General features: G+C 60.9%; 51 protein-coding genes and 1 tRNA gene (2 of these 52 cut by a window edge). 23 read left to right on the top strand and 29 right to left on the bottom strand.

Annotation, left to right across the window (positions count from 1 at the left end; all coding sequences use genetic code 11):
- From ACSMXM_RS13565 to ACSMXM_RS13530, 8 genes are all read left to right on the top strand, one after another.
- Positions 1–985, top strand: partial view of an acetolactate synthase large subunit gene (locus ACSMXM_RS13565; RefSeq protein WP_063506152.1) — the 3' portion only. 656 nt of this gene lie to the left of the window's left edge; the window shows 985 of its 1,641 coding nt (coding positions 657–1,641); its start codon lies off the left edge, out of view; it ends in the stop codon at positions 983–985.
- A complete protein-coding gene (locus tag ACSMXM_RS13560) occupies positions 982–2,376 on the top strand; it encodes an aldehyde dehydrogenase family protein (RefSeq protein WP_460316882.1) in 1,395 nt (464 codons plus the stop codon). Before ACSMXM_RS13565 ends, ACSMXM_RS13560 begins: the two co-directional genes overlap by 4 nt.
- Positions 2,373–2,852 carry a signal peptidase II gene (gene lspA, locus ACSMXM_RS13555; RefSeq protein ID WP_067468563.1) on the top strand — a complete coding sequence of 160 codons (480 nt, stop codon included), beginning with the start codon at positions 2,373–2,375 and terminating at the stop codon, positions 2,850–2,852. The genes ACSMXM_RS13560 and lspA overlap by 4 nt, the downstream gene beginning before the upstream one ends.
- 196 nt (positions 2,853–3,048) lie before the next feature.
- On the top strand, positions 3,049–3,684 hold the full coding sequence (locus ACSMXM_RS13550) for a peroxiredoxin (protein WP_460316880.1): 636 nt from the start codon (positions 3,049–3,051) through the stop codon (positions 3,682–3,684).
- 242 nt (positions 3,685–3,926) lie between these two features.
- On the top strand, positions 3,927–5,090 hold the full coding sequence (locus tag ACSMXM_RS13545; protein ID WP_460316879.1) for a cytochrome P450: 1,164 nt from the start codon (positions 3,927–3,929) through the stop codon (positions 5,088–5,090).
- 107 nt (positions 5,091–5,197) lie between these two features.
- A complete protein-coding gene (locus tag ACSMXM_RS13540; protein ID WP_082835443.1) occupies positions 5,198–5,890 on the top strand; it encodes an AraC family transcriptional regulator in 693 nt (230 codons plus the stop codon).
- A 72-nt stretch (positions 5,891–5,962) separates the two neighbouring features.
- Positions 5,963–6,847: a sterol desaturase family protein gene (locus ACSMXM_RS13535; protein ID WP_067468557.1), complete on the top strand. Its 885-nt coding sequence runs from the start codon at positions 5,963–5,965 to the stop codon at positions 6,845–6,847.
- Positions 6,844–7,518, top strand: coding sequence for a class I SAM-dependent methyltransferase (locus ACSMXM_RS13530; protein WP_063506147.1), 675 nt, complete (start codon positions 6,844–6,846; stop codon positions 7,516–7,518). The genes ACSMXM_RS13535 and ACSMXM_RS13530 overlap by 4 nt, the downstream gene beginning before the upstream one ends.
- Before the next feature lie 64 nt (positions 7,519–7,582).
- Here the strand turns inward: ACSMXM_RS13530 and ACSMXM_RS13525 are convergent, their stop codons facing one another.
- The 6 genes from ACSMXM_RS13525 to ACSMXM_RS13500 all read right to left on the bottom strand — a co-directional run bounded on the left by ACSMXM_RS13525 (position 7,583) and on the right by ACSMXM_RS13500 (position 17,672).
- A complete protein-coding gene (locus tag ACSMXM_RS13525) occupies positions 7,583–8,521 on the bottom strand; it encodes a DUF2493 domain-containing protein (protein WP_063510582.1) in 939 nt (312 codons plus the stop codon).
- Between the two features lie 269 nt (positions 8,522–8,790).
- Positions 8,791–9,252: a hypothetical protein gene (locus ACSMXM_RS13520; protein ID WP_460316877.1), complete on the bottom strand. Its 462-nt coding sequence runs from the start codon at positions 9,250–9,252 to the stop codon at positions 8,791–8,793.
- A gap of 13 nt (positions 9,253–9,265) precedes the next feature.
- Positions 9,266–10,213: an ArdC family protein gene (locus ACSMXM_RS13515; RefSeq protein ID WP_063510581.1), complete on the bottom strand. Its 948-nt coding sequence runs from the start codon at positions 10,211–10,213 to the stop codon at positions 9,266–9,268.
- Positions 10,214–10,382: 169 nt separating this feature from the next.
- Positions 10,383–12,350 carry a ParB/RepB/Spo0J family partition protein gene (locus tag ACSMXM_RS13510; RefSeq protein WP_460317611.1) on the bottom strand — a complete coding sequence of 656 codons (1,968 nt, stop codon included), beginning with the start codon at positions 12,348–12,350 and terminating at the stop codon, positions 10,383–10,385.
- Between the two features lie 99 nt (positions 12,351–12,449).
- A complete protein-coding gene (locus ACSMXM_RS13505) occupies positions 12,450–16,685 on the bottom strand; it encodes a strawberry notch-like NTP hydrolase domain-containing protein (protein ID WP_460316875.1) in 4,236 nt (1,411 codons plus the stop codon).
- Positions 16,686–16,763: 78 nt separating this feature from the next.
- Positions 16,764–17,672, bottom strand: a complete 909-nt coding sequence (locus ACSMXM_RS13500; protein ID WP_082835444.1) for a DUF7146 domain-containing protein — start codon at positions 17,670–17,672, stop codon at positions 16,764–16,766.
- Positions 17,673–17,822: 150 nt separating this feature from the next.
- Between ACSMXM_RS13500 and ACSMXM_RS13495 the strand changes: the two genes are divergently transcribed.
- The 3 genes from ACSMXM_RS13495 to ACSMXM_RS13485 are packed head-to-tail and all read left to right on the top strand — an operon-like array spanning position 17,823 to position 20,661.
- On the top strand, positions 17,823–18,185 hold the full coding sequence (locus ACSMXM_RS13495; protein ID WP_369795348.1) for a helix-turn-helix domain-containing protein: 363 nt from the start codon (positions 17,823–17,825) through the stop codon (positions 18,183–18,185).
- 6 nt (positions 18,186–18,191) lie between these two features.
- Positions 18,192–19,442 carry a type II toxin-antitoxin system HipA family toxin gene (locus tag ACSMXM_RS13490; RefSeq protein ID WP_050600463.1) on the top strand — a complete coding sequence of 417 codons (1,251 nt, stop codon included), beginning with the start codon at positions 18,192–18,194 and terminating at the stop codon, positions 19,440–19,442.
- Entirely contained in the window at positions 19,435–20,661 is a 1,227-nt protein-coding gene (locus tag ACSMXM_RS13485) for a VRR-NUC domain-containing protein (protein WP_460316873.1), read from the top strand. The genes ACSMXM_RS13490 and ACSMXM_RS13485 overlap by 8 nt, the downstream gene beginning before the upstream one ends.
- Before the next feature lie 400 nt (positions 20,662–21,061).
- Here the strand turns inward: ACSMXM_RS13485 and infC are convergent, their stop codons facing one another.
- Both infC and thrS read right to left on the bottom strand, forming a co-directional pair.
- Entirely contained in the window at positions 21,062–21,625 is a 564-nt protein-coding gene (infC, locus tag ACSMXM_RS13480; RefSeq protein ID WP_460317610.1) for a translation initiation factor IF-3, read from the bottom strand.
- Between the two features lie 94 nt (positions 21,626–21,719).
- Positions 21,720–23,753, bottom strand: a complete 2,034-nt coding sequence (gene thrS, locus ACSMXM_RS13475) for a threonine--tRNA ligase (RefSeq protein WP_460316871.1) — start codon at positions 23,751–23,753, stop codon at positions 21,720–21,722.
- A gap of 126 nt (positions 23,754–23,879) precedes the next feature.
- Here thrS and ACSMXM_RS13470 point away from each other — a divergent pair, with 126 nt between their 5' ends.
- Both ACSMXM_RS13470 and ACSMXM_RS13465 read left to right on the top strand, forming a co-directional pair.
- Positions 23,880–24,977: a YjgN family protein gene (locus ACSMXM_RS13470; RefSeq protein ID WP_460316868.1), complete on the top strand. Its 1,098-nt coding sequence runs from the start codon at positions 23,880–23,882 to the stop codon at positions 24,975–24,977.
- A gap of 16 nt (positions 24,978–24,993) precedes the next feature.
- The gene (locus tag ACSMXM_RS13465; protein ID WP_460316866.1) at positions 24,994–26,082 is read left to right on the top strand and encodes a M48 family metallopeptidase; all 1,089 of its coding nucleotides are present in this window, start codon (positions 24,994–24,996) and stop codon (positions 26,080–26,082) included.
- Positions 26,083–26,116: 34 nt separating this feature from the next.
- On the opposite strand, the gene ACSMXM_RS13460 is transcribed toward ACSMXM_RS13465, so the two are convergent.
- On the bottom strand, positions 26,117–27,097 hold the full coding sequence (locus ACSMXM_RS13460; RefSeq protein ID WP_460317609.1) for an NAD(P)H-quinone oxidoreductase: 981 nt from the start codon (positions 27,095–27,097) through the stop codon (positions 26,117–26,119).
- Positions 27,098–27,278: 181 nt separating this feature from the next.
- On the opposite strand from ACSMXM_RS13460, the gene ACSMXM_RS13455 reads away from it, so the two are divergent.
- Positions 27,279–27,470, top strand: coding sequence for a DUF1192 domain-containing protein (locus ACSMXM_RS13455; RefSeq protein ID WP_460316864.1), 192 nt, complete (start codon positions 27,279–27,281; stop codon positions 27,468–27,470).
- A gap of 51 nt (positions 27,471–27,521) precedes the next feature.
- Here the strand turns inward: ACSMXM_RS13455 and ACSMXM_RS13450 are convergent, their stop codons facing one another.
- Positions 27,522–28,463, bottom strand: a complete 942-nt coding sequence (locus ACSMXM_RS13450) for a complex I NDUFA9 subunit family protein (protein WP_460316863.1) — start codon at positions 28,461–28,463, stop codon at positions 27,522–27,524.
- A 137-nt stretch (positions 28,464–28,600) separates the two neighbouring features.
- On the opposite strand from ACSMXM_RS13450, the gene ACSMXM_RS13445 reads away from it, so the two are divergent.
- A tRNA-Leu gene (locus ACSMXM_RS13445) sits at positions 28,601–28,687 on the top strand.
- A gap of 409 nt (positions 28,688–29,096) precedes the next feature.
- Here ACSMXM_RS13445 and ACSMXM_RS13440 read toward each other — a convergent pair.
- The 5 genes from ACSMXM_RS13440 to ACSMXM_RS13420 form a co-directional block, all read right to left on the bottom strand.
- Positions 29,097–30,083, bottom strand: a complete 987-nt coding sequence (locus tag ACSMXM_RS13440; protein ID WP_460316860.1) for a hypothetical protein — start codon at positions 30,081–30,083, stop codon at positions 29,097–29,099.
- 52 nt (positions 30,084–30,135) lie between these two features.
- A complete protein-coding gene (locus ACSMXM_RS13435; RefSeq protein WP_460316858.1) occupies positions 30,136–30,468 on the bottom strand; it encodes a hypothetical protein in 333 nt (110 codons plus the stop codon).
- A complete protein-coding gene (locus ACSMXM_RS13430) occupies positions 30,465–31,589 on the bottom strand; it encodes a class I SAM-dependent methyltransferase (protein ID WP_460316856.1) in 1,125 nt (374 codons plus the stop codon). Before ACSMXM_RS13430 ends, ACSMXM_RS13435 begins: the two co-directional genes overlap by 4 nt.
- 23 nt (positions 31,590–31,612) lie before the next feature.
- Positions 31,613–32,563: a hypothetical protein gene (locus ACSMXM_RS13425; protein WP_460316854.1), complete on the bottom strand. Its 951-nt coding sequence runs from the start codon at positions 32,561–32,563 to the stop codon at positions 31,613–31,615.
- 107 nt (positions 32,564–32,670) lie between these two features.
- Positions 32,671–33,447, bottom strand: coding sequence for a GntR family transcriptional regulator (locus ACSMXM_RS13420; protein ID WP_460316852.1), 777 nt, complete (start codon positions 33,445–33,447; stop codon positions 32,671–32,673).
- Positions 33,448–33,575: 128 nt separating this feature from the next.
- On the opposite strand from ACSMXM_RS13420, the gene ACSMXM_RS13415 reads away from it, so the two are divergent.
- Positions 33,576–33,986, top strand: a complete 411-nt coding sequence (locus ACSMXM_RS13415; protein ID WP_460316851.1) for a GlcG/HbpS family heme-binding protein — start codon at positions 33,576–33,578, stop codon at positions 33,984–33,986.
- 26 nt (positions 33,987–34,012) lie between these two features.
- Here ACSMXM_RS13415 and ACSMXM_RS13410 read toward each other — a convergent pair whose 3' ends face one another.
- The 6 genes from ACSMXM_RS13410 to ACSMXM_RS13385 all read right to left on the bottom strand — a co-directional run bounded on the left by ACSMXM_RS13410 (position 34,013) and on the right by ACSMXM_RS13385 (position 42,082).
- A complete protein-coding gene (locus ACSMXM_RS13410; protein ID WP_460316850.1) occupies positions 34,013–34,882 on the bottom strand; it encodes an SDR family NAD(P)-dependent oxidoreductase in 870 nt (289 codons plus the stop codon).
- Positions 34,879–36,873: an oxidoreductase gene (locus tag ACSMXM_RS13405; RefSeq protein WP_460316848.1), complete on the bottom strand. Its 1,995-nt coding sequence runs from the start codon at positions 36,871–36,873 to the stop codon at positions 34,879–34,881. Before ACSMXM_RS13405 ends, ACSMXM_RS13410 begins: the two co-directional genes overlap by 4 nt.
- The gene (locus ACSMXM_RS13400; RefSeq protein ID WP_460316847.1) at positions 36,870–37,169 is read right to left on the bottom strand and encodes a hypothetical protein; all 300 of its coding nucleotides are present in this window, start codon (positions 37,167–37,169) and stop codon (positions 36,870–36,872) included. Before ACSMXM_RS13400 ends, ACSMXM_RS13405 begins: the two co-directional genes overlap by 4 nt.
- Positions 37,170–37,247: 78 nt before the next feature.
- Positions 37,248–39,536, bottom strand: coding sequence for a TonB-dependent receptor (locus ACSMXM_RS13395; RefSeq protein ID WP_460316846.1), 2,289 nt, complete (start codon positions 39,534–39,536; stop codon positions 37,248–37,250).
- A gap of 273 nt (positions 39,537–39,809) precedes the next feature.
- The gene (locus ACSMXM_RS13390) at positions 39,810–40,640 is read right to left on the bottom strand and encodes an alpha/beta fold hydrolase (protein WP_460316844.1); all 831 of its coding nucleotides are present in this window, start codon (positions 40,638–40,640) and stop codon (positions 39,810–39,812) included.
- Positions 40,637–42,082, bottom strand: a complete 1,446-nt coding sequence (locus ACSMXM_RS13385; protein WP_460316843.1) for an FAD-dependent oxidoreductase — start codon at positions 42,080–42,082, stop codon at positions 40,637–40,639. Before ACSMXM_RS13385 ends, ACSMXM_RS13390 begins: the two co-directional genes overlap by 4 nt.
- A 102-nt stretch (positions 42,083–42,184) precedes the next feature.
- Here ACSMXM_RS13385 and ACSMXM_RS13380 point away from each other — a divergent pair, with 102 nt between their 5' ends.
- The gene (locus ACSMXM_RS13380) at positions 42,185–43,138 is read left to right on the top strand and encodes an alpha/beta fold hydrolase (RefSeq protein WP_460316842.1); all 954 of its coding nucleotides are present in this window, start codon (positions 42,185–42,187) and stop codon (positions 43,136–43,138) included.
- Positions 43,139–43,152: 14 nt separating this feature from the next.
- Here ACSMXM_RS13380 and ACSMXM_RS13375 read toward each other — a convergent pair whose 3' ends face one another.
- Entirely contained in the window at positions 43,153–44,511 is a 1,359-nt protein-coding gene (locus ACSMXM_RS13375) for an MFS transporter (protein WP_460316841.1), read from the bottom strand.
- 57 nt (positions 44,512–44,568) lie between these two features.
- Positions 44,569–45,768, bottom strand: a complete 1,200-nt coding sequence (locus tag ACSMXM_RS13370) for a class I SAM-dependent methyltransferase (RefSeq protein WP_460316840.1) — start codon at positions 45,766–45,768, stop codon at positions 44,569–44,571.
- A 142-nt stretch (positions 45,769–45,910) separates the two neighbouring features.
- Here ACSMXM_RS13370 and ACSMXM_RS13365 point away from each other — a divergent pair, with 142 nt between their 5' ends.
- Genes ACSMXM_RS13365 through ACSMXM_RS13350 form a run of 4 tightly spaced genes read left to right on the top strand, consistent with a single transcriptional unit; the run spans position 45,911 to position 49,843 of the window.
- Positions 45,911–47,110 (top strand): FAD-dependent oxidoreductase, encoded by a 1,200-nt coding sequence (locus tag ACSMXM_RS13365; RefSeq protein ID WP_460316839.1) that lies wholly within the window; start codon positions 45,911–45,913, stop codon positions 47,108–47,110.
- Complete coding sequence (locus ACSMXM_RS13360) at positions 47,107–47,874, top strand: maleate cis-trans isomerase family protein (protein WP_460316837.1); 768 nt, start codon at positions 47,107–47,109, stop codon at positions 47,872–47,874. Before ACSMXM_RS13365 ends, ACSMXM_RS13360 begins: the two co-directional genes overlap by 4 nt.
- Positions 47,871–49,352, top strand: a complete 1,482-nt coding sequence (locus ACSMXM_RS13355) for an aldehyde dehydrogenase (protein WP_460316836.1) — start codon at positions 47,871–47,873, stop codon at positions 49,350–49,352. Before ACSMXM_RS13360 ends, ACSMXM_RS13355 begins: the two co-directional genes overlap by 4 nt.
- Before the next feature lie 2 nt (positions 49,353–49,354).
- Complete coding sequence (locus ACSMXM_RS13350) at positions 49,355–49,843, top strand: YybH family protein (protein ID WP_460316835.1); 489 nt, start codon at positions 49,355–49,357, stop codon at positions 49,841–49,843.
- 63 nt (positions 49,844–49,906) lie between these two features.
- On the opposite strand, the gene purH is transcribed toward ACSMXM_RS13350, so the two are convergent.
- From purH to ACSMXM_RS13325, 5 genes are all read right to left on the bottom strand, one after another.
- Positions 49,907–51,493 carry a bifunctional phosphoribosylaminoimidazolecarboxamide formyltransferase/IMP cyclohydrolase gene (purH, locus tag ACSMXM_RS13345; protein WP_460316834.1) on the bottom strand — a complete coding sequence of 529 codons (1,587 nt, stop codon included), beginning with the start codon at positions 51,491–51,493 and terminating at the stop codon, positions 49,907–49,909.
- Position 51,494: 1 nt separating this feature from the next.
- Entirely contained in the window at positions 51,495–53,078 is a 1,584-nt protein-coding gene (locus ACSMXM_RS13340) for a heparinase II/III family protein (protein ID WP_460316833.1), read from the bottom strand.
- Entirely contained in the window at positions 53,075–53,731 is a 657-nt protein-coding gene (gene rpe, locus ACSMXM_RS13335; protein ID WP_460316831.1) for a ribulose-phosphate 3-epimerase, read from the bottom strand. Before rpe ends, ACSMXM_RS13340 begins: the two co-directional genes overlap by 4 nt.
- An 86-nt stretch (positions 53,732–53,817) precedes the next feature.
- Complete coding sequence (locus ACSMXM_RS13330) at positions 53,818–55,083, bottom strand: RsmB/NOP family class I SAM-dependent RNA methyltransferase (RefSeq protein WP_460317608.1); 1,266 nt, start codon at positions 55,081–55,083, stop codon at positions 53,818–53,820.
- Positions 55,080–55,940, bottom strand: a complete 861-nt coding sequence (locus ACSMXM_RS13325) for an SDR family NAD(P)-dependent oxidoreductase (protein ID WP_460316830.1) — start codon at positions 55,938–55,940, stop codon at positions 55,080–55,082. Before ACSMXM_RS13325 ends, ACSMXM_RS13330 begins: the two co-directional genes overlap by 4 nt.
- A 77-nt stretch (positions 55,941–56,017) precedes the next feature.
- Between ACSMXM_RS13325 and ACSMXM_RS13320 the strand changes: the two genes are divergently transcribed.
- Both ACSMXM_RS13320 and ACSMXM_RS13315 read left to right on the top strand, forming a co-directional pair.
- On the top strand, positions 56,018–56,155 hold the full coding sequence (locus ACSMXM_RS13320; RefSeq protein ID WP_460316829.1) for a DUF1674 domain-containing protein: 138 nt from the start codon (positions 56,018–56,020) through the stop codon (positions 56,153–56,155).
- A 114-nt stretch (positions 56,156–56,269) separates the two neighbouring features.
- A complete protein-coding gene (locus tag ACSMXM_RS13315; RefSeq protein ID WP_460316828.1) occupies positions 56,270–57,532 on the top strand; it encodes a dipeptidase in 1,263 nt (420 codons plus the stop codon).
- Positions 57,533–57,658: 126 nt separating this feature from the next.
- Here ACSMXM_RS13315 and ACSMXM_RS13310 read toward each other — a convergent pair whose 3' ends face one another.
- On the bottom strand, positions 57,659–57,671 hold the 3' portion of the coding sequence (locus tag ACSMXM_RS13310; RefSeq protein ID WP_460316827.1) for a septal ring lytic transglycosylase RlpA family protein. 617 nt of this gene lie beyond the right edge of the window; the window shows 13 of its 630 coding nt (coding positions 618–630); its start codon lies beyond the right edge, outside the window; it ends in the stop codon at positions 57,659–57,661.

Raw genomic sequence — 57,671 nt, 5'->3', positions numbered from 1 at the left:
CGTCGACGATACACAATTTCCGTTTTTCAATACGCAAATGGGCAAGGGAGTGCTTGATGAGGCAAGCCCTCTGTATCTTGGAACGGCGGCTCTATCATCGGATGACTATGTTCATTGCGCCATCGATCGCGCAGACCTGATCGTCAATATCGGCCATGACGTGGTCGAGAAACCGCCCTTTTTCATGGAGCCTGACGGACGCACTGTTATCCATGTGAATTACAAGGCCGCAGAGGTCGACCAGGTCTATTTCCCGCAGCTGGAAGTCATCGGCGATATTGCCGGATCTGTCGAGCGACTGGGAAACCGGCTGCGCGGCAAACACCCTAGTGACCCGGCAGCCTACGCCAAAGTCCATGAGGACATCGCGGCGCACATCCGCCAAGGCAGCGACGATGGCCGCTTTCCGATGGTGCCCCAGCGCATCGTTGCAGATGTACGGGCGGTCATGGGCCGCGACGACATCGTCGCACTCGACAACGGCATCTACAAGATCTGGTTCGCCCGCAACTATATCGCGCATGAGCCGAACACGATTCTGCTCGACAACGCGCTGGCGACGATGGGAGCGGGTCTCCCCTCGGCGATGATGGCAGCGATGCTGTCGCCCGAGCGCCGCGTGCTCGCCGTATGCGGCGATGGCGGGTTCATGATGAATTCGCAGGAGGTGGAAACCGCGGTCAGGCTCGGCCTCAACCTCGTCGTACTCATCCTCAATGATTCCGCTTACGGTATGATCCGGTGGAAGCAGGAAGAACTTGGCTTTCCCGATTACGGTCTGAGCTTCGCCAACCCCGACTTCGTTACCTATGCGAAGAGTTATGGTGCGACGGGCCACCGGATCGAAAGCAGCGAAGCACTGGTACCGACCTTGAATGAAGGGTTTGAAAGCGGCGGCGTTCACCTTGTCGACTTGCCGGTGGATTACTCCGAGAACCGCAAGGTTCTGATCGATGAACTCAAGGCGATGGAGTGTCCCCAATGACGTGGCAGGTCCTCAATCCCTACGACCAGGAATGCATTGGCAGCGTTGAGCTGGTCGACTGGCCGCAAGTCGATCGTTGGCTCGACGAGGCGCGCGCGCTGCACGAAGACCGACAAGCGCGGCTCCCCGCGCATGAACGCATCGCCATCCTGCAGCGCGCCAGCGTGCTGATGCGCGAGCGCGCGGAGACACTGGCAATGCAGATTGCGCGCGAGGGCGGTAAACCCATCGTCGACGCGCGCGTGGAAACCAGTCGCGCCATTCAGAGCGTCGAATTGTGCATACACGAATTGTTCGCCAGCGGCGGGCGCGAAATCCCGATGGACCTGACGCAGGCGGGGGCAGGACGCAAAGCCTATACCTTCCGTGAGCCGATTGGGCCGGTCGTGGCGATCTCCGCTTTCAATCATCCTCTGAACCTGATCGCCCATCAGGTGGGACCGGCAGTTGCAAGCGGATGCCCTGTTCTGGTGAAACCGGCCAAGGACACGCCCCTTTCCTGCAAGAGCTTCGTCGAAATCCTTTATGAAGCCGGACTCGATGAACGCTGGTGCCGCTTTGTGCCATGTTCGAACGATGTCGCCGAACAAATGGTCATCGATTCGCGGACGGCATTTTTCTCCTTCATCGGTTCGGCCAGAGTTGGCTGGATGCTCCGCTCCAAACTGGCGCCGGGCACCCGCCTGGCACTGGAACACGGTGGCGCGGCTCCGGTCCTCGTCGATGAGGGCGTCGCAAGCGGCAAGGTAATTCCTCCTCTCCTGAAAGGCGGCTTTTATCATTCTGGACAAGTCTGCGTCTCGGTGCAGCGCGTGTTCGTTCCGCGCGCCGAACTGCCGGACTTCGCTGCCGAGCTCGCTGAGGGAGCAGAAGCGCTGACTGTGGGCGATCCGACCAAAGCGGAAACCCAATGCGGTCCGCTCATTCGTCCTGCCGAAGTCGACCGCGTCGCATCCTGGGTCGATGCAGCCGTTCAGGGCGGCGCCAGGCTCGCCGCAGGGGGTAAGCGCATGGGTTCCACCCTTTACCAGCCCACGGTCCTTGTCGATCCGCCGTGCGACGCCGATGTATCGCGGAAGGAAGTGTTTGGCCCTGTGGTCTGCATTTACGGATACGACGACGTCGATGCTGCGATCGGCCGAGCGAACGCGCTTTCCTACGCCTTTCAGGCGGCTGTGTTTACCGACCGAATGTCCTGGGCCGATTACTGCGTCGAAGCGCTGGCCGCGTCAGCCGTAATGGTCAACGATCATACCGCATTTCGCGTCGACTGGATGCCGTTCGCAGGACGCCGTCAGTCGGGTCTCGGAACAGGCGGTATCGGTTACACGATGGCCGATATGAGCGAAGAAAAGATGGTGGTCGTGAATTCACCATCCAGCGTCCGATGACCTTGAGCGCGGCGAAACGGCTTGCGCCCGTTTTGATTCTGGCCAGCTTCGGCCTCGACCAATTGTCGAAAACCTGGGCGCATTCTTTCGTTGGTTCGGGTAACGTGATCGCAGTGTTCCCGGGCTTCAATCTAGTCGCCATCACCAATAGCGGCGTGGCATTCGGATTGGCTGGTGAAGCAGCACCGGTTATCCTTATCGCGATCGGCGTTTTGCTTTCGGGACTACTCGGGATTTGGCTGATGAGAACCAGATCGGCCATCCATGCGCTCGGCTTGAGCCTCGCGATTGGCGGAGCGCTCGGCAACGTTGCGGACAGGCTGATGTTCGGTGCTGTCAGAGACTTCATCGATTTATACTGGGGTACTCTTCATTGGCCATCATTCAATCTGGCCGACGTCGCGATCGTAGTGGGACTGGTGCTTTTGGTCCTGATGGGCGAAGAGCAGCCTGAAAACCGCCCCGACATGAACTGAGTTTAAAATAGCGTAAGGCAGGGACGGGCCTAGGAATCCACATAGCGCGGGCGAGCGGAACACCAGCGCGCTCCTGATGCCGTCCGTCGCGCCAGAACGCCGCTCCGTCGCGATCTCGCTTGCACCTACAGTAACTGTAGCACCCATCTGCTGATGGAACTCGCGCTATGTTAGCGCTCACCACAGGAGATTTTCAATGACACTTCAACTTGGCGACACCGCACCCGATTTCGAGGCCGACACAACCGATGGCACGCTCAAGTTCCATGAATGGATGAGTGACGACTGGGCGGTGCTGTTCTCGCACCCTGCGGATTTCACTCCTGTTTGCACAACGGAACTTGGTGAGGTTGCCCGCCTGAAACCGGAATTCGACAAACGCGGCGTTAAAGTGATCGGTCTCAGCGTTGATCCACTCGAAGACCACCGATCCTGGGCAGGCGACATAGCCGAAACCCAGGGTCATGCTCTCAACTTTCCGCTGATCGCGGACCCGGATCGTGAAATCGCCAATCTCTATGGAATGATCCATCCACAGGCCGACGACACTCTTACCGTACGCTCGGTCTTCGTAATCGGATCCGATAAAAAGGTGAAACTTACGCTGACCTATCCCGCGAGCACGGGTCGAAATTTCGAAGAGATCCTGCGGGTCATCGATTCGCTGCAACTGACAGCCGACCACAGCGTGGCCACGCCTGTGAACTGGCAGCATGGCGAGGACGTCATCATCGTGCCCTCGCTCAGCGATGAAGAAGCGCGTGAGAAATTCCCCAAAGGCTGGGAGACGGTAAAACCTTATCTGCGCGTCACACCGCAGCCGCAGGATTGATCGCGGCAAAAGGGGCAATGCGAGACTTATCGGCGGGAGCATAATCAAAAGCGCGCCGGTTGGTTTTGCCGTGCCTGGCTCGGCACCGATATGCCAAATCGAGAGGACGGTATTGGTCTATGAAACGTTCCATAAAACAGAGCGAAGAACTCATACCGCAAGGGCCCTTCGACAGCACACTCCATTTCCTGAGGCGGCCCTATGACTTCGTAAGCACGGTCTGCTCGCGAACCGGTGGCAATATGTTCGAAACCCGCCTGTTGCTCCGGCGGACTGTGTGCCTGCGCGGCGAAGCTGCGGCCGAGATGTTCTACGATAAAGCGCGAATGTCGCGCGACGGCGCGATGCCGGAACCGGTTCGGGCGACTTTGACTGGCAAGGGCGGAGTCCAGGGTCTGGATGGCGAGCGGCATTTGCGGCGCAAGGAAATGTTCGTGTCGTTGCTGACGCAAGAGCGTGTCGAGGCTCTGGGAGAGAAATTCGAAAAAATGTGGTTGGCCCAGCTCCCGGCATGGACCCGGGAATCGCAGGTAATCTTCTACGAAGCGCTGCATCCCATATTGGCCGAAGCAGTGTGCGACTGGGCCGGAGTGCCACTACCGGCTGAAGAGCGCATCAAGCGAACTCGCGACCTTGTTCTACTCTTCGACCGCGCGGCCGCGCTCGGCTTGGGCCATTTTCAAGCCCGGCGCGCTCGCAGCCGGTCCGAAGCGTGGCTCGCTCGCATCATCAAGGATGTGCGCGATAGCCGTCTGGTCCCACACGCTGAATCCGCGCTGGCTGTGATCGCTGGGCACCGGGATGAGAATGGCGCGCTGCTAAGTCCCAAGATCGCCGCCGTCGAACTGCTGAACGTTCTGCGCCCAACCGTCGCAGCGTCTGTCTATATCACTCTCCTGGCGCATGCTCTCCATTCGTTTCCCGATTTGGCTCCGACCCCTGCATCCGATCGCTCTGAGATGGGCTATTTCGTCCAGGAAGTGCGCCGGTTCTATCCCTTCTTTCCTGCGGTCGCTGCCAGAAGCCGAAAGGACTTCCGGTGGCGAAATGTTCGTTTTCCCGCCGGGCGACGTTTCCTGCTCGACTTGCACGCAACCAACACTGATCCTCATCTCTGGAACGAGCCGGAAACCTTCAATCCGGAGCGCTTTCGCGAGGAAGGCATTTCCGCGTTCGCATTGATCCCTCAGGGCGGCGGCGATGTCCCGAAAAATCATCGCTGCCCCGGCGAGACGGTCGTGCTCGAAGTGATGGAGCGCGCGTTGCGAATGCTTCTTTGCGAAATGGAATATCGGCTTCCCCCGCAGGATCTGCGCATCGATCGTTCCCGGATGCCGGCGCTGCCAGGCAGCAAGATCATTCTCGAGGATATCCGGCGCAGTGAGCGGTCTTTGAAAGAGACTTGAGGAGAGCCGGGAACGCGTTGAGATCTCTCAGAAAGGAACGTCCGATTGCACAGCAGCTAAGACGAAATCGCTCTTTGAGAAGCACCGACGCCTCATGGGAGGGCAACATGATGCTCGGATTTGGCTGGGCACTTCTCGACGCCCAAACAGGAGAGAACCGTCCGCACAGTCATCTGGCACACCAGATCAGTCTTTCGCTGGTCGACTCTTGCAGCATTAACGCTGACCGAGATCTTCGCTTGTCGCCCGGTGAAGCTGTTCTCATCCCTGCCACCACGGTTCACCGCTTGACGCCATCCGGTGCCATCCTGCGAAATCTGTATGTCGATCCGTTTTTCATGGGAACCCGTGACCTCAACAAGAGTGTTGGACTGGAACGGCTTTCGACCGCTGAAGCGAATGCATTGGCTCTGGTTGGATCTGGGAACGAGGCACGCAAATGGATGGAAGGCTTTTTGAACCGGAAGGGTTCGAGCCAAATCGACCCGCGCCTCCGCTCTACGCTGCAACGGATCGAACCCGGGGCGACACCTTCGGAATTGGCCAAAGCCGTCGGTGTTTCGACCACGCGGATGCGGGAAATTGCGATTCGAGATTTTGGAGTGCCGACGACCAAGCTCCTGCAATGGTTGCAAGTTCAGCGTGCCATCGAAGGTTTCCACCAGTCTCATAGTCTAGCTGCCGCCGCGGCCGCAGGTGGGTTTTCCGATCAAGCGCATTTTACCCGTCGTTTGGTCGAATGGTTCGGCGTGACGCCATCACAGGGTCTCGCAAAAATCGAGATTACCATCGTGCGTTAAGACACCAGCGAAACGTTCAATACCGGGGCCCTAAGGGAGCGTAGACGGAACCATCGTTTGATGGAGGCTGCAATGGCCGTTTTTCGTTATCTCTATGGCCCGCTCTATTTTTTCGGCTTTGTCGGGGGCGCTACGGCGATCGTGTCCTCGGGTAGTTCGCCGGCCTGGTTGTTCGTTCTGATCATCGCCGCGATTGGGTCCTCGCTCGCCGCCGAGCGTATCGCGCCTTTCGAAAACCAGTGGAACTCGAGCCATGGCGATGGCCGTAGAGACATTTTGCATGCCCTCGTGAATGAAGGATCTCTTGTGGCTATGGTGCTGCTTCTTCCGCTCATCACAAGCCTTGTCCCTTGGGAATCAGCCTGGCCAAAGACGCTGCCCTTATGGGCCGATGTAGCAATGGCTATTGTACTCCTCGACGTGGGGATTACCCTTGCCCATTTCGCCAGTCACAGGGTTTCGTTTCTCTGGCGTTTTCACGCCGTGCATCATTCGGTACGCCGCATGTACGGCTTCAACGGGCTACTGAAGCATCCAGTCCACCAGTTCATCGAGGTTACCGCCGGTGCGTTGCCCTGGCTTCTTCTGGGAATCCCTCTCGATGTCGCCGCCGTGGCTTCCTTTGCGGTGCTGATACAGCTCCAGTTACAGCACTCGAACGTCGACATGCGGGTCGGGCCGTTGGCATATATCTGGGCCGTCGCTCCAGTCCATCGGCACCACCACCTCGCATCCGAAACGGACGGCGACGTCAATTTCGGTCTCTTCTTGACGCTCTGGGATGTTCTGCTTGGTACAGCGCGCTTTGGGTCGAGCCAGCATATCAGAGCGGGGGCGATTGGCCTCGCTGGCATCGAAGATTATCCGGATGCCTATCTAGCACAGTTGGCCGAACCATTTAGAAAGCAGGCACAGTCTCTGCCGGAGCTCGGCCCACAAAGCGAGAGACAGGCATGACCGATCAACATGCAGTCTATACGCCGCCAGCCGGTTATCCTATTCTCACGCCACTCTACGATATCGGGGTCCGACTTTCGACCCGCGAAAAAAGGTGGCGTAGAGACCTTGTGGACCTGATTGAGCCCAAGTGTAACGAGGTCCTGCTCGACATTGGGGCGGGTACCGGCAGCCTGGCGCCACTACTGGCCACGAAAAACCCAGCCACGACGTACTTCGGGATCGATCCAGACGAAGATGCGATCCAGATCGCACGAAAGAAAGCGGGGCGAGCTGGAATAGATGCTGAATTCAAACATGGATTATTCTCGGTGGCCACTGTTGCCAAATGGCCAGCGCCGAACATCGCCACACTCTGCCTCGTTCTCCATCAAGTTCCTTATGATGAGAAGCTCCGCTTGCTTTGCGAGATTTACGAAGCACTTAAGCCAGGTGGACGCCTGTTCATAGCAGACTACGGTGAGCAGCAATCACGCCTCATGCGTGTCCTGTTCAGAGCAACGATACAGCAGCTCGACGGTGTTTCGGACACGCAGCCAAACGCGGACGGCGCGCTTGTACCGCTTATGGAACAAGCTGGATTTCTCAGCATCACAGAATGCAAGAGATATCAAACCATCACTGGCTTGATATCGATCTACGGAGCGACCAAGACTTCTGCAGATGAATGAGAAGATTGCTCATTTACTCGCTTGGTTTGGAGTGGCCGGTACATGGATTTGCTGACAGAGAGTTTCACCTCTCGCGAGGATTTGTCCCAAGAGGTCCACGACGGTCAACTACGCTGACCCGGCGTGATTTTGCCTCAATCACGAGTCGCTCAAGTACGCCATTGCCGGGAAAGGCGATGACATAGCGCGGGTCCATTTTGAGCATCTGCTCGTTGCGCTTGAAGCCGGCACGGGCTCCGAGCCTCCTATCGAGGTTGAATACCAGTTGCTGGACATTGTGGCGTTCGGCCCAGGAGGCTGCCAGCCGGTCAACACCTTTGCTGTCGCCGCCGTGCAGGATAAACATATCCGGAACCCGGTCGCGCACCTTGTCGAGCGTAGCCCATACGTTCGAAGCGAAGGCCTTGGCCTCGTCGGCGCTGGCAAAGGAGGGTCGCCCACCGGCGAATAAAACTGCAGTGCCCTCAGGACTATGGGCATCCCGGCGCCGCTCAGCCCTCGCGCGCAGGAAATCGCGGGCCTCAACAACCGCAGAAGTCACTTTGCGCGAATGGTTCGAACGCGAACCGACAAATGGCTTCCATGAAGAACCCGTTTCTTCGAGATAAAGCGATGCGGCAACTTCGCGCATCTGTTCAAATGCCACCATGCTTGCCTCGGCTGCCTGGGCGCGTTCGATCTGCTCTTCGAGATTGCTTGAATGGACTTCGGATCCGTCGGCGGCTGCAAGGAGCGCCCGGACTTCATCACTCGCCCGGTCGAGCTGCGTAGACTTACGGCTGGCAGCACGGTGAAACAGATTGACGAAGCCCCAGGCCACGTCTTCCGCGTCCGCTTCGAGCGATGTCCCCGAGAACATGACAAACATGTCGGACCAGACGGCAGCAAAGGTTTGCTCGACCGCTTCCTCGCTTGGGAAATCGGACGGATCGAAAGGTGCAGGCTTGATGGTTAGACCTGCAAGGTCGAGCCCGGCGAGTTGTTGGGTAAAACTATCGTACATGATTAAGCCTCCTGATGTGCTCAGGCGGCAAAGCTTACGAAACCGGAATGTCTCGCTCCTTGTCCGCCGGAGCCCGATCAGGGCCGGAATAAGGGGGCTGGCGCACCGCGAAGCGGGAAACCTGCAAGGCAAGGCTGGCGCGGGCCACACGGGCCGCAGCCTTGCAGGTTGCGCCAGACCACGGCCGGTCCAGGGCCTCTCCCGGCGGACAGGCACGAGGCATGACGTAGTTCCTTTGCCAACATCATCAGCGGGGCCTGCACGAACAACTAGTTTTCGGCTGCCTGCCGATCTCGTGGCCTCTGCGGTAATACATGGATCCGCTCAAACACGCCCTCGCCATTGGAGAAGCGCCCGATCTGACGAATCTCGCCGAACATCTGCAAGAACTTGCCGGACACCTGGTCAAGCCATCGCTGAGCTCGGCCAGTTCTGGGTCGGTCATAATCTGCCTCCCAGTAGAAGCTGTCATTCCGTTCGGCGAGCCAGATGGCTGCGAGACCGCAATAAGTGGAAATGCCGCAATCGGCATAGGCATTTCGGAGTAGTATCCGATCTTCGCGCCCGCGCCAGCCATCGCGGGGTATAAGTGAGGGGAATGCTTCGCGCGCGGTGCTGATAATATCTTCGACCAGGCATTCATATTCCCAATCGGGGTCGCCCCTCGCTTCGTTCTCGATCAGGCAGAAAGCGACGATGGCCCCTTGCGGGTAGCTGACAGAGCGTCCCATGACGTGCTCCCCTTCACGCTGCTTCGGCGAGATCATCGCCGAATTCAGGGTCGCTGCGTTCGTCATGGCCGCCAAGGCGGAGTAACAGCGATGATGCTTCTTCAGCCTTTGCTGCTGCCGTCAGCATGGCTCTGTCATCCGATTTCAGGAGCTTCAGCCAGTGCGAAATGTAGCTGGCATGATTGTCGAGATGGGTAACGGGAAGTCCCAGTTCAGCGCCCAGAATTGCTGAGGAAAGCTCGGCTACAAGTTCTTCAGCGGCATAGGCTTCGCTACCGAAACGGTTCTTGAGATCGCGGTCAAGCCGGGACGAATGCCCGGTCCAGTGCGACAGCTCATGGGCAAGTGTTGCATAGTAATGGTCAAATCCCTCGAACAGCGTGGTAGGCGGCATGGTGATGCGGTCGAGGACTGGCTCGTAATAGGCTTCGCTTCCTGTGTGCCGCAGCTGCGCATCGATCCGCGCAAAGAATGCATCGATCCTGCGCCGGCGTCCGGCGGGTTCTACCGGCTCCATGAGCGGCTCGGGACTGTACATGGCCGGAAGGTCATCGCACTGATCCGCATTGAAGATTGCGTAGGATCTGAGAACGCGGCGGGTCTCGGTGTCTTCACCGCCATCGGGCGTTTCGACTTCCTTTTCGTAGGTCTTGTAGAAGATGGCGATGCTCGACTTCTCGCCTTTTCGCACGTGACCGCCAAGTTTTGCGCACTGGCGGTAAGTCATCCAGTAGGGCGAGGCGAAGCCTGATGCCTCGGCCATCATCCACAGCCAGAAGGTATTCATGCCCCGGTATGGCGTGCCGCAGCTGCGCAAAGGGCGGGAGATTGGAACTCCGCGCCAGGGTTTGATCCAAGGCTTGGTGCCCTGTTCAAGCTTTTCGATGATGGTGGCGGTAATCCGTGCTGCCGGAGACTGGGCCGGTGAACGGGAGGCTGGCGAGCGTTTGAGCTTACGCATGAGAAATCTCCTGATTGCCCGGACGAAATTGCACCGGGCCAGATGCCCAAAAGCCCCCTCCCCTCTGATCCTTGCCGATGGCGGAACCCAAGCTGGTCTTAACGAGAAAAGGCGGCCCGCCCCGAAGGGACGGACCGCCTACCGAACGGCTTCAACCTGTCAGGAGGGATCAGGCGGCCTGCTCGGTGATCTCGACATCGCTTTCGTCATTTTCATCAGGATCAACCGTTTCGTCGGGTTCAGCGGTTCCTCGAAAATACATGATGTCCGGAACCCAGGCGAGCGCACGCTCCTTGGTGCCCGCCTCACCGATGAAATTGCCCGAGAAGATGCGTTCGGCAGCGCTGGCAAGCTCAGCCTTCTTGGAAGCCGAATAGCGGCTGACCAATTCAGGCCCGCCCGCAGCGTCAAGCGCCTCGAGCGTCTTTGCTTTCGCCACGCGGTCGAAATAATTTGCCGCAGTCGGCCGCCACCAATGTGCGGTCTCGATTTCAAGCAAGCCGCCGATTGCCTCGTGGAGAGGAGCCGAGCGCTCACCCTCGCAAGCCAGGCTGGCTACGAGCGTGCGCGACACGACATGGCCGAGCCATGCGGACCTTGCTTCATGGGACAGTGCCCGGAAAGCTTCGAACCGTTCGACATCACTTTCGCCAGAGCGCCAGCTCTCGTCGAGACTGCCGGCGAACTCGGCGAGCGCGGCGCTAGCGGGTGCATCCTTGGCCTCAAAACCTGTAACGGGGCCAGTCTCTGCCGAACCTGAGATCGTCGAAGCCTTCTTCGCACGCCAGTCTTGCCCATCAGCATCGGCAAGCGTGAAAACCATGAAGTCGAGCGCGAGCGCAGGATCGTTTGCCACGTGGATAGCCAGTATGTCGCGGCGTTGCATGGCCAACTCATCGAGCAGGCGCTGAGAGAGCGAATTGCCTCTACCCTTGGTCTCGGTGCCCACGGCGACCGGCTCGACCACACCGTCGTCTTCCGAAATTACTTCGCTCTCAGTGTAGAATTGCGGGACCAGAGCGGGCTCACCATTGCGCGAGAGAACGAGGAAGGCGCCGGCGTCTGCCTTGAGATCGTCGGCGAGCACCGGTGGCCGATCGTTGAGCGCACGCATTGCACGATCGATTGCGACCAGTTCTTCTTCGGCCTTGGCGACCTCGTCCTCGTCGCTGTCTTCGTCTTCGAGAATAGCGGCCACCCGGTCGTAGCCGGCCTCGAGTTCACCGAGTTCCTGCGCCTCTTGCTCGGTCATCGGCACAGGTTCGCACTGCAAGCGATTGAGGCCTTCAACGAGGTCATGGCTGACATAGTTGCCAAGCGTCGGTCTCACCCAAGCAAGGCCATGCTCTTGGGCGCTTTTCGTTGCCGCTTCATCCATGGCCTTGTGCGCGAGGTCTTCAAGCAGCGCGATATCGATCCAGCTTTCGCTGGCATCATCGTCAAATAGCTCGCGCTCGATGCGACCACCTGCGGCAAGATAAGCGTCGCGTCCGACCAGAACAGCCCGCGGGTCTGAGCCGCGCACGCTGGCATCTAACACCATACGGCGGATCGTTTCGGGCGTGATTTGGTACCAGGCGTCCTGCAGTTCGGCATAGACATGCGCCTGGCGATCGGCATCAGAGATCGCGCCGTAGGCCTTGGCCATGTCTAAGGTGATTGTGCCATCCGCAAGCGCTTCGAACACGCAGGGGGCAAGTGCGGCCAGTCGCAAGCGGCCTTCAACGAAGCGGACAGTCAGGCCAAAGCGACGCGCCACGTCCTCAACGCAGCCACCAGCCTCGATAATGGCCGAGAATGCCTGCGCTTCATCGGCCGGGTTCATGGCGAGACGCTGGAAATTTTCGGCAAGGCTTGCTTCGCGGACCTCGCTTTCCTCGCCTTCGATGACCAGGCAAGTCACTTCGTGGGTTTTGGCCAGCGTACCGTCTTCGGCAAGCGCCTGAAGCGCAGCGAGGCGGCGACCTCCGGCCTCGACCTCGAATTTGCCGCGCTTCGCCTTGCGCACAACAAGGTTCTGCAACAGACCTCGTGCTGCGATATCGGTTTTCAATTGTTCGTCGGCAGCAGGATCGCTGGTTTTGCGCACATTGCGCGGGCTCGGGACAAGCTTTTTCAAGGAAATTGATTGGATCATGGGTAGTCTCCTGATGGGAAGGAGCCATGCGGCATGCATGGCCCGACTAGCCCAAAGGCACCCTCCCCTCTAACCCATCGCCATGCGGCTGATCGCTGTTCAGACGGCCAGGGCGGGTAGAATGATCGATGCTTTGGAGACCGGCACGAACAGTCGCGTGCGGTAACGAATGATCTCGGTGAAACAGCCCATGGTTTTGTACCAGTCGAGCCGATCAGGCGCGTATCCCGTAAGTTCGAGCCGTTGCTCGCCTCCGACCAGCGAGCGTTTGACCATCAGCGCGTCATGACTGGCAAGAGGCTGCGGCGTGCCGCTCGCCAAAACCAGCTTCCCCAGTTCGTCGGGCAAGGGACCGGCCACCCCTGCCAGTCCGAACGTTTCGGCAATCTTGGCGAGATCGACATCGAGCACTTCGCGCCCGATGATCGACTGGCCGTCCTCGGCAACGAGCCGGGTGACGCAAACATGATCTCCCGCCAAGCGATTCCAGACCGGCAAAAGCAGCCCGGTTGCGAGGTGAAGGCGCTCGGTCACTGGCGAAGCGGCTGCCTTAACTTCCTCGGTGCACCAGGCCTTGGTGAACTCGGTCACGCCGATCTCCTCCCACAAGCTTTCACCGAGTGCCTCGATCGTCCAGTTAGCCGATTTGAGCGGCCGGAGCAGCCGACGGCGTTCGATCACCGCGCCATCATCGGCAATGAGCCGCCGGGCCGGGACCGAGAGAGCAACCTTGCCCGATCGCGCATTGCGTAACGGGATGGCGTGAAGCGACCCGATCTCGTGCATCCGCACGAGACGCTTCAGTCGGAGCGGGCGTAGGTGGCGTTTCACCCCAAGCGAGACCAGGCGGGTTTCTGCGCCGGTAACAGGATCGGCTCGCAAAAGCTCGTCGCTGAGAACTTCGAAGCTATCGACGCGAACCGTCTCAAGGCCCAGATCGAGAGTTCCAGCTTCGCGCGCTGCCTCGATTCGCGCTTCGACCAACCCCAGATATTCATCGAAGATAGAATTTTGGAGCGCAATCGGCAGAGCAAGGATGCGGTTGAGCCAGCGCTGGATAGTCGGAAGGTTGTCGGTCAGCCCGCCATCGGGATTCTCGAGCCGAAGGCCGGTTCGCTCGACGAAATCGCCGAAGCTCGTCGCCTCCAGCTTGCCATCATACAACAAGTGGAACCAACGGCTGAGTGCATCCCTAGCATAATCGCTTTCGAGATTATCGGCCGGATCGAAGAGGTTCTGACCGCCGGTCTGGCGCTGTCCTCGCGTCAGGGCACCAAGGCTGTCGAGCCTGCGAGCGATGGTCGAGATAAACCGCCGTTCGCCCTTCACATCGGTGGTCACCGGTCGGAACAGCGGGGCCGAGGACTGGTTGGTGCGGTTGGTACGACCGAGCCCCTGGATTGCATTGTCCGCCCGCCAGCCCGGTTCGAGCAGGAAGTGGACGCGGCGCTGCTGGTTCTGGCAGTCGAGATCGGCATGATAGGAACGCCCGGTCCCGCCAGCATCAGAAAAGATGAGGATGCGCTTCGTGCCCTCCATGAAGCTCTGCGCTTCGGCGACATTGGCACTGCCGCTTCGCCGTTCGAGCCGCTGCTGCCCATCCCTGCCGATAACGAGCCTGCGGCTGCGCCCGGTTACTTCGGCGACCGCCCCGGTCCCAAAATGCTCGATGATCGCGTCGAGCGCTGTGGCGATTGGAGGAAGCGCGCAAAGCTGTTCGATCAGCGCATCGCGCGCGGCAATGGCACGCGAGCAAAGAACCGGATTACCGTCGTCATCGCTCATCGCTTCGGAGCGCAGATTGCCGTCCTCGTCGGTAAAGACCTGCATCAGGCGCACCGGGAAGCTCTTGGCGAGATAGTCGATGACGTATTCGCGCGGACTAAGGTCGATATCGAGTGCCTCGCGTTCCTCGTCGCTGAGATCGGCGAGGCGGCGGTCGAGCATGGCCTCAGCGGTCGAAACCAGCTGCACGACCACCGAATGATCTTTACCGAGCGCTTCTTCTATAGCCGGGATGAGACTCGGCAGTTTCATCGACAGAAGCAGCTGCGCAAAGAAGCGCTGCTTTGTGCCTTCAAATTTTGACAGCGCGGCAGCCTTGGCATTGCGATTGAGCGTATCGCCGCTGTCCTCGTCGACGACTCGTGTGGCTTCGAGCGCGTCATCGAGATTGCGGTGAATGATCGCCCAGGCTTCGGCATAGGCGTCGTAGATACTGATCTGCGCTTCGGTCAGGCAGTGTTCTAGGATCTCGTATTCGACCCCGGCAAAAGACAGCGCGCGGGCGAGGTAAAGACCTTGTGCCTTGAGGTCGCGCGCAACGAGTTCCATCGCTGCTACACCACCGGCGCGGATCTCGGTCATGAAGCCTTCATGCGTCGGGAAAGCGGTTTCGGGTCCCCAGAGGCCGAGCCTCGCGGTGTAACCAAGATTAGCGATCTCCGACGCGCCGGTGGCGGAGGCGTAAAGCACGCGGGCGCGCGGCAGATGGTTCTGCAGCCTCAGGCCCGCCATCCCCTGCTCGGAGCCCTTGACCCTGCCGCGCGTGCTCGAAGACCCAAGCGCATTGGCCATGGCATGGGACTCGTCGAAGGCAATCACGCCTCCGAACTCTTCGCCCGTCCAGGCAAGGATCTGGTCGAGGCGCGTGTCTTCGGCCCGGCCCGAGCGCAGTGTCGGATAGGTGACGAACAGAATGCCTTCGGGCAGCGTTACGGGTCGCCCGAGCTTCCAGCGCGCGAGGGGTTGGATATCGAGCGGCAGTCCGCCAAGTGCTTCCCAGTCGCGGCGTGCATCTTCCAGCAGCGCCTCGTTCTTGGTGATCCAGATATGCCGACGTTCGCCCGCGAGCCAACGGTCCATCATCACAGCCGCAATCTGCCGCCCCTTGCCCGCTCCGGTCCCATCGCCAAGGAAGAAGCCCTGCCGATAGGCGTGGCCGTCTTCGGCCAGCTCGAGCATCGTGCCTTCCTGACTCGGTCGGAATCGGGCCGGTAGATCGCGGGCAAATGCCTGGCACGCATAAATCAGCGTCTCGCACTGTGCCGCGGATAGAAGTTTGTCCGCTTTCCAGTTGGCGGGCAGCAGCGGTCGGACATCCGGAACAGGTGCCGCGACCGATCCCATTGCGACCGATTCCACCAGGGGAGTGGGATGCATCGAAGCATCGGCAAACGCTACGCGGCTTGGCCGATATGGGAGATAGATACCTGTCTGCTCAGGCACAGGTGCAGCTTCCGCTCGTGCGGCATAGCTGAGTTCGACCGCATCGGTCCCAGCGACTGGCGTCGTCGCGAAGGGTGCAGAAGGTCGGATCGCTGCGCGGTGCTCCACGGACCTCGACATCGTGCGCACCGGCAAGCGACGCACTTCAGCCGATATCAAGGCGCGAGGCGGAAGATCGGCGAGAAGCGCATGGAACTCGCCCAACTCGGACGTATCGCCGGTGATCGGTCGGCTTTTACCCGTCGGGATTTTGTCGATCACGACCAGCCGGACAGCGATCCCCGTGCCCGTCCGAGTGAACATCCGCTGCAACCGGACATCGAGCCGCAGCGAAGCCTCGTCCTGTGCCTTGGCAAAGCGCGAAGCATCGAAACCATCTGGCATGGTCGCGACAATCCTGCCGCCACAAACGCAAGCTCTGAATGCGCTTCGGAGATGGCGCAATGCTGTACCACCGTCGCTGCCGCGTTCCTCGCTACGCGCAAAGGGCGGGTTCATCAGGAAGACCGAGGGGATTGGGCCGCAATGCAAGTCGGCAATAAGTTCGCCATCGTGGGAGCTGATTGCGGCCTTCGGAAAGATGTGTGCCAGGCCGCCGCGTCTGCCAGCATCGATCTCGTTTAGAGTAAGCGATGCGGCTTGGCCGTAGGCCCAGATCGCGAGAGCACCATTGCCGGCGGAGGGTTCGAGCAGCGTATCCCGTGATGAAAGCGCCGCGGCTTTCGCAAACAGCCAGGCCAGCATCGGAGGGGTCGAGAATTGCTGAAGCTCGATCTGGCCTTCGCTGCGCACGTGACGAGGTGGTAGAGCCGCGTCGAGCCAATCGAAGCGCGCTTCCGCTTCGTGGAAGCCGGTCGTCAGATCGATGCGCGAAGATCCACGCAGCCAGAGCAGGGAGCCAATCTCGATCACGTTGTTATAGTCGTCGATGGTCCAGGCGCTGCCCCAGTCCTGAACTCCGGTTTCCTCGGCGAACAGGTCCGAAATATCGGCACGAGTGAGATGGCATCCTGCTGCGAGACGGTCGGCAATTTTGACGCCAATGGCGCAGGCCAACGGAACGTCCTGAGATTTCTGGCGGGCGGGAAAAAGGTCTGACTGAAACATGGCTTATCGTCCTCCTGATTGAGGCATCGGGACACGCGCCCTCTGCCGGATCAGGAAATCGAAAAGCCTTCTCTCCTCTCAAACCTTCGCCTTACGGCATAGCCATGCCTGGAGTTCGTCGTTCCAGTCGGTGCCTCGCACAGATGGTTTGCGGACATGGATCGTCCGGCCTTTTCGCGCATAGGCGGATAGGCTCCGTTCGACTGCGAGATCACCACCGTCATCGTAATCGACGAAGAGATGAAGCTCGGTCACGCTGTCGGGAATGCTGACCAGACCGAAGCGCTCATTGCCCAATGTTGCCCATGCGGGGATGCCGGTCAGGGCATAAGCTGACATCGCGCTTTCGATCCCTTCAGCGAGTCCGAGTTTGGCATCCGCCGGGGCGAAGAGCCGAACGGCAGCTTCACCTAGCGAGCCAAGAGCGCGCTTGGGCTTGTCGAAGTCCGCTTTCCTGTGGCGATCCTGTGACAGGAATGTGCGGTGGATGGCGATGGGCCCCATGTCGAGACTGACCGCCGCGATCATGGCGGGCAGGTAGCGGGTGCGTCCTTTGGGGCCCAGCGGTGTTCGTGGATGAAACCGAAGAGCAGAAGAGGCGGCGAGGATGCCGCGGCTCTTGAGATAGGCCTTGGCCGGGCTGGAACGCACAGGCTCCGCTTCGCGCCAGATCCTCAGCGCCGCCGGCGAGAGATTACGTTTTTCAATTGGCTCGAACTGGTCAGCTGACGAAGAGTCCGAGAATAGGATGGAAGCGTTGAAGCCCTCGCGTGCCAGCGCAGCAAGCACTGCCTGCTGATCGCAACCGGCAAAGCAGTGAAAAAGGATGGCTTTGCGACCGAGCGTCACGCCCAACGATGGCGTGCTGTCATCATGTGCAGGACAACAGGCCATGCCCTTCGTGCCCGACCATCTGCCGCCTCGACTTTCGCAGATACGGCGTGCGGTCCCTTCCAGTGTGGGTCTTGTCGCTTCATGAGTGGGCATGGGTTATGCGGTCCTTTTGGCTCGCTCCCCACAGCCTACCTCTGCTCTTACTGGCGTCCGCAGTACCCTGACAGGAAGCGGCGACCGCAATAGCTTGTCGTGTCTGGTCATAGGATGCATGACATATCATGCGCTATTGCATAAATTAACATGATATGTCATGTACTGCCTATGCCACGCGCCTCCAGAGCAGCTAGCGGACTGCCGCCACAAAGCCAGCGAGCTATAACTCAGCTCGGCAAGGACATCGCGCTTGCCCGGCGTCGCCGCAAAATGCCGCAGCGGTTGATGGCGGAACGAATGCTGGTGTCGGTTCAGACACTTCAGCGGCTCGAAGCTGGTGATCCGACAGTTGGTCTCGCAGTCCTTGTGAGCGCATTGCATGTGCTGGGAATGACCCAGCGCCTTGCCAGCTTGGTTGCGCCAGAGAGTGATCGAGCGGGCATAAGCGAGGACCTCTCGCGCTTGCCCGAGCGAACGCATGCAGCCAGCGATGACGAGCTGGATTTCTGATCGGTCATGACAATCGTCCGCTCCTACGTATTCGTCCATCTTCCCGAAGGTCCTGTCCCGGCGGGACTGCTGACGATGACCGACGAACCGCGCAACCAATTTGCCACGTTCGCTTATGGCCGCCGGTATCTTGAGCGTCCTGACCGGATCCCCGTCGATCCGGTGGCCCTTCCGCTGCACGATGCCGGGACCAGCCGGACCTTCCGCACAGAGGAAGGGTTTGCTGTCTTCGGCGGCATCCGCGACGCCGCTCCCGATGGCTGGGGCCAATATCTTATGTACAAGGCTATGGGCGACCGTCTGCCAAGCGAGATCGACCTCATCCTTGCTTCCGGAGAACATCGCGTTGGCGCGCTCGCATTCGGGCCTACTCCGGAGCGACCGGAGCGCATCACTCCATGGGGCGACGGTCCCGCTCCGGGCGAAGAGTTCACCCTCGCTGAACTCGCCGAGGCAGCAGAACGAGCACAACACGTCGACGAGCTCGACGAGAACCTGCGCGCACTGCTTGCTGCCGGTTCGTCGCTTGGCGGCGCGCGTCCGAAGGCGGCAACGCAAATCGGCGATCGACCCTGGATCGCCAAGTTCCAGAAGCGCGGCGACAGCTTTCCTGAATGCCGCGTAGAGCTGGCGACTATGCAGCTGGCCAGCGAATGCGGCCTCAACGTGCCCGCGCTCGATTTCCGCTGTGTCCTGGACCGCGATATCTATCTGATCGAACGGTTCGACCGCGTGCCGCATGGCAACTGGCTCGAACGGCGACCGTTCGCGTCGGGGCTGACCATGCTGGGCGCGCATGAAAGCGAGGTAAGCAGCTACAGTTACGCTGATCTCGCTGGCGCGATACGTCAGCACGGGACGCAGGTCCGCGCAGACCTCCATGAGCTGTTCCGCCGAATGGTGTTCAATATTCTCGTAACGAATGACGATGACCACCTGCGCAATCACGGATTTCTTTTCGACGGAACTGGCTGGCGGTTGTCTCCACTCTACGATGTCGTTCCCAAGCCGCAGGTGGGGCTGGAGCGACGCCTTGTGCTGGGCGTTGGTCCGGAAGGACGCAATGCGACCATCGGAAATGCGCTTGCCGGAGCAGCAGTATTCGATCTCGGCCCCGAGGAGGCCTCGGCCATGACCGAAGAGTTGCGCGTGATGGTTGCAGCGCGCTGGCAGCCATTGTTCGAAGAGGCGGGGTTAAGTCCTGCGGACAGAGGCCGCTTTGCCACCTGCTTCCGGTTAGCAATCGAAGATGGCTAGGCAACCTCCCTCTACTTGCCATCACCCAGACCGCGCCTGCCTCAATCAGCATGAACTGATCCGCAAATACCGTTGTGCGGATTGCGGCGCGGTGATGATGTGTGCCTGCGACGAGGTGCGCGGGCATCGCTTTCTGCCGCATCAACTAAGCGAGGGCTGCGAACTCGATACGCAGGAGCGGGTGCCGGTAACGCATGGCTTCCAAGAGGGAGTTTGTAGTGAATGCCGTGGATTGCCCGCCGATCCGGCACCAGCAGCGGCGATCCACGGGCGCACCAGCAAGATCAGGCGGTACTATTGGCGCGAGCTGTTCTTTGCCAAAGAAGCTGCACTGCACGATTGGGACTCAGAGCATCCGGACGCGACTCACGATGAGCGGCGCTCTGCGCAGTCCGCAATAGAAAAAGCGGTGCTGCAGGATATCAAAGAGCTGCACGCGAGCGCACCCAAATATGCTTTCACTGAAAAGTCACAGGCAGAAGTGATCGATCAATACTCGGTCGAAGTGGAACCTCTGCAGGCGACATATGCCAAGGTCGGACGGAAGGGCGCTCAGATCGTAGTTGGCGATGAGATAATCAGCGCCGAAGAATTCGCTTTGCGGCACTATTCCGGGCAGGGCTGGCAAGTCCTGCAGCTTGAAAGCGTTCCCTTCCACGCACTGTTCGGCGTGATGATGTGGATAGTCATCCAGGATCCAATCGACCCTAAGAACCGGATTGTAAGTTTCGGTGATCGTACTGCGTATGAAGAGCGGAGAACGAAGGAACCGATCTGGACACATTTGCCGAGCGACTTTGGGTCTGCAGGCTATGGAATCCGGCGCGCAACAGCGATCGAGAAACATTTCGACGAATTTCTGCACGACGACGATCTTGAGTGGTTATTCGACTATTGGCGGTTCCACAGCGAAAACCTGCGTCAGTATCTCTGGGCACATCGACCGGAGGATGTCGAGCGAGCTCGCAAGTTGCTCGAGATTTTACCACCTCAAACAATCAAAGCCATTCTGCACTATCTCGTGCAAGACTACTGGGGCCGATATCTGGGATGGCCGGACTTGCTACTGCACCGCGAAGGGGAGTTCCGGTTCGTCGAGGTTAAGTCGTCCTCGGACAGGCTGAGCGATGATCAGAAGCGATGGATCGCTGACAATCATAATGTTCTCAAGCTGCCCTTTTCCATAGCCAAGATTCACCGGATCGCCAGCCAGGCCTAGTTGCGATCGTAAGGCGCCCTTCAGCACTCAACGTCGAGAGAATAGCACTTAGTAATTCAAATTTGCTTGGTGATTACCCGGTGATTGCCAGCAAAGTTTTTGAGGTTCGAAATTTCCGATATTAGATAATATTTTCAGCGTTTTAATGTACTTAAGTATATAAAATCTGGTATTCCAATGGCCGCGAAGGCTATACCGATTACCCGGCATATGGCGGAGAGCGGACGGCGGACGCAGCCTGAAGCAGGTGTGACAAGCCAAGAGGCGTGGGGCGGCGTGAACCATAGGCCGCCCCCTGCCACCGGTCATTCCCGCAGGGGAACGGCGCTCGTGTCGCCTGTCGGCCTGCGCCGCACGTCTGGATTCGGAAACCCCGACAGTGCGGCGTTGAGGATAGCCGTCAGGCTTGGCCCTTCGCCTTTGGCGAGATGACCATCAGCATCTGGCGGCCCTCCAGTCGAGGATAGGCCTCGACCTTGGCGCCCTCTGCCGTGTCGTCCTGCACGCGCTTCAAAAGCTCCATGCCCAGTTGCTGGTGCGCCATTTCGCGGCCCCGGAAGCGCAGGGTGATTTTCACCTTGTCACCTTCCTCGATGAACTCGTGCACCTTCTTCATCTTCACCATGTAATCATGGTCGTCGATGTTCGGACGCATCTTTATCTCTTTGATTTCCTGGCGCTTCTGCTTTTTCTTTGCAGCGTTCGCCTTTTTCTGGGCCTCGAACTTGAACTTGCCGACGTCCAGGAACTTGGCGACGGGCGGGTCGGCATTCGGGCTAACGATCACCAGGTCGAGGCCGGCCTCTTTCGCCTGCTCGATCGCTTCCTTGGTGTAGAGGACACCCAGATTTTCGCCGTCATCGTCGATAACCCGGACCTTCGGTTCCTGAATGAACTCGTTATAGCGCGGTCCCTGGAAAGGCGGGGGCGTGGGCCCGCGCCGGGTCGTAAGAGGCGGTCGGATAATCTGGTCTCCTGATGGTTCAACAAATAGATTCGCTGTCCCCAATGTAAGTGAACACGGGGCAAACGAAAAGAGGGTCCGGAAATGTAGCTGTTTAGGCCGCTGGAGCGTCCGACAGATCGGGCGGAAGCGCCGCGCTACGCAGTTCCCCGACAATATCCTCCAGCGAGATGACGCGCTGATGTTCGTCCGAACCCAAACGGCGGACGGCAACGGTCCCTTCCTCTGCCTCGCGCTTGCCGACCACCAGAAGATAGGGGACCTTTGCAAGGCTGTGCTCGCGGACCTTGTAATTGATCTTTTCGTTGCGAAGGTCGGATTCTACGCGCAGCCCGGCCGCCTTCAGGGTCTCGACAGCCCGCAGCGCATATTCATCCGCATCGGACACGATCGTCGCGACGACGACCTGCGTCGGCGCCAGCCAGAGCGGCAGCTTACCGGCATAATGTTCGATCAGAATGCCGATGAAGCGCTCGAACGTGCCCAGAATGGCGCGGTGCAGCATGACGGGGCGGTGCTTTTCCCCATCCTCGCCGATATAGCTAGCATCCAGCCGCTCCGGCAGGACGGTGTCGGCCTGGATCGTGCCGACCTGCCAGGTCCGGCCGATCGCGTCGGTCAGATGGAATTCCAGTTTTGGCGCATAGAAGGCGCCCTCACCCTCCAGTTCCTCCCAGCCATAATGCTCGGTCGCGCGCCCCGCCTTTGCAACGGCGTCACGCAGGATCTGTTCTGCGCTGTCCCATTCCGCGTCGCTGCCGAAACGCTGTTCCGGCCGCAGTGCCAGCTTGATCTGATAATCGGCAAAGCCGAGATCGCGATACACCTGGTCCAGCAGGTCGCAAAAGGCGACGATCTCGTCGATCAGCTGGTCCTGCCGGCAAAAGATATGTGCATCGTCCTGCGTGAACTGACGCACGCGCAGCAAGCCGTGCAGCGCACCATGCGGCTCGTTGCGGTGGCAACAGCCGAATTCCGCCATGCGGATCGGCAATTCGCGATAGCTGGTGATGCCCTGCTTGAAAACCAGCACGTGCGCCGGGCAATTCATCGGCTTCAGCGCCATCATGTCGGCATCGCCGCTGATCACGCTGCCATCCCCTTCGGGATCCGGCACCTCGTCGGGGACGGCAAACATGTTCTGCGCATATTTGCCCCAATGGCCCGATTTTTCCCACTGATTGACGTCCATCAGCTGCGGCGTCTTGATCTCGTCATAGCCGGCGGCATCCAGCTTACGGCGCATATAGCGTTCCAGCTCGCGCCAGATCAGATAGCCCTTGGCATGCCAGAAGCAGGAACCCTGCGCCTCTGACTGGAAATGGAACAGGTCCATTTCCTGGCCCAGCTTGCGATGGTCGCGCTTCGCCGCCTCCTCAAGGCGTTGCAGATGCGCGTTCAGCTGCTTCTTGTTCAGCCAGCCGGTGCCGTAGATGCGGCTGAGCTGTGCGTTCTTCTGATCGCCGCGCCAATAGGCGCCCGATACGCGGGTCAGCTTGAATGCCGCCGGGTCCAGCTTTCCCGTGGAGGCAAGGTGCGGCCCCCGGCAAAGATCCAGCCAGCCATCCTCGCTGCCCGGCTGGCCGCTATGATAGACGGTCAGTGCTTCTCCCTCAGGCAGTTCGGCCGCCCACTCCGCCTTGAAGGTCTCGCCCTTTTCACGGAACCAGTCGATCAGCCGGTCGCGCGACCATTCTTCTCGAATCAGAGGCTTGTCGGCCTTGATGATGCGGCGCATCTCCTCCTCTATGACGGGGAGGTCGTCTTCGGTGAAGGCGCCGCGCGATTGAGGTGCGGCAAAATCATAATAGAAGCCGTCATCCGTCGCCGGCCCGAACGTGATTTGCGTTCCGGGGTAAAGCGACTGCACCGCCTCTGCCAGCACATGGGCATAATCGTGGCGTACCAGTTCCAGCGCGTCCGCCTCGTCGCGGGCAGTGATCAGGGCAAGCTGTGCATCGCCGTCGAAGGGGCGCATGATGTCGCGCACCTCTCCATCGACGCGCGCAGCCATGGCGGCCTTGGCAAGACCGGGGCCGATCGCTGCGGCAATATCGGCAGGCGTCGTGCCAGGCTGAACCTCTCGAAGCGAATCGTCGGGCAGGCGGATGGTGAACATTTCAGACATGCAGGCGCATATGGCCGAGCGGCCCCGCCGGGACAAGACGGCCGCGACGAGAGGATGGCGGCCTCGCCTTGCGGGCGGGGAACCGAAGCGGCAGATAGCAAACACGGATCATTCGGGGGGGCAGGAATGAACGGCACAGATCATCACGAGCCGGCAGCGGAGGCGCTGCAGGAATTCACCGGACTGACATTTCATGGCAGATGGCGGGCATTACTGCCCATCGTCGTCACCAATCTGCTGTTGAGCATCGTGACACTGGGCATCTACCGCTTTTGGGCAAAGGCGCGGGTCAGGCGATATTTGTGGAGCGAGACCCAGTTCGTCGACGACCGTCTGGAATGGACCGGCACGGGCAAGGAAATGTTCCTGGGCTTCCTGATGGTGATGGCGGTTCTGATCCCCGTAGCGCTGTTCGCGCAGTTCGGTCTGCAGGTGCTGGCCCTGCGCGGATATGAGGTTCTGGCAGGATTTCTGTTCATCGGCCTTTATGCTGGATTCTTTTATCTGATCGGCGTCGCCCGCTTTCGAGCATTGCGTTACCGCCTGTCGCGCACCCGCTGGCACGGCATTCGCGGCGGCAGCGATACGGGCGGCTGGGGTTATGGTGTGCAGGCAATCATCTGTTCCCTGGCGGTCACCCTTACGGCGGGCCTGTTGCAGCCATGGGCAATGGTGACGCTGTGGCGCGCACGGTTCGGCGCCATGAGCTTTGGCGACGCCCCGATCGGGGTTGGCTATGGCGCGTTGCCGAAGGGCATTTTCGCGCGCTGGATCATGATCTATGTCGCCTTCATCGCCATCATCGCCATATTGGTCGGCGCCTTTGCATCAACCTTGGTCGCCGATCCGGACAGCGCGGCGCGCGCTGGCATGGTGATCATCGGCGCCGTTGCAGCCATTTACCTGCTGCTGCCCATCCTGTTCGTCACATATTACACGAAATTCATCCGCGGCGTCATCGGCGAGATGGACTGGATGAACCTGCAGTTCGACTTTACCGCCCGCACCTCGGACTGGGTAAAGCTGTACTTGGGCCATGCCGGACTGATTGTGATCACGTTGGGATTCGGCCTGCTGTTCATCGGCTATCGCAACTGGTCGTTCTTCGTGCGTCATTTGCAGGTCCGTGGAACGCTGGACATCGACCTGATCCGACAGTCGGAAACCCGGATGCGCACAGATGCGGAGGGCCTTGCGGACGCCTTCGACATCGGCGGGATCTGAGGCGCAGGCGAACCCCGTGGCGATCGGCTGGCATTTCGACGGCGCCACTGCCGTCCGCTACCATGTCCGCGTCGAGGCGCGAGAGAATATGCTGGTTCTGCACGGCGCAGGAGAGGCGGCACAGATTGTCGACCCCACGCGCCTGCAGGCCCTGGAAACCCGAAAGGACGCCAGGGTCTATGGCCTGAAGGGTCAGGATGGCTGGCGCCTGGGGCTGCCCGCGACTGACGATGCCGCAATAGAGGCGCTGCTGCCACCTGCCGCCAGGTATGGCGGGCTGGTTGATCGGTTCGGCTTGGCGAAATTTGCCGCAGCCGCCACGATTCTGTCGGCCATGTTCCTGCTGGTCTTCTGGCTGGCCCCCGGATGGCTGGCGCCGCTGATCCCACGCGATATGGAACGGCGGATCGGCGATGCCCTTTTCGCCGATCTGGACAGCGAGCGGGTATGCCGCTCCTCCGGGGGGCAGGAGGTACTGGACCGGCTGACGAGGCGGCTGGCACCCGGCACAGACATCGACCTGCGCGTCGCTGATATCGGCATGGCAAATGCGGTGACCCTGCCCGGCGGCCGCATCATCATTTTCAAAGGGTTGATCCGCCAAAGCGAGAGTGCGGACGAGATGGCAGGGGTGCTGGCCCATGAAATCGCGCATTATCGGGAACATCATGTGACAGAGGCGATGATCCGGCAATTGGGCCTGGGCATCCTGATCAACAGCCTTGGTGGCAATACCGGGGCCACGCTTACGCAGTTCGCGGGACTGAGCTTCAGCCGCGATGCGGAGCGGGAGGCGGATACGCAGGCGATCGCCTACATGGTCGCGGCGAATATCTCCCCCGCACCGACTGCTGGCTTTTTCCGGCGTATGGCGCAGACCGAGGAGATGTTCGACAAACGCCTTGTCGCTGCGGCGAACTTCCTTTCCACGCATCCCGTGTCCTCCGCCCGCGCTGAGCGTTTCGAGCAGGCAGGCGAGGAGGGGGAATTTACCCCGGCGATGAGCGACGCCGAATGGCAGAGGGTACGTAAGATGTGCGGCGGCGCAGACGATCCGCCAACCACGGACACAGGCACGCCGACCGACCCATCACAGGCTCGCTGACTGGGCCCCGCCCCCAGGCCCATGTAGCATCCGGCTAGTCAGTCACCTTCAGGATGATCTTTCCAACATGATCCCCAGCCTCCATGTGACGGTGTGCGTCGGCAGCCTCGGCTAGGGGGAATATGCGGTCCGTCAGCGCATGCAGCTTCCCCTCCGCAAAAAGTGGCCAGACTGTCTTTTGCAGGCTGCGGGCGACCAGCGCCTTGAACTCCGCATCGCGCGGGCGCAGCATCGATCCCGACAGGCGCAGACGTTTCGACATCACAGCCGTCAGGCTGACGTCCGCGCGTGGCCCCCGCTGAAAGGCGATGGAGACGTGCCGTCCCTCCGCCGCCAGGCATTCGATATTGCGGGCCACATAATCGCCGCCGACCATGTCCAGTACCACATCCACCCCGTCCGGGGCCGCCGCCTTTACCTCTTCCACGAAGTCCTGCGTCTTGTAGTTAATGGCGAGGTCTGCGCCGACCTCCTTCGCAGCGCCGCACTTATCGTCAGAGCCCGCAGTAACGAAAACGCGCACGCCGAACGCGTTACACAATTGGATCGCGGTCGTTCCAATGCCACTTGTGCCGCCATGAACCAGCGCCGTTTCGCCGTCCTTCACGGCGCCGCGTTCGAATAGATTGGACCAGACAGTGAAATAGGTTTCGGGAAGCCCTGCGGCATCCAACAGATCGACGCCCTGCGGCACCGGCAAGACCGAACCGGCGGGCGCGACGACATAATCTGCATAGCCTCCCCCGGCCACCAGCGCACAAACCTCTTGCCCGATTTCGAAACTCTCTACGCCAGCACCACGCGCCGCGATCCGTCCGGACACTTCCAGACCCATGATGGAGGGGGCGCCCGGCGGCATCGGATAAAGGCCAAGCCTTTGCAGAATGTCGGGGCGATTGACGCCAGCCGCCGCCACCTCGATCAGCACCTCTCCGGCGCCGGCGACGGGCACGGGGCGATCCACCAATTGCAGCATCTCAGGCCCGCCCGGACCCTCTGGATCAATCGCGCGCATCACGGTCGGAACGGTCTTCGGCACAAGCATCTCCCCCGCCTTTGTGGAGAGGGGCTTAGCAGGCGGAAGACTCGGTCACCAGCACCGTTAAAGAAGCTATTTCGCAGGCCCGGCTCGCCCCTCTGCCGCCTTTATTGTATAGGGCGAGGGTTCTTAAATTCGCCACAGGAGAACAGCGAAGATGGATGAAGATGACCTGCCGCGCCCGGGTGATCCGCTCGCCACGATCATGAAACAGGATCTGGATCCGCTCAGCGTTCATGAGCTGGAGGCGCGCATCGCCGCGCTGGAGACAGAAATCGAGCGCACGCGCCAGAAACTGACCGGCGCAAAGGATTTCAAGGCGAGCGCCGCGGCCCTGTTCGGCAACTGAGCCGCCACCCGCGCCGATCCCGTGGCCGAGCGCCCCTCGCGCTTCGAACGCCTACGCCATCTGCGTGAAGCGCCCCTGCTTCCGATACCGCACCAGCCAGTTCGGGGCCACCGCCTGCACCGGCGTCGGCTGGACGCCAAGCGCGGACAGGCCATTGGGCCCGGAAACCACGCTGGGGCGCTGCAGCATCAGATATTGATCATGTGTAATCGGCGCACCGGGCATCCACCCGAACACCTTGCTGAGCGTTCCTGTCAGCGCATCGGGAACCTCCGGCATCGAAATGTCCCGGCCGATCGTGCGCGCGATATAATGCATCAGCTCTCGCATCGTGACGACATCCGGCCCGCCCACTTCATAGGTCTGGCCACCATGTATATCGGGATGCAGCGCAGCCTCTGAAATGCCTGCGGCCAGATCATTGACGTAAACCGGCTGGAACCGGGCGTCCGGGGCAACGATGGGCATGATGGGCGCCACGCGAATCAGGCGGGCAAAACGGTTCAGGAATTCATCCTCCGGCCCGAAGACGATGCTGGGGCGGACAATCGTCGCGTCGGCAAAGGCTTTGCGAACGGCTTCCTCTCCCTCCCCCTTGCTGCGGGCATAGGCGGGTCCATCCTCCAGGCCGGCATCCGCTCCGATTGCACTCACATGGATCATCGATGCGGCACCCGCACCGGCCGCAGCCTCCGCAATTCGCCGGGCGCCCTCGCGGTGCAGAGCCCCGAATTCTTCATCGCTGCCGTCCAGAATGCCCACGAGGTTGATGACGGCGGTTGCGCCCTCACACGCGGTACGCACCTCCTTCTCCGACGACAGCCGCGCCTTTGCATAGCCCAGCTGGCCAAGCGCGGTCAGTGGTTTCAGAAACTGAGCGGTGTGCGGATCGCGCGTAACCGCACGAATGCGCGCGCCCCGCGCGGCAAGCTCCTGCACGACATAGCGGCCGATAAAGCCGGAGGCGCCGAAGACGGTGACCAGGTCGGTCATGGCTGTGGGTCTTCCTTTTCAAGACAGGATGGGACGGGCGTTTGCGGGTCTGCTGTTACAGGCCAGCCCCCACCATTGACAAGCGCGGCGCCTGCCCCTAGCTGCGCCACCTTCGCACCCCCAAGCGGGGACCGCGGGCCCAGATGGCGGAATTGGTAGACGCGCTAGCTTCAGGTGCTAGTGTCCGTATGGACGTGGAGGTTCGAGTCCTCTTCTGGGCACCATTTGTTCTTCTCTCGCTTCCCTATACGCCTTATGGGCCTCAGAGAAATCCGAGGGATCGCTCCGCCTTCTTGTTCATCCGGAAGTATCGTCGACTGCTCGCCTGTCGCGATAGCTAGAGCGATCCGCCGTTATGTTGGAAGTCACGACGCGCGCTGGCAGCGCCCCGCCTGCCGCTATGTTGGGTAGCATTCCGGTTCCAAGCGAACGCAGCGCGCTTTTGGCGTACCCGAATATGGCTGGACGATGTGCGGCGGCCTCGCCCATCCGTGACGACGTGCGAGCGATTCGCATGCGGCACCCATCGTCAATCCCTACGCTGTCCAATTCGGCCGGTGTCGAGGTTGCTGGGCCTGCGTCAACTGTGCTGCGGTCTGGTCAGACTTCTGCTCCTCAACATCCCCAAGCCGCCTAGGCAGATCCTCCAACCCTGCGGCAGGCCTGCTCATATTTCTCGAATACGGCCTGCACATCCCCAAAGCGCAAAAGTGCGAAAGGCGTTTCAAGAGGCTCGTAGCGATGCAGGATCAGCCGCTGATTGTCGCGGATCGTGATCGTCAGCGATTGGTCAAAGCGCGACGCCAATTGTTGCCACGCAAACAGCTCCGCAACATCCTCGGTCGCTGCCGCCGTGGCGTAGAACGAGACGAACGGACTGTTCGCCAGCGATTCGTAATATGCCGGGGCATAACGCAGCGGAATGGGCCGTGCCCGCCGAAACGGATTTTTCGCTGCAAGGCTGGCATCGTGAGGGGATGCAATGGCCCGAAGGTCCTTCCAGACTTTCGACCGGAACGGCCCTGCCGTATCGGCGGTCAAGGCGATGACCTGATCGACGATATGAGTAGCCTCATGCAGCAGGATATAGGTCAGCGCATCGCTTTGCCCGGCGTCGAATTCAACGCTGAAGCCCGAACCGTCATCGGCAAACAGACGGCTCTCCTTGTCGTTCAGGAACTTGGCCAAGCTTTCGTCGAGCAGGCTTGCCCGCAGCGTGATATCGAACTGCATGCTGGCGTCATCAAGCCCGGCCCGGCTCGTCAACGCGCTTCCCGCGCCTGGCTGCAGGTCGAGGAAGCTCAATCGCCGCAGGTGGCGGCGCAGGACGTCGCGGTGCAAGCGGGGCAGCTTTCCCAGGGCCTTTTCGACGAGAATAAGCTCATCCTCGGTAAGATCATGCACCGAAATGGCCGACGCACCCGCGCCAGAGAAAATGTCCATCACGGCCGGGTCTGGTCGGCCAATGCGAGATACGAGCGGCCGGTCGCTTTCCACGCCTGGGGCGGCAAGGCAGACGACCGGTGCCTGGTGCACCGCCATGGGCTGGGCCAGAACGGACGAATTGCCGGTCTGAAATCCCAGCAACAAAGACGCGGCAATCACAAGCGCCTGCTTCACCGAACGACTCCATCGCTGAATGCCGCAACCAGCGAACACCCCAAAGCGGTCGCTAGCCGTTGCCGTTATGATCAGCAGACTGCCGTCGCGGGTCAAGGAAGATCCGCATGGTACGCATAAGCAGCGCTTCCATCGCGTCGCGCCGTTCGGCAGCCACATCACCCTCATAAGCCACGTCTCGCAGCGTCGACACGGACTCGCCGCGAAGATCGGCAACCATGCGTTCCAGCCTGTCGATCCTGTCGTTTGCCACGGCAAGTTCCACCGTCAAAGCCAGAGCGACATTCAACGCGTCCTCCGCCTCTCCACAGGCAAGGCTCTTCGGCCGGTGCCCCCGCGCACTCGCCAGCAGTTCAGAAATTGCGTCCGGGGTCGCGCTGGTCATGCAGCTTTCCTGCCGCTGATCGCGTACCAGCGTACTGCCCCATGGATCGCGGCCAGATCATGCTCTACGACGACGTCGGCCGCGAACCCTGCCTCCGCCATTTCTTCGGCGAGTTGCGCGCCCGCGTAACTGCTCCAGTGCACTTCCCCATTATAGTGCGTGTCCCAATCACGTTCGACGCGGTGCACGTCGCTCGGTTGATTACGAATGTCGACATCCTGGTGGATGACGACGCCACCGGGCCGCAGCGCACGGTGGGCTTCACGAAGCATGGCGCGGCGCTTTTCAGCGCCAATTTCGTGCAGCAAATTGTGCGATACTATCAGGTCGAACGAGCCGTCAGCAAACGACATGCCCGCAGCGTCCATTTGGTGAAAATGCACGGCAACACCCAGGGATTCCGCGCGGGCGTGGGCATAGCGCAGCATCCCTGCACCAATGTCGATCGCATGAACTTCGCAATTCGGCCAGGCATCGGCATAAGCCGCCGAAGCGGCACCCGCAGAGCACCCGATATCGAGCATACGTCGCGGCCGGAAATCATCGAACTTCTGTTCAAGGAGACGCATGACGACGCCCGCCTTGCTGTCGCTGCGGCCGATGCCCTGGCCGAATGAAAAGACGTTCCCTCCAGATTCATAAAGCGCGCCGGCAATGGCATCATCGGGGCCATTGTCGAGCGCGTATCCACCCGGCTGCAAATGTATGTCGACGGCAGCCACCTCTTCCGATGGGTGATAGTCGGCATCAAGTTGCAGGCTGCCCAGCGGCGTTGGATTGGCGAGCGCAGTCGTCGTCGCCTGCTGCATACGTTCCTTGTCGGCGTAAACCGGCGCACCCACGGAAACCCACAGCATTTCCTGCGCCGCGCGGTTGGCGGCACTCCAACGGCGGTAAGACGGCGAAAGATGAAAGGCTGCGAAAATATCCTCTGGTGATTGCGGCTGCCGGCCATTTTGCGTAGCAAATGCCGGCGCGCCTTCCGCAGCATACATCTCCACATTGCGGGGCCGAACCCGCCCGTTCAGCAGGCGCCGCATGGCGACCACCGCATCCTGCCGGCTGCGATCCTCGGTGCTAAAGCGGGGCAGCACCGCGTGGCGTACGTCGCGAACCTTCATTTGGTGACCATCCTTCCCGGCCGCTAGACGGCCTCAACCAGCTCGATCAATTCTTCTGCAGGGCCGACGATCATGCACGACCGGCACCCGCCATACATCCGGGACGACAGGCGCGCCTCGCCCGTGGCCGATAGTGGCAGCCAGCGCTCGATATCCTCCACGATCAATGACACCATGGCGTTGCCGGGCGGCAGGTGCCCCTTTGCGCGCGGCCGTGTGACCGAGACGTGGCCGGGGCCGTTTGGATAACCGTCCAGTTCCACCAGATTGCCACGCTCTCGCATACCTATTGCACTCAATGCGATCGTGTGATCTTGGTCGAGCCCCTGCGCCGCCTGAAGAACCGCAACCTTGCTCTCACGAACAGGGCGCTCTCTCAGGTTGAAATTGTCGACGTACCAGCGAAGCATCGTCGTGAAATCCGCTCCCCCGGCGACGACGATAAAGGTGCGCCCGACAGGCCCCTTGGGCGGCGGCAGGATCGACGTTTCGCGATCGCCCGATTCCATTGTGAAATAAAGGCACTCATTTGCCGGACCTGTCACCTGCATGGCGATAATGGACGGCATGAAATTCAGCGGGCGCGGCGGACCGATGATATGAAAGCCCGATCCCGGTACGGCATCGGCGAGGGATTCAACGTCGTCGACGATAATTTCGAACGCATTCCATCCAAATGTCGTCAATGGACGATAGCCTGGCACCGCAGGTGTCTCGATCAGCCGAAAAAAAACATCCGTTTCGTTCTGCGGAACAAGGAGAGTGTACGCAGCGCCGACCGCGGAGGGTGTGGCCCAGGACCGCGCCGAAGCCTCGTCAATATGCCCCCGCTCCACGACCGACAATTTCAGGAGGCCAGCATAGGCCGCCTCGGCCGCAGCAAGGTCCGGCGCGCCTGTCGTAACGCTGCCGATCCTTAAAAGGTCGGGAAGGCTATCGGTGGTCCAATCGTTCACACCAGTTGCACCTCTCATTCCCAGCGCCCCGACGACAACGTCGCGGCGGTTTTTTAGTGATGCATATAGACTGGCTTTTGTTATATCCTTATGTCAAATAAAATGTGATGTGCGCAGTAAATCGCCTAAAGAAGTTTCGCTCCTTCCTCGGCAGATCCAAGATCGAGCCGAATCTGATATTTATCGGACCGGAAATGCGCGAGCACATGCTGCACCGGCCGCTTCCCGGTATCCAGGACAGTACGGCTGACGCGGAGAATTGGGGAGCCGATTTCAACCTGAAGGGCCGCCGAAAGCGTCGCATCGGCCAGGGTCGCCGAAATCGTCTGGTGTGCCGCGCCAATAGAGGCGCCTGCCTGCTCGATCAGCGTAAGCATTGGTGTGCTGTTGATTTTCTCCTCCGTCATGTCAGCGCCCAGATCGAACGGTATGAAGCTGGTGAAGTGACCGAGCGGAGACTTGTCCTGCCAGCGCACGCGGACAATCTTGAAAATGGGCGTCCCCAGATCGATTTCGAGCGCTTCGTGAATAGGCGCGGGCGCGGGAATTTTCTGGCTGTCCAGCAGCTTAACCTGCGTGCTGCGCCCAAAGCTGAGCAGCGAATCCAGTGCCTGATGTATGTCGCCATGCAACGGCTTCGCCGGCGAACGAAAGATCACCGTTGTACCCACGCGGCGGCGGCGCTCTACAAAGCCGCTGTCGGCCAGTTCATCGAGCGCCCGGCGAGTGGTAATACGCGAAACGCCGAACTGTGCGGAAAGCTCTTCTTCGGTCGGAAGGCGCGATCCAAAGGAACGCTCACCGCTGGTAATCTCCTCGCGAAGCTGAAGAAATATCTGGTGATACAGCGGCACCGCCTGCAGGCGGTCGACTCCGCCGGCCTCTTCCCTTGCTTTGCGCACAATAGTCCTTTCGTCGTTGCGTGGCCCGGCTTCCCACCGATGCTCCGCATTCCGGCGTGTCATCCCCGCCTATGCTTGTCCCACAGCAGGCACCGCCTCGCCTACCCCACAAAGCAGGAGAATCTTCGATGATCACCAAGCCCGTCATAGACCGCAGGGATGCACGAATTCTGATCGAAGCCGCTCTTTCAAAGGCTGAAGCCATGGGACGCCCCGTGTCAGTGGCGATATGCGACTGGGGCGGCCACCCAGTCGCGCTGGAGCGCATGGACGGCGCAGGCTTAATGACCGCGAAAGTTGCAGCCGACAAGGCACGCACGGCGGCCCTGTTGCGCGCGCCGAGTTCCGTGCTGGCAGAACGCGTACCGACAAACCCCGCATTGCTGCGCCTGGAAGAATATTTGCCTATGCCCGGCGGCATTCCCGTCAAGAGCGGCGACCACTGCATTGGCGGCATAGGGATTTCCGGCGGCAGCGACGAGGAAGACGTCGCCATCGCGCAGCACGCGCTAGAGGCGCTCGGCTCCCCCGCCGGATAGGCCATCGAGGATCCGACCAGCTTCGCTCAGTGCATTTCCTCGCCGCCGGAGACGTTCATCGCCTCTCCGGTGATATAGCGCGACTGCTTCGAGCATAGAAACGCGCAGGCATTGGCCGTGTCCTCCACCTCTCCGACGCGGCCAAGCGGAATACGGCCGCGCATTGCGCCCAGATATTCTTCGACGGTCTGACCCCGTGCCTTTGCCATGAATTCATTCTGCCAAGCACCCAGCCCCGTCGTGACGTGGTTCGGACAGACTGCATTCACATTGATTTCGTCGGGCCCCAATTCGATCGCCGCAGAGCGCGTAAGGCCGACAAGCCCGTGTTTGGAGGCAATGTAGGAACTGGTCAAAGCAGAGCCCGATTTCGAACCGCGGCTGCCGACCGAAACGATACGGCCCCGCCCCCAGGAGGGGTCAAAGTCCTGAATCTTCATCTGCCGGACCACGTGCTTCATCGCGAAGAACGCCCCCCGCAGATTGACATTCATGACCGTATCCCAGGCTTCCTGGGTGGCATCGACCAGCGGACCGAACATATATCCGACACCCGCATTGTTGACGAGAATATCGATGCGCCCGAATTTTGCCACGACATGATCGACCATGGCCTTCACCTGCGCCTCTTCGCGCATGTCAGCCTCGTACGTGTCGATGTCCGGATGAATCTGGCGCAGATCCTCGGCCACCTGTTGCAGGTCATCATGTCCCCCGACCCCGTGCGACGGCGCCGTGCTGTCGGCGGCCTTCCCAGCCTTGTTGCCGAGGTCGTGGATGACAAGCTTTACCCCGTCCTCCGCAAGCCGGCGGGCGATGCCTTGCCCAAGGCCCCGCGGCCGCCCTGCGCCGGTGATGAGCGCCACTTTTCCCTGAAGGTCTGCGTAGGTCGTCATAGATTTGATGTCCCGATTTTCATGGCAGTTGCGTAGCCCTCCGCCGTTGCGGAAAGCGCGATGCGCGGCGCACGTGCGTCGCCGATTACGTCGACGCTGAACCCGGCCGCCAAAAGTGGTTCCAGAAGATCGTCATTTGGACGGCGCGCCGTTGCGAAGGTCAGGAAAGAAACATCGCTGATGACATCGCCGGCTCCGCTATAGACATCCCTATAGGCGACTTCGCCATCCTCCAGCGCGGGCGTGGAGACCGGTTTGACAGATGTAACGATCTGGACGCCGGCAGCGTGGAGCCGTTCGTAGATGCCCTGCCGCGAAATTAACGATTCTTCGCCGGCCAGACGTTCACGCGACGTCAGGATGCAAACCTTTTCAAACCGGGACAGCAGAAATTCCGCAGCGTCATAGACAAAGGCGGTTGCATCGTCGTCCCAGATAACCGCTGTGCCTTCGCCCTGCACCTTGTAGGGCAGAAGGTCGGCGACAGCTGTACGTATGTCAGGGACAAGGCCCTCATCCCGCCACTCATCGGGCAGGAAGGATGGCCAGCGCGGCGTCGATCCCGTTGCCAGAATGACATGATCCGGCTGCAATTCCGTGATCCCGGCAAAGTCCACGCTTTCGCCCAGATGCAATGTCACCCCGTGGCGCTGTGCAGCCAAAAGCTGATAATCATAGATGGAACTGTACCCTTCGCCTCCGGGCAGCACCGCATGTAGCCGTGTCTTTCCGCCGACAGCGTCAGAGGCGCCGAACAGGTGCACCTCATGGCCGCGCGCGGCGGCGACCCACGCTGCCTCCAGCCCGGCAATGCCCGCGCCGACGACCACGACCCGGCGCTGCGTCTCAGCGCGTGCAGGTGCCCAATCCGCCTCATCAGCCGCGCCCACGCGGGGATTGTTGTCGCAGCGCAAGCCGCGCCCCGAGGTGATCATGTGCCAGCACGTATTGCAGCTTACGCAATAGCGTATCTGTGCTTCGCGGCCAGTCTCCGCCTTTCGTGCCCATGCGGCATCGGTCACGAGGGGCCGCGCCAGCATGATAAGGTCGGCATCCCCCTCATCCAGCAAACGCTCGGCTTCGTTCGGATCGGTGATCAGACCCAGCGCGCCCAGCGGCACGCCCGGTGCGAAATTACGGCCCAGGCGGGAAATTTGTGCCGTATAAGGTGTTCGCGGGCCATGATTGTCGGGCAGGTGCCGGTAAAGACTGGGCGAATGACTGCCCCAGCAATATGTCAGATAGTCCATGTTGCCGGCAGCGTGCAGTGTCGCGGTAATCTGCTCCGCCTCCGCAAGGCCAACGCCTTCCTCACAGAAGTCCTCGGCGGGCAATTTCAGCCCGATGAGGAATTCACCGCCGCACTCTGCGCGGATGGCCGACATCAACTCCGTTAACAGCCGGGTTCGGTTTTCCAGACTGCCGCCATATTCATCGTCACGATGGTTGGACCGTGCTGCTAGAAACTGGTGAAACAGATGACCGTGCCCGGCGGAAATTTCGGCGCCGGCAAAGCCAGCTTCCTGCAGCATGGCGCAGGACTGGGCGAACTCGCCAATCATGGCGCGTACCTCGCCGGCAGACATCGCGCGCGGCACTGTGCCCGACAGGTCGTCGGGCAGAGCCGATGCGCCCCGCGCCTCCAGATTACGATAGCCCGCGCGGAATCCGCGGCCATTATCCTGAACCTGGCCGAGCATCAGGCCGCCGGCCCCGGCCACCTCTTCCGCCCATTGTCTCAGCATGGCGGTATTGATGCCGGACAGGATGGCGGGGCGCGTCGGCAGATTTTGCGTCGACAGCATCGCCATCGGTTCGCTGACCAGCAGCGACGCCCCGCCCTTCGCACGATTGACATAATAAGCGATCAGCCGATCGGTGATCCGGCCATTGATGGCATAATGGGTGGATGTAGACGCATGGACCACCCTGTTCGGCAGGGTATGGGACCCCAGACGAATGGGGGAAAACAGGTGCGGATACGCCGTCAAGCCTCGGGCTCGTGCAAGCGGATGACCCGGCGCAGAAATGCGCGAACCCAGTCGGACCGCGCCTTCTCCACCTCTGCCGAGGGAGAGTATTTCTCCACCTCCTTAGCCGAGAGGATACCCCGATCTTCCAGAAGGCGTTCCAGCGTATCGACCCGCTCCCGAAGCGCTGCGGTCTCCGCCATGTGCTCCAAGAGGTAGGTCATCAGGTCGTCGATGGCGGGATCGTCGTAAAAGCTCGAACGCTTCCCCTTGGCGGTGCGTGGCAAGCGGATCCGCGCAGGTTCGTCGTCACTCATGAAGCGTTCTCGCTCGTAAATGTCTTGGGTCCAACCCGGTGCAGATCACGGAACGCCCGTCATCTGCACCGGCACAAGTTAGAACTCGTAGCGCGCGCGTGCCATCCAAGTGCCTGGATTGCTGAGGTACGGATAGATCAGGAAGGATGTCCGATAAACCTTATCGAAGCAATTATTGCACTCGATCCCGATCGACCAACCCTCATCCGTGCGGAAATTCAGTCCGGCGTTGAATATGCTGTAGCCTGGCTGGAAGCCACGGGGGTCGTTGGACGTTGAGATCCATGTATCGCTGACATAATTCCAGGCGACGGAAGGCGTCAGCGTAAAACCATTGCCGATATCCGCGACATAATTGGCACCAAGGGTTGACGTGAACTCCGGCGCACGCGTCGGGGTGGCCACATCCCCGTCAGGGGTAATAATGCCGGCGTTACAGTTGTTTGCGGTAATTCCGTCGCGACAGTTTTGCTGCTGCTCCAGAGTAATGTCGTTGATCCCCTGGAACGAGGCTTTCTGATATCCACCGTTCCAGAACACATTAAGGCCATCGATGGGGTTCAGATTGACTTCGGCCTCAATGCCGTAATTCTCCATATCAGCAACATTGCGGGTCAGATACGTGATGATCCCGGTGAGCGGGTTCAGGCCACCACCTGGCAGCTGCTGGTTGTAATCCACGAAGTAAAAGCCAGTCAAATTAAGGCGCAGCATACGGTCGAACAGTTCTGATCGAACCCCGCCTTCGTAAGACCAGATTGTTTCCTGGCGGAATTCTTCCGCTCCTTCCGCGAAATAAGCGCGCGCATTCCATCCGCCCGATTTGAACCCGCGCGTTGCAGAGGCGAATGCCATTACATCATCGCTAAATTCATACTGGATTGCAAAGCGCGGCGTCCACTCTTTCGCGTTCAGCTCCACTGGAATTCCAGCATTAATGACGTCCTGGGTGTCGAACGGCTGATTGATCGCCGAGGATCGGGGCAGCGGACTATCGTTCGGCTCAAAGCCGATTGTCTTGTGCTCGTCAGTGTATCGAACACCGGCCGTCAGTGTCAGACGATCGGTGGCATGAAAGTCGCCTTGCAGGTACCCCGCATATGCTTCGGTATCGTTCGACACGATGCGGTCGCCGCTGACTGAGGCACCGGCGACTCCCGAGAGCGGCAGCGTGATGTTTGCGAAGTTGGTCTCGTTGGTTTCATTGATGTAGTAAATGCCGCCGACATAATCGATCATGCCGTCCAGAGCTTCGCCGGTAACCTTGATCTCTTGGCTGAACTGCTCGTGCCAACTGTCGCTCGGCAATGGCGTGGAAAATCCGCGTGTCGATGATACGTAATCAATGCCATCAAGCACGAGGGAAGCGCTACTCACACCGGCGAAACTGTCGGTGAGAAACTCCTGATATAGATGACGATAGCCAGTAATGAAGTTGATCGTCGCATTGTCGAGAGCCACTTCGAAGTTCGAAGAAACCGAGTAGCTCTCTGCAGTGTTTCCTAGCTTATTGTCTGCAAGCTGTTCAGAAACGAGGTCGCTGCCAATAGCTTCATCTTTACTAAGGGGCGTGAAGCTGATGCGCTGGTCCGTATCTTCATCGTAGAAGTGCGGAAAGTTCGCTATCGAAGATTTGACATAATCGCCCGCGAGATCCCAGGTAACATCGTTACTGATAAGCGCGCGAACAGCGCCCCGCAGACCCCAGCTGTTTTCCCCGTTCAGCTTTTCCCCGGTGACGAGATTGTCGACATATCCGTCCGCGCGAACATGGTAGCCGGAGATCTTCGTCAGCAGCGTGTCGCTGACGGGAAGATCCACGGACCCACGAAGCTGGACCCTGTCATAACGGCCATAGCCGGCCTCGGCATAGCCAGAAACCTCATTGCCCGGCTTGCGCAGGATCACGTTGATCGCACCGCCGGTCGTGTTGCGACCGAAGAGCGTACCCTGGGGTCCGCGTAAAACCTCGATCCGCTCAATGTCGAAGAACGAGAAGTTGTTGGCGCCCTGGCGTGAAATGTAGATGTCATCGACATACGTACCGACCGGAGGATCGAACGTCGCGATCGATTCCGTATTGGCAAGCCCACGCAGGGAATATGCGTTCGCCGTGCCGACGGACGTATTATTATGCCCGATCAGGTTAGGAACATAGGCGACGAGGTCGAGGGTGTTGTTGACCTGCCTGGTCGCGAGCTCCTCCGCGCTAAATGCCGAAACTGCGATCGGCACGTCCTGCAGGCTTTCGGATCGGCGCTGCGCCGTCACGATGATGGTACCAGGCGCGAGATCGTCATCGTCCGCTACATCCAGAGCGGCCCCGGAGGGCGCCGACCCGGTGTCCTGCGCAGCGCTGTTCGGCACGGCCGCTGCCTGCTGTGCCAGCGCGGACGTTGAAGCCAGAAGTGCAAAGCATGCGGCACTGATCGAGACTGTCTTGGTCATGAGATTTCTCCCCCCTAATCTGAGCGCGCGGCATCGCGCCGGCCGTAAAATTGATCGAAACCCTCACTTTTAATTACCCTATTGGTATATCATTAATACAATTTGTCCAGAGGCGATCGACCATTTTGACCGCTTCACATGCCGCCTTTAATTCCTATTGATTTTGAAGGCATTACCCGACGCTCGATAAGGTTAACCGGCGTTTTGTGTTGCAATCGCGTCACAGAAAGATCGCACTGGGACCATCCACTCTTCCGTACGATCCGTAACCATTCCCGGTCCACCGGGCAGCTCGGAAAAGCCCCAGTCGGGACGAGCCGCCCGCAGACGCATGGCTGAGGCAAAGACCGCATCCCGGCGGCTGCCGATCAGAAGCGCCGGGCACTTGATCGCGTCAATGTCCGCCTGGAAGTCGTAAAGTGGTATCACCTTGTGTCCGTATTCTTTCCAGGGACCATGCATAAAGTAGGTAATGACGGCGATATGTACGGTTTCGTCGCTCCAGTCGGGGTCGCCGACCTCCCGCACCCAGCGCCAACGGGCCGCAATATGTGCGCCGTCCGGGGCAATCGACTGATCGTCGGGGAATTTTCCGATCCGGGCCGCTCGGTCGGCTGCCGACATGAAGGGCACGTTGTCGAGGATAAGAGCAGCAGCCAGTTCCGGACGAGTGGCTGCCAACCTTCCTGCAACAAGGCCGCCGCCTCGATGCCCAAGAAGAAGGCAAGGCCCGGAAACCAGAGCGTCAATCACCGCCGCCGCCGAGGCGGCGTAAGCCTCGATAGAGGGGGTCGCGCACGGATCGGACATTCCATGACCGGGCAGGTCGATTGCGATCGCGCGGTACCCGGCTTTCGCCAGAGCAGGCATTGCGTGTCGGAAGGCGATTGAAGACCAGGGCGCCATGTGAATGAGAAGGATGTCGGCTCCTTCGCCCTGCATCCGGTAATGGATCTGGCCGTTGGGGCCATCGACATAGCCGCGTCGCTCTCCAGGCTGCGCGGTAAGGATCGGCAGGCTCATGCGCGCATGGCCCGCTTGGCCAGTTGCGTGCCCAGCAACCTGCCAAAGGTCATTGCGGGGGTGACCATCATCCCGCCGCACGCTGCCTTGCCCATCGTCTGGCTGGACCCGAGAATCTCTCCGGCTGCATAGAGATTGCCAACGGCCGAGCCGTCGCGGCGCACAACACGAAGGTCGCCGTCGACCGCCAGGCCCACCGTGCTGGAGATGGAACTGGCCTGCATGCGGATAGCATGGAACGGGCCTTCCTCGATTGGGCGGGGCATGTGCTGCCGACCAAAAAAGTCGTTCCCCGTGAGGACGCCATAATTGTAGCCGGCGACTGATGCCTCAAGCCCGGCGGCATCGATTCCGCACCGCGCGGCAAGGTCGGCCAATGTCTCTGCGGTCAGGAATGCGGGGCCGCCTCTGTCGAATGCCGCCAGCATTTCTGCCGAGGACCAGCCGACCACCATCGGGGGCGCCTCGATCAGCGTCGCGTGATCGCAAATGATCCAGTATCGGCGGTGCGGCTGGAGCGACAGCGCCATTTCGCGCGCGTCGACGCTGGGCACGTCCTCCCGTACGAAGCGCTGGCCGCGCTCGTTTACATAGATTTCCCAAGGGGGGCGGCGTTCGGGGAAATGCTCGATCCGTCCCGTCGCACGCGCGGGAAACTCGTCCGTGTCGAACAGGGTGCCAAAATTACAGAACAGGTTTTCGTCGCCGCGTGCAAAGCCTCCTACGGCCTCCCCCAGCCGCAAGCCGCCGCCGCGTGAACCGTGCCACGGGGCGGCATTATATTGCGGCGCGCCGTTCAGACGCTGGAACATGTCCGCATTCGCGGCATAGCCGCCGCAGGCAAGGATGACCGCAGCGGCTTTTACCTCAACCTCTTCTCCACCGGGCAGGGCGAGCGCTGCGCCCGTCACATCGCCATGTGCATCAGTTAACAGGCGTGTGACCGACGTCTCCAGGGCAAGCGTCAGCGCGCCCTCCGCTGCAAGCTGTTCCACAATAGGTACAACGGCATCCTTGATGCTGATGCCGCCCTCCTCTCCCCAATAATAGCGCGGCTCCCGGTATGGCTCATGACCAAAACCCGTCACGGGATGATCCTGCATGGGAACGAAACCTTCATCCACCAGCCAGTCGAATGTCGCCGCTGCGTTGTCGACGGCCAGCCGAACGATATCGGGGTTCGCGGTGCCGCGGCTGATGCGCATCACATCGTCAAAATGAAGATCGGCTGAATCGGCGATGCCCCGCTCCTTCTGGAGGCGGGTGCCCGCTGCGCTCATCTGACCGGTGGCAACCCACAAGGACCCCCCCAGAACGTCCGTATGTTCGACGAGCAGCACGCGCGCACCGCCGCGGGCGGCGAATATCGCCGCCGGCAGCCCCGCCGAACCCCCTCCGACGATAAGCACGTCGTAACCGCTATCCGGGTCCAATTCCGCCAAGCCGTCCTCCCACCATCAGCCACCAAAGGTATTATTCTTATATCAAAACATCTATGGTCACGAGAAGCAAGCTTCACGCATCAAATAAGGGGAACAGGTCCCGTGCACGAAACAATCAATCGCACATTGGCGGCACTATCGCTGTTAGGCGTGTTGGCCATGCCGGCACATGCCGAGACCCCGGCCGTCGCCGGCTGTCCCGCAGAAGGTGAACCGCGCACGGAGTGGCGCGGCATAAGCAGCTTGCAGGGCGGCAAAGGCTATGCCGACACGCCCATGGGGCAAGTGCATTACCGACTTGTGGGCCCCGAGGACGGCCGCGTCATCGTATTGCTACACCAGACACCATGGTCGATGATCCAGTTTGCCGACATACAGGCTTGCCTTGCCGCGCAGGGCGTTCGCTCCCTTGCCATAGACACGCCAGGGTACGGGATGTCCGATCGACCGCCCGGCGAACCCTCGCTTGCGGAATATGCAGACAATATTCTGCCGGTACTGGACACCGTCGGTATTGATCGCGCTGTGTTTGCAGGCCACCATACCGGCGCAGGCATCGCTGTTGCATTTGCCGCGGCGCATCCGACCCGGACCGGCGGGCTGCTGCTGCACGGCATACCCCTCTACTCTGAAGAAGAGCGCAGAACGCGACTCGCAAAGGACCATAGTCGCCGCGAATTATCGACCGACGGCAGCCATTTTTCGGATTATTTCGCGTCGATCCGCGACTATATCGGCGGCGCCCCCGGCACGGCGGTAACGGCCACTTGGTCGACCATCGCCTGGTATTTGGCCGGAGAAGCCGACATTGCGCACAATGCCGTCTTCACGGCGCCCACAGAAACGGCACTAAGGGCAGTAACGGCGCCTGTGCTGATCCTGTCGGATGAACAGGATTCCCTGGCCGCAAACGACAGACGCGCAGCGACGCTGCAGCCGTCCTTTCGTTTTCAGCAGTTTTCGGATGGATATTCGCACTCGCTGATGCTCGATCCTGCACGCTGGGCGCGCATCGCGGCGGAGTTCAGCGCAGAAATTGCCGCGGCGTCCCCCTGATCTAAACAGCCCTGCTATCGCGCGGTAGCGGGCGCGGCGACCGCATTGGGCATTTCCGCCGGGTCCTTCGTCGACACGGCGATCTCCTCAACCAGAGCGCCGTAATGCTTCTGCCCAAAATACATAATGATAAGCGTCGGCACCCCGATCGAGATGACGAAGCCGCTCAACACCGCCCCGATCATCGCCGGGTTCCCGGTCCAGTCCGTGACAGCGCCAATGATAGGCGGTCCCAAAAGCGGGCCGATCAGCGTGATGATTGTATTGAAAATCGCCACGGCCCGGCTTCGCATTTCGCCCGGCGTTATAAGCTGCAGCGCCGCAGGACCGCCGGCAGTCGCTGCAGACTTCCCGATAAAGGCGAGGAACATCAGCACCAGCGCCATCTCTGCCATCGGCATGATGGGGTAAAGCGCACTGGCAGGAATGGTGATACACAGGCCCAGCATCAGCGTACGAAAGGCTCCGAGTTCCGTACCGCGCCCCAGGCCCTTGCTGGCCCACAGCGCCAGCGCCGTACCCAATGGGCCAGCGGTAAAATAAAAGATGCCCGTCACCGCCCCGATGGCAAGCACATCCCAGCCCCAGACACGCTCGAACAGCGGTACGTTCCAAAGCGTCAGCGTGCTCATCGCGAAATTACAGGTCGACCCCAGAATGAGGATGCCAAAGCCTTTCCATCGCGCCGCCATGAAGCGCATCGCGCTCTTCGAATCTTTCTGTTCGGGTCCGGTCGACACCAGCAAGTCCCGGCGCGGGGGCTCCTTCACGGTCAGCATCAACAGGATGAACAACAGGCCGGGTGCACCGACCAGAAGGAATGTCATCTGCCACGGCGCAAATGTGCCCACCGAAGGAATGGTGACGTCGCCGATATCCTGGAGGTACGCCACGAGCGCGCCGCCAACCAGAAAGGCGAGGCCGGCGCCCAGATAGGGACCCGCCATGTAAAGACTGATCGCTCTCGACCGTTCCTCACGCCGGAAATAATCGCTGATGATCGATACCGAACAGGGGCTGACAACCGCCTCACCCAGGCCCAGGCCCAAGCGGAGCATCAAAAGCGGCAGGAAGCTCATGGCGAAGCCGCTCATCGTGGTCATCGTACACCAAATCGCGATGCCGGCAATCAGCAGCCATTTTCGGCTCGTCCTGTCAGCCAGCAATCCCAGCGGAATCGCTACCAGCACATGAAACGCGGAGAAGGCCGGGCCGAGCAGAAGCCCGATCTGGAAATCGCTGAGCCCCATCGCCTGCTTTAGCGGGTCCACGACCAGCGACAGAATGAATCGGTCGAAATAGGAGAGGATGAATACCAGAAGCAGCAAAAAGACGACGTACCAGCGATAAACCGGACTTTTGGTATTCATCATGATCCACCCTTTGGGCCAGCTTGGCCATCGGCATTGATTGACCCACGGGGGCCGGCGTCAGCCCTTGCTGCCGAAAACATACCAGCCGCCCTTGCCATGCCGGGGACGCCCCGGCTCATCCCAGTCAAAGGCAGCGGTGCGGTCCGGAAAGGCGCCGGGATCCGGCAGAATGGTGGCGAAACAGTCGTCCCTGTCGAACCCTGCCTCCTCGCAAAGCGCGATAGGGTCCTGTGCTCGGAAGGCTGTGTAGAACGGCTCGTTATTATGTTCGGTGTCCCAGTTCCAAAAGAAGTCCTCCCATGGCCCTACCAGGCCTGTGGCAGGCAGTTCCTGATGCACCATGATGCCCCCCGGCTTCAGCAGGCGGCGGCACTCGGCAAGAACACGCCGAGTGGATTTGACGGGGATCTCGTGGAAAAAGAAACTCGACACGATCAGATCGAAGGACTGGTCGGGAAAATCCATCGCTTCCGCATTCATCTGGGCGAAGTTGACCGGCGCGCCCAGATGGCTGGCAATCGCATGACCATATCGGAGCAGCGGTGCCGCAACATCGATGCCGTGCGCTTCCACTCCGGGAAACGCCTCCAGATAGGGAATGAGGTTCTTGCCGGACGAGGTGCCGATGTCGAGCATCCGGGCCGGCGCAAAATCCGGGCGTTCATGCTTCAGCCAGCGGCTTATGACCCGGGCAACCCCGCCCCAGCTGCGAAAAGCCATGCTGGCGGTGAAAACGCGAGACCCCAGGCTGACGACGGCGCCCTGCGCGACATCCTCTTCGCCCCATTCGGTGTGAAAACAGCCCGGAGTCAGGTGCACATCGAGGGCATCGAGATAGCGCGGCATTTCAAGCGATGGGTCCAGCCGCAGACTACCGCCGCCCGGATTGGCGTCCGCCGCCTGTCGGGCCAACGCCGTCATGCGGGGCAACACACGTTCCACCCCGTCCTGCACGGACTGAAAACACATTTCCTGAGCGTTGTAGCGAAGTGAACTGTAGAGGCGGTACGTCGGCTGCGAAGCCATGACCGCTTCGATACCGCGGGCGTCGTTTGGCCGTTCCGTCCGTTGATCGAGCGCCGGTGCGATCCGGTCATGATAGTCGTGATCGACAGCCTCGGCCAAATCCTGAATGGCATAGCGCCGCAGCGCGCTGGCAAAGCGCTGCCGCCCGCGTTCCTCGACGGTAAAATCGGCGAGTGATTCGATGTCGGCGATGACGTCATCGCGCTGCGATGCAGAAGCGGATCCAGTCAAGACAATCTCCTCCGGCTCCGTCGGGCGTCAGCGTATCCACCCACGCTCTGGCCCCGACCTTCGCAAACAATGTTGCACTTTCATTGGGCATAAATATATAACAAATGAAGTGCAAGGGAGCAATTCGGAGGGGACGCGCACTTTGACCACATCTGGCGAAAGGATCGTGATCGTGGGTGCCGGGCCGGTCGGCCTCGTGGCGGCGCGCCTGCTCAGTGATGCGGGACTGGAAGTGGTCGTTCTGGAGCGTATGGAGGCGCTGCCAGACGATTTACGCGCGTCCACCTTCCACCCACCGACACTCGACATGCTCGCACCGCTGGGGGTGACCGAACTGCTCCTTCAGCGCGGCCTGATCTGCCGGGATTGGCAAATACGCCTGCACACGACCGGCGACCGCGTGCTATTTGAACTTTCCGCGATCGCAGATGATACAGACCACCCGTTTAGATTGCAGTGCACTCAGGCTGTTCTTTGCGAAATTGTGCTCGCTCAATTACGTCAGGCAGGAGCTGACGTTCGCTTTGGCCATGAGGTAATCGCCGTGTCACAGGACGCGGACACGGCATTTGTGAAGACGCGGGACGCCAATGGCGAAGAAACGGTCTTCGAAGGGCGTTATGTGGTCGGCGCCGACGGCGCCCGCAGCGTGGTTCGGAAAACGATGGCAGTCTCTTTCGACGGCGCGACCTATCCCGAAACCACGATTCTGGCGGCGACCCGCTTCCCGTTTCACGAAGCACTGCAGGACCTCTCCAACGTCAATTACGTCTGGAAAGACGGCGGCACATTCAGCCTGCTGCGCTTGCCGGATCTCTGGCGCTGCAGCCTGCACCTGGATGCAGGCGAATCGGTAGAGCACGCTCTGCGGCCAGAGGTTGTTGCCCGCAAGCTCGATGAAATCGCGCCGGGCGCAGGTGCGTTTGGCGTGGACGAAATGCGGCCCTACCGCATCCATCGCCGCATTGCCGGTGACTATCGATGCGGCCGCCTGCTCCTTGCGGGTGACGCCGCCCATTTGAACTCGCCATCGGGCGGCATGGGCATGAATGGTGGCATCCACGACGCCTTTGAACTCGTTGCCGCACTCAGGGAAATCTTCGCGGGCGGCGGAGACGACCTTCTCGATCGCTACTGCCGGCGCCGCAAACCCGTCGCGGAAGCGGAGATTCTTGCGCAATCTGACCACAACCGCGCGCGCATGCAGGAGAGGGACCCGTCACGACGCCGGGAGATATTGGCCCAGCTGCAAGATATTGCGGCCGATCCCGAACGAGCGCGCGAGCATCTGCTGCGATCCTCCATGATAACGGGCCTGCGCAAGGCGGCCACCGTTTCGTGACCCAGCTACATGGCGGATATGATTATGGCCGCGCGGGAATGGTTGCCATTGCCACGCCGCAAGCGAACCCGACTGTAGAGGCGGAGATGCGCATTCTGCTGCCGCCGGCGATGCTGCCCGTGACGGTCCGGCTGAACAGCAATGCCGCCTCCCCGCAGGAAAGATTGCGGGCTTACCTTCTCAATCTGCCCGAAACGGCGAAGCGCTTCGACACGCTACAGCCGCTGGCGCTGGGCTTTGCCTGCACCGGCTCCTCCTATCTCGTCAGCGACAGCGAAGAGCAGAAAGCGCTCGAGGAGGTCGAGGCGCAATGCGGTTTTCCAGTCATTACCGCAGCCGCGGCCATCAGCACCAAACTTAGAAGCCTAGGAGCGCAGCGCATTGCCCTTGCTTCCCCCTATCCTGCACCGCTCGCCGAGGCGGCGCGCACCTATTGGGAGCGGCAAGGCTTTAACGTCGCCGCCGTTCAATCGATCGCCATCGCGGGCGATGATACGCGTGCGATCTACGCGCTCGGCTCCGAAGACGCGCGCGCCGCTGTGGACACGCTGTCATCTCAGGCGGTCGATGCCGTCCTGCTTAGCGGCACCGGCCTGCCATCGCTTCGATTGCTTGCCGAAGAACGCACGGGCGCTGTGCTGTTGTCGTCCAATCAATGCCTGGCGGAGCGGCTTATCGCCCTGTCGCCGGGCGCATCTGTGGATGAAGGCTGGAAAACGCGCCTCGCCGCCGCCACGAAAATCACAGGATCGGAACAGCCATGAGACAATCTGACGATGTCTGTGCGAGCGCCATCATGGATGCCGGCGAGGTGAAAGGCAGCGGTCCGCCGGTATCGGTGATCGACCCTGCCACCGAAGAAACCATTGCCTGCATACCTTCGGCAGAGGCCGATCTGGTCGATCGCGCTGTTCAGTCGGCACGATCCGCCTTCGAACGCGGCGAATGGAGCAGGATGGAAGCCGAGGAGCGGCAGGCCGTGCTCCGCGCCTGCGCCGACGCAATCGAGGCGGACGCGGACGGGATTGCCGATATTGAATGCGCGAATACCGGCATCCCTTACAGCCAGGTCCGCGGGCGACAGGTGGCGCGAGCGGCAAACAATTTCCGTTTCTTTGCAGATTATATCGGCCAGATGGCGGGCGAACTGTACGAGCAGAAGCAAGAATATCTTACCTTCGTCCGGCGCGAGCCGATTGGCGTGGCCGGCCTGATTTCACCGTGGAATTCCCCGATTTCCCTGGGGTCGATGAAAATCGCCTCGGCTATCGCCTTTGGAAACAGCTGCGTCATCAAACCGGCAGAGCAGGCACCGCTCGGGCTGATGAGGCTTGTGCGCGCAGTGAATAATGCCGGCCTGCCCGCGGGGGTGGTGAACCTTGTCAACGGTCTGGGTTCTGTAACGGGGGACGCGCTGGTCCGGCATCCAGGTGTCGATGTGGTATCGTTCACCGGCGGCACACAGACGGGCAAGCATATCATGTCGGTTGCAGGGGCGATGTTGAAGCCGTGCATAATGGAGCTTGGCGGGAAGTCAGCGAATATCGTCTTCGACGACGCCGACATCGAACAAGCCGTGGATGGCGCGCTGATCGGCATCTTCGCAAATAATGGCCAGCAATGCTTGGCTGGCGCGCGCATTCTGGTGCAGCGGGGAATTGCCGACAGATTCATCGCGGATTTGGCAGCGCGCGCACGAAAGGTCGTCGTGGGCGATCCACGCGATCCGAAGACAGAGATCGGCCCGCTTGCCACCAAGTCGCATTACGAACATGTGATGAGCTTTCTTCCAGCCCAGGGAGAGGCCGGCCTGAAGGTATTGGCCGGGGGCGGGCGCGCGGACGGCTTTGAGAAGGGTTATTATTTCAGCCCAACGCTGGTCCTGACCGACACAAACAATAATCGTCTGTGCCAGGAGGAGATTTTCGGACCGTTCGCTTCGTTGCAGATATTCGACACGAAGGAAGAAGCTTTCGATATCGCCAACCAGTCGAGGTTCGGCCTGGTCAGCTATATCTGGTCGCAAAATATCGACACGGTGATGGCCGGCCAGCAGGCAATCAATGCAGGCACGATCTGGTGCAACACGCCGATGATGCGGGATCTGCACGCACCGTTTGGCGGTCGCGGCGATTCGGGCGTCGGCGCGGAGGGAGGCAGTGCCGCTGAAGCGTTTTACACCCGGCAAAAGACTGTCAGCATCCCGCGCCGGCCGCTTACCCTTCACAAATTGGGAGCATAGTAATGGACCGCCTGGAATCCGAACTGAGCGCATGGCTGGACGATTATTTCGAAGCCTGGAACCGCTATGATGTCAAAAGCATGCGGGCGCTATGGGACGAGGATGAACCTGCCGTCACCTATCTGGCAGAGGAGTGCGAACCGTTTCATGGCTGGGATGCGGTCCTGTCCTACTGGAATGTCGACCGGTCCGCATCCGAACGGCTGCTATCCTGGCATTCCCTGCATGCCGCCAAAGCGGCACCCGATGTCGCCATCGCATTTTTCCACGTTAATTGGAGCACCTACATCCCCGGAAACCGGCTCTATCCGAAGCCCTTCGGCGGGCCAGTTCGTATCACTATCGTGCTACGCCAGAAGGCGGGGGAATGGCGCGCCATCCACTATGCCGAGTCACCCGAAGCGTCATTGATCCAGTTGCGGCGGGCGCATGAGGACGCCGTCGATCCAAGGCTTCATGAACGTCTCGCCGCGAAGGGCGTCCGATACTAAGCCGTTTGCGACGACCACGCGCCAGTGGCGCCCATCCCGAGGGTGGGCGCCACTGATTTTCTGTTAATGCCGGAAATGACGCATCCCGGTGAACGCCATGGCGAGATCGCGCTCATCGGCGGCGGCGATCACTTCCTCGTCGCGGATCGATCCCCCCGGCTGGATAATTGCCGTCGCTCCGGCCTCTGCCGCTGCGATCAGGCCATCGGCGAAGGGAAAGAATGCGTCGGAGGCAACCGCGCTGCCAATCGTTCTGGATTCCGCCCAGCCAGCCGCCTCCGCCGCGTCGCGCGCCTTCCACGCGGCGATGCGGGCCGAATCAAGGCGGCTCATCTGACCTGCACCGATGCCCGCCGTGGCGCCGTCCTTCGCATAGACGATGGCGTTTGATTTGACGTGTTTCGCAACCCGCCAGGCAAAGGCCATGTCTGCCATCTCTGCGAGCGTCGGCGCGCGTTTTGACACCACCTGCATCTCTTCTGCCAATTGACCATCGTCGCGCGACTGGACGAGATAACCGCCATTGATGCTCTTTAATGTCAGCCCGCCACGGGTGGGGTTAGGCAGCTCGCCGGTCAGGAGCAGCCGCAAATTCTTCTTTTCCGCGAAAATGGCGCGCGCCGCCTCATCCGCATCGGGGGCGATCACCACCTCTGTAAAGATGTTGGTGATGGCGCGGGCAGCCGCCTCGTCGAGGGGGCGGTTCGCGGCGATGATACCGCCGAACGCAGACACCGGATCGCACGCAAGCGCCGCCGCATAGGCGGCGGCAAGGTCCTCCGCCCCGGCAACACCGCAGGGATTGGCGTGCTTTATGATGGCGATCGTGGGCTGCGACCCGACAAATTCGCTGATCAATTCCAGCGCACCCTCGGCATCGTTCAGATTATTATAGCTGAGCGCCTTGCCCTGAACCTGCTCCGCCTGACCGACGCCGTTTCCGTGCGGGCCCATGGGCATGTAGATGGCTGCCGCCTGATGCGGGTTTTCGCCATAGCGCAGTTCCGTCGCTCCGCGTTTCAAGGAAAGGGTCAGCATGTCGGGGAACTGCTCGCCCTGATCGGAGAAGGCGAACCAGGATGCGATCGCGCTGTCATAGCTGGCGGTGGCGGCAAAAGCCTTTGCCGCCAGTTTCTTGCGCGTGGCGAGGCGGGTACCGCCGCCCTCGATTTCCGCTGCAATCGCATCATAGTCCGCGGGATCGGTTACGATGGCAACCGCAGCGTGGTTCTTTGCCGCCGAGCGCACCATCGACGGGCCGCCAATATCGATATTCTCTATGATTTCGTCCCGCTGCGCCCCCCGCGCAACCGTTTCGGCAAATGGGTAGAGATTGACGACAACGAGGTCGATCGGTGCAATGCCATGTTCGGCCATCGATGCTTCATGCTCGCTATTGCCGCGCACACCCAACAGGCCGCCATGCACTAGCGGATGCAGCGTCTTTACGCGTCCATCCATCATTTCGGGGAAACCGGTGACGTCGCTGACATCGGCGACCTTTAGTCCCGCATCGCGCAAAGCCTTGGCCGTGCCGCCCGTCGAAATCAGCTCGACGCCGGCAGCGACGAGTTTGCGGCCAAACGCGGCAAGGCCATCCTTGTCCGACACGGAAAGGAGTGCACGCCGCACGGGCAGCTGATCGATCATTCTATCTCACCTTGTTGAAGCGCCAGCGGAGAGTCGCCCCGTCGGCGGAGGTTTCGCCGGTCACGACCAGTTGCCGCGACGGCTTTGCGCGGCCCTCCTCGTCGATCCACAGGCTGGCGTCTACCGTCAGATTACCGGCAGACACCTTCAATTGCCACATCTTGCCCTGCGCCGTCTTCACAACGGCGCCGCGACCGTCGGCGGTAGGGGCAACATCCGTTCCGGGAACCAAGTGGAACCGCAGCGCGAAGGGATATTCCTGCCGCCCCTTCCGCTGAACAGGCTCCAGCCGATCCTCCCCGCGTAGGTCCGTCCCCCCCGCCGCCAGAAACAGGCGGCGTCCGTGCATCAGACCGAGACGCTTACGATAGCCGTCGTGCGTCATGTCAAGCCACTGGCCCTCTTCGCTTTCGCGTCGTGACACCTCCACCGTGTCGACGCCGGAACCAAGGGGTTCGCCGTCGCGCAACTCGCTCTGATTGATGTCATCCACGGTCAGTGTCGAATGCGCCGCCGTCGTCCGCACAGCCTGCGTCAGACGCGGATCGCGCGGAGCGCCGCCGACATTCGTGACGATCCGCTCCTCACCATCGGAAAATTCAAAGGCGAGCGCGCCGGCATGGCCGTGGTCGTTAATGTCGGAATCGGGCGGTGGCGCCGCATCCACGGTCACGACCGTGCGCCCGCTTTCCAGGCGCTGGAGGCCGGATTCTGCACCTGCGCCAAGACCCCGCGCCGCCCTGCCCGGCCAGGCAAGATAATGGTCGATCAGGGCAGGCGCATAATTGTCCCCGCCGTGCATGGCGCTTAGCCGGCCGTCGCCCAGTCGTGCCGCGCGCAGGCCCGCGCGGGCACGGCTGTCGGCTCCCTGCTGCGCCTCGGGCCACTCCTCTCCGCGGGCTTCGTAGGCCGTGCGCAGGACATGCAGCCACTCCATCACCGCCATCAGATCGGCGGGCGCGCGGCTGGACGGCAAACCGTGTTGCAGGACGACGGATCCAAGGGCGCCGTCCAGCAGGGTCTCCGCCTGGGCGAGACGCTTTTCATTACGTTCCAACAGCAGGCCGGCAATGACGAGACCGCTGGCAGCCACGATGCGTGGCAAGCCGGGGGGCGCCTTTGCCATGTTGCGCTCCGCATGGGTTGCCGCGCGGACGTAATGACTGAGAACCGCAGAGCGATAGTCGGTGTCGTTCGTGCCGAGAATATAGGGTGCGTAAAGTGCCCAGAAGGCCAGCCGCGCGCCGATGCGGTCGGCGCGCCAGGCGTCGGCGTCAGGGTCACCATGCGCAGCCAGCCAGCCGGAAATTATCGGTCGCACGAATTCCCCACCGCGGTCCGGCGGCAGAACCCCCGCCATGTCGCGCAGCCAGTAGAATCCATGCACATGGGTGCGGAATCGGTCCGAGGCGCCCGCCATCGTCCAGTCGGCGCCGCGCAGGTAAAGCGTTTCCCCAGCGAGCGTAATCTCGCCACGCGTCAATGCCCGCCCACGCGCCCGGTCGCCCTCTATCGGATCCGCAACGGTCGTGCGGAAGCGTACCGGAACCCGGCGGCGAAACCCCAATAGTTCCGCGAGGCTCACCCGCGCAAAGCTGCGATATTGGCCGCGTACCGGTCCGGCCCACCCCGGAAGGTTGCCGTGCCGGCGACCAGCACATCAGCGCCCGCAGAGCGCGCCAGACGCGAAGTTTCCGCATCAATGCCGCCATCCACCTCCAGGTCGATGGACTTCCCCGTCGCGTCGATACGCTTACGGATCGCCTCGATCTTGTTAAGCTGCGAATGGATGAAGCTTTGGCCGCCGAAGCCCGGATTGACGCTCATCACCAAAATCAGGTCGAGATCGTCTATCACATGGTCGAGTATGTCGAGCGGCGTTGCGGGGTTCAGGACGAGCCCGGCGCGCTTTCCCAGGGACGCGATGGTCTGGATGGTTCGATGAAGGTGCGGGCCCGATTCGGGATGCACGCTCAATATGTCGGCACCAGCCTCCGCAAAGGCTTCCAGATAGTTGTCCACCGGCGCAATCATCAAATGAACGTCGAACGGCTTTTGCGTATGCGGGCGCAACGCCTTCACGACCGCCGGCCCGATGGTGATGTTCGGTACGAAATGCCCGTCCATCACGTCCACATGGATATAATCCGCGCCCGCAGCGTCGATGGCGCGCACCTCCTCTCCCAAATTTGCAAAGTCGGCGGACAGGATGGACGGTGCGATGCGAATGTCGTTCATACCCTCCATATAGGGGCGGTGCGGACAGGGTTGAAAGCGGGGCGTTCCGAAAAATTGGCGGACCATCCCGTTTTCGGGGCGGAATATCAGGCGGACCGCTCCGGCGCCGTCAGCGCGGCGATGAAGAAGCCATCCAGGCCGCCTACGGATTCGAGCATTCCCGGTAATGTCCTTACCCAACCTGCCGCCGTCAGTTCGACACCCTTGGGCAATCGATCAGTGGGGTCGGGCGCTGTGTTCCAGCCCGGCATACGTTTCAGAAAGGCGGCGATCTGCTCCTCCCCCTCTCGTCGTTCCAGGGAACATACCGAATAGACCAGACGGCCACCAGGACGGGTGAGCGATGCCGCATGATCCAGCAGGCGCGCCTGCAGCGCCACGATCTCCCCCATGCGGTTGGGCTGACGCAGATGAAGAACATCGGGATGCCGCCGGAAGATTCCCGTGCCGGAACACGGCGCATCCAGCAAAACCGCGTCGAACGGGCTGTCCACCTTATAAGCCAGGGCATCGGTCTCGACGATTTCTGCCGACAGGCCGGTACGCGCCAGATTTTCGCGCAGGCGCTCGATCCTGACATTGCTGGGATCGAGCGCGGTAACCTGCGCGCCTGCGGCGGCAAGCTGCATCGTCTTACCGCCGGGCGCCGCCGCCATGTCGAGCACGCGTTCCCCCGGCGTCGGCGCCAATATGCGGGCTGGCAGGCTGGCGGCAATATCCTGCACCCACCAGGCGCCCTCCTGAAAGCCGGGAATGTCTTCGATGCGCCCGCCTGCGGGCAGCCGCACATGATTTGGCAGCAGGCTGATGCCCCCCTCGGGCGCGGGAAAGTCACGGCCGAATTGCAAGTCGACCGGCGCGGGCTGGGCCAGGCTTCTTCCCGCCGCGGCAACCACCTCTTCCCCCCAGCTGAGCGTCCACCGCGTCGCCCAGGGGTCGGGCAACGTCGGATGGTCGGGCAGTTCGGCACTTTCGCGCAGCAGGTGGGCCAGCACGCCATGCACCAGACGCCGGGGCGCGCCCTCGACGAGAGGCAGCGCCGTCGAGACAACCGCATGATCCGGCGTTTTCAACACCAATGCCTGGGTGAGCGCGATCCTTAGCACCATGCGTGCAGGTGCCTCTGTCGACAGCGTGCGGTCCGTCGCGCCGTCGATCAGATCGTCGAGGTCAGGCAGCCAACGCAAGGTCAGGCTGGCGATGGATCGGGCCAGCCCGCGATCGGCAGGGGCCTCGATCTTTCTCAGCGCGCGCGGCAGTGCCGCCTCAAGTGCCTGTTTGCGCCACAGAACGGCCTGCAACAGGGTAAGGGCGGCGCGGCGGGCGGGGAGGCCTGCGGGATGCTGGGTCAGGATGTAACCTTCCTATTCGATGCGGCCTTCGCGCCAAGGAATGGGCCGATGCGGCGCCAATAATTCACCGGTATCAGCCGCGTCAGCCAGTCGACCATGCGGGCGTCCCGGCCAATAAGGATTCGGTGCCTGCCTGTCTCCATCCCCCGGATGATCGCGTCAGCCGCCGCTTCGGGCGATGTAGGGCTGGCGGCGACAAAGCCGCCCGGATCATGCATGCCCCCAGGCGCGGCTTGATCTCCGGCCCCCTCCATCCCGCGGATGAATTTAGCATTGTGCGCAACACGGGTCTTTATGCCCCCGGGATGGACACGCATCACGCGAACGTGCGGCGCCGTCATGCCCAGTTCCAGGTGCATTGCCTCGCTGAGGCCGCGCACGGCGAACTTGGAGGCGTTGTAGGCGCTCTGCGTTGGATAGCCCATCAGGCCGAACACACTGGAAATATTCACGATCCAGCCGCCGTCGGTTGCCTTCACATGCGGCAGGGCGGCCCGGCATCCCCGGACCACGGCATTGAAATTCACGTCCATGACGCGGTCGAAGTCTGCCGCCAGCATATGTTCGAACGGCGCAATCACGCTGAGGCCTGCATTGTTGATGATCCCGTGCATGGCACCAAATTCCGCCGCAGTCTCGTCTATCCACGCCTCCAGAACGCCGGGGTCCGTGACATCGAACAGGCGCGTCGAATGCGGATAATCCCCCAGCATGCGGCTGGTGTCCGCCAACCCCTCTGCATCCCGGTCGGCCAGGGCAACGGTCGCCCCCTTGCGCGCCAACCCAACGGCAAGCGCGCGGCCGATGCCGCTGCCGGCGCCCGTCAGCGCGATCGTTCGACCGTTCAACGATAACATGTCCGCCGATCCCTTTCCGCGCAAGAAGTTCAATTCGCTCTTAGCGTCAAAGGCGGAAAGCCGTTACAGTGCGAAATATGAGCAAGACCGATACGCCGCCACCGCCCGAACCGGAACCCGTAAAAACCGACCAGAAGGAAGTCGGTGGCCGCAAGGGGCCCGAGCCCACGCGCTACGGCGACTGGGAGAAAAAAGGCATTGCGGTCGATTTCTGACCGCGCCAAGGCGGTCCACGACCCGAGGGGGCGATGACACTCCCGGCGGGTTACCGCAGGCTGGCGCCATTCCTGTCGTCCGGCCCTGATCTGCATATATGGGGGAGTTTCCCAATGTTTCGTCCAGTCGCCGCCTCGCTTTCACTTGTTCTGGGGATGGCCGCGATGGCCGCACCTGCCACCGCGCAGGACGAGAACGCTCGCATAGACGCGATCCTGAGCGAACAGCCCGTGTTTGATGGTCACAACGACCTGCCGGGCAAGATCCGCGAGCTGAACGACCAGCGCGTGTCCGATTTTCCCTATGCGCGCCTGACGGAACGTTTCAAAGCCGACGTCGCAACCGATGCGGAAATGATGAAGGCAGGCCATGTCGGCGCGCAATTCTGGTCGGTATATGTGCCCGCCAGCCTGCCAGAGCCAGAGGCGGTCGTGCAGACGCTGGAACAGATCGACCTTACCGACAGGCTGATCGCGGCCAATCCCGATAGCATGGCGAAGGCCCTGACCGCTGAGGATGTGCGTCGCATCATGGCCTCTGGGCGGGTTGCCGGCATGTACGGAGTCGAGGGCGGCCATTCGATTGCCAATTCGCTGGCGGTTCTGCGCCAGTTCTACGACCTTGGCGCACGTTACATGACGTTGACGCACGGCGAGAGTCTCGCCTGGGCGGACAGTGCGACCGACCTGCCGAAATCCAACGGGCTGAGCCAGTTCGGCCGGGAAGTCGTGCGTGAGATGAACCGGCTGGGCATGCTGGTGGACCTCAGCCACGTCAGTGCAGCCGCGATGAACGACGCCCTGGACGAGAGCCAGGCACCGGTCATCTTTTCGCACTCCTCCGCGCGGGCGGTCACCGACCATGTTCGCAATGTGCCGGACGAGGTTCTGCAGCGTCTGCCTGAAAATGGCGGCGTTATCATGGTCACCTTCGTCGAAGGCTTCGTGAAGGACGCGTTCAACCAGTGGTGGGCGCAGGAAGCCGCGGAAAAGGCGCGGCTGGAATTCCTGCATCCGGATCAGCCCGAACTGGTGGATCGGGGCATGCAGGCATGGCGCAACGCCAATCCAGCGCCAAAGGCGACCATTTCCGATGTTGCCGATCATATTGACCATATCAAGCAGGTTGCCGGAATCGACGCTATCGGCCTGGGCGGCGATTTTGACGGCGTACCCAGCTATGCCATCGGGATGGAGACGGTCGCGGCGTATCCCGACCTATTCGCCGAACTGCTGCGGCGGGGCTATTCCGAGGAAGAGCTGAAGAAGATTTCCAGCGGCAATATCCTGCGGGCACTGGAACAGGCCGAAGCGGTTGCCGCCCGCTTGCAGACCGAACGCGGGCCCAGCGAAGTCCTGTTCACGGAAAGCGAATAGAATCAGCGCTCCGTCGGGTCGTCAGGCTCGTGGAAGAAATTTTGGGGAGGCGGGGAATCTGGCTCGCCTCCCTCACTTCTGAGGGCCACCGCCCTACCGCGCGCGGGCTATCGGGCGTGCCGCCCGTTAGCTGCGGCGC

It is taken from the genome of Pacificimonas sp. ICDLI1SI03 (assembly GCF_054740865.1).
Note: the sequence above shows the minus strand (reverse complement) of the source record. Positions and strands in the feature narration are given on the sequence as shown.

Bases quoted from the DNA above. Each gene is read 5' to 3' on its own strand.
- ACSMXM_RS13560 (WP_460316882.1), top strand. From the start codon at position 982: ATGACGTGGCAGGTCCTCAATCCCTACGACCAGGAATGCATTGGCAGC.
- lspA (WP_067468563.1), top strand. From the start codon at position 2,373: ATGACCTTGAGCGCGGCGAAACGGCTTGCGCCCGTTTTGATTCTGGCC.
- ACSMXM_RS13550 (WP_460316880.1), top strand. From the start codon at position 3,049: ATGACACTTCAACTTGGCGACACCGCACCCGATTTCGAGGCCGACACA.
- ACSMXM_RS13545 (WP_460316879.1), top strand. From the start codon at position 3,927: ATGTTCGAAACCCGCCTGTTGCTCCGGCGGACTGTGTGCCTGCGCGGC.
- ACSMXM_RS13540 (WP_082835443.1), top strand. From the start codon at position 5,198: ATGATGCTCGGATTTGGCTGGGCACTTCTCGACGCCCAAACAGGAGAG.
- ACSMXM_RS13535 (WP_067468557.1), top strand. From the start codon at position 5,963: ATGGCCGTTTTTCGTTATCTCTATGGCCCGCTCTATTTTTTCGGCTTT.
- ACSMXM_RS13530 (WP_063506147.1), top strand. From the start codon at position 6,844: ATGACCGATCAACATGCAGTCTATACGCCGCCAGCCGGTTATCCTATT.
- ACSMXM_RS13525 (WP_063510582.1), bottom strand. From the start codon at position 8,521: ATGTACGATAGTTTTACCCAACAACTCGCCGGGCTCGACCTTGCAGGT.
- ACSMXM_RS13520 (WP_460316877.1), bottom strand. From the start codon at position 9,252: ATGGGACGCTCTGTCAGCTACCCGCAAGGGGCCATCGTCGCTTTCTGC.
- ACSMXM_RS13515 (WP_063510581.1), bottom strand. From the start codon at position 10,213: ATGCGTAAGCTCAAACGCTCGCCAGCCTCCCGTTCACCGGCCCAGTCT.
- ACSMXM_RS13510 (WP_460317611.1), bottom strand. From the start codon at position 12,350: ATGATCCAATCAATTTCCTTGAAAAAGCTTGTCCCGAGCCCGCGCAAT.
- ACSMXM_RS13505 (WP_460316875.1), bottom strand. From the start codon at position 16,685: ATGTTTCAGTCAGACCTTTTTCCCGCCCGCCAGAAATCTCAGGACGTT.
- ACSMXM_RS13500 (WP_082835444.1), bottom strand. From the start codon at position 17,672: ATGCCCACTCATGAAGCGACAAGACCCACACTGGAAGGGACCGCACGC.
- ACSMXM_RS13495 (WP_369795348.1), top strand. From the start codon at position 17,823: ATGATATGTCATGTACTGCCTATGCCACGCGCCTCCAGAGCAGCTAGC.
- ACSMXM_RS13490 (WP_050600463.1), top strand. From the start codon at position 18,192: ATGACAATCGTCCGCTCCTACGTATTCGTCCATCTTCCCGAAGGTCCT.
- ACSMXM_RS13485 (WP_460316873.1), top strand. From the start codon at position 19,435: ATGGCTAGGCAACCTCCCTCTACTTGCCATCACCCAGACCGCGCCTGC.
- thrS (WP_460316871.1), bottom strand. From the start codon at position 23,753: ATGTCTGAAATGTTCACCATCCGCCTGCCCGACGATTCGCTTCGAGAG.
- ACSMXM_RS13470 (WP_460316868.1), top strand. From the start codon at position 23,880: ATGAACGGCACAGATCATCACGAGCCGGCAGCGGAGGCGCTGCAGGAA.
- ACSMXM_RS13460 (WP_460317609.1), bottom strand. From the start codon at position 27,097: ATGCGCGCGATTGATCCAGAGGGTCCGGGCGGGCCTGAGATGCTGCAA.
- ACSMXM_RS13455 (WP_460316864.1), top strand. From the start codon at position 27,279: ATGGATGAAGATGACCTGCCGCGCCCGGGTGATCCGCTCGCCACGATC.
- ACSMXM_RS13450 (WP_460316863.1), bottom strand. From the start codon at position 28,463: ATGACCGACCTGGTCACCGTCTTCGGCGCCTCCGGCTTTATCGGCCGC.
- ACSMXM_RS13435 (WP_460316858.1), bottom strand. From the start codon at position 30,468: ATGACCAGCGCGACCCCGGACGCAATTTCTGAACTGCTGGCGAGTGCG.
- ACSMXM_RS13430 (WP_460316856.1), bottom strand. From the start codon at position 31,589: ATGAAGGTTCGCGACGTACGCCACGCGGTGCTGCCCCGCTTTAGCACC.
- ACSMXM_RS13425 (WP_460316854.1), bottom strand. From the start codon at position 32,563: ATGAGAGGTGCAACTGGTGTGAACGATTGGACCACCGATAGCCTTCCC.
- ACSMXM_RS13415 (WP_460316851.1), top strand. From the start codon at position 33,576: ATGATCACCAAGCCCGTCATAGACCGCAGGGATGCACGAATTCTGATC.
- ACSMXM_RS13410 (WP_460316850.1), bottom strand. From the start codon at position 34,882: ATGACGACCTACGCAGACCTTCAGGGAAAAGTGGCGCTCATCACCGGC.
- ACSMXM_RS13400 (WP_460316847.1), bottom strand. From the start codon at position 37,169: ATGAGTGACGACGAACCTGCGCGGATCCGCTTGCCACGCACCGCCAAG.
- ACSMXM_RS13390 (WP_460316844.1), bottom strand. From the start codon at position 40,640: ATGAGCCTGCCGATCCTTACCGCGCAGCCTGGAGAGCGACGCGGCTAT.
- ACSMXM_RS13375 (WP_460316841.1), bottom strand. From the start codon at position 44,511: ATGATGAATACCAAAAGTCCGGTTTATCGCTGGTACGTCGTCTTTTTG.
- ACSMXM_RS13355 (WP_460316836.1), top strand. From the start codon at position 47,871: ATGAGACAATCTGACGATGTCTGTGCGAGCGCCATCATGGATGCCGGC.
- ACSMXM_RS13350 (WP_460316835.1), top strand. From the start codon at position 49,355: ATGGACCGCCTGGAATCCGAACTGAGCGCATGGCTGGACGATTATTTC.
- purH (WP_460316834.1), bottom strand. From the start codon at position 51,493: ATGATCGATCAGCTGCCCGTGCGGCGTGCACTCCTTTCCGTGTCGGAC.
- rpe (WP_460316831.1), bottom strand. From the start codon at position 53,731: ATGAACGACATTCGCATCGCACCGTCCATCCTGTCCGCCGACTTTGCA.
- ACSMXM_RS13325 (WP_460316830.1), bottom strand. From the start codon at position 55,940: ATGTTATCGTTGAACGGTCGAACGATCGCGCTGACGGGCGCCGGCAGC.
- ACSMXM_RS13320 (WP_460316829.1), top strand. From the start codon at position 56,018: ATGAGCAAGACCGATACGCCGCCACCGCCCGAACCGGAACCCGTAAAA.
- ACSMXM_RS13315 (WP_460316828.1), top strand. From the start codon at position 56,270: ATGTTTCGTCCAGTCGCCGCCTCGCTTTCACTTGTTCTGGGGATGGCC.